Origin of the sequence: Streptomyces sp. JW3 (assembly GCF_052216785.1) — a bacterium.
GTDB lineage: Bacteria > Actinomycetota > Actinomycetes > Streptomycetales > Streptomycetaceae > Streptomyces.
Genome location: NZ_JBQOUX010000041.1, coordinates 1 through 56,317 on the forward strand (window position 1 = coordinate 1; position 56,317 = coordinate 56,317).

A 56,317-nucleotide genomic window follows, 5' to 3' on the forward strand; every position below is an offset into this window, starting at 1 on the left:
CACCAGGTGCCGGGGCCCGCTTCGGTGTACGGGCTACTCCCGCCGGGCCAGCGGGGCGGCCGTGGCCCGCGCACCGCTGACAACGGTGTCCTCCAGGTCCACCAGGCCCAGTTCCAGCGCGAAGATGACCAGGCACAGCCGGTTGCGCAGGCCCAGTTTCCGCATCAGCCGCTGGACGTGCGAGCGCACGGTGTTGACGCTCACCCACAGCAGGTCCGCGATCTCGGTGTTGTCCCGGCCGGAGCCGATCAGCGCGAGCACCTCGCGTTCCCGCTGCGACATCACGCTCAGCGTGGCCCGCGCGTCGCGGTTCACCGTCCACTCGAAGGCCAGGTGCCCCGAGCTGAGCTGATCGCAGTGCAGCACCTCCTCCGCCATGACGGTGCAGCCCTGCGCCACCAGGAGGGCCGCGTCGGCCAGTTCCCGGTCCGGGGCGGTGCTCAGCACGATGCCGCGGGCACCGAACCACATCGCTCCGGACAGCTCCCGGAACGGCTCGTCGGCCACGAACAGCGTCGGCGCGTGCGAGACGGACGGCTGGGCGGACGGGTGGGACGTGAACCGGTGGGCCAGCATCATGCTGTCCCGGTCGACGGCGGCCACCACGAGATCCACCCGCGGGGCCGGCTGCCCCTGGCCCGGCAGTACCTCGAACTCGCCCAGTGCGACAAAACGTTCGTGCAGAGTGCGGCGTCTGACATCGTCATTTCCCATGACGCGCACGGATATCAATGACTCCCCCTGATCATCGACGGTTGCGCCGGCCTCGACGCGGGACGCGGACGCGCTACCTCCTCACCGTCCGTCGGACACCCGCCTTCTCGAGCCTCGGCAGCACCTCGGCCGAGAAGTACTCGAGTTCGCCAAGATAGTCGACGAACGACAGTGCGAGGCCACAAACGCCCGCTTCGGCGAACGACGCGATGCTGTCAGCTATCTCGTCCGGCGTACCGACCAGTGGAAAGCCGCCGTGTCCGGCCGCGAAGCGCGGACGGAACAGGTCTATTTGCGCTTGGCTAAACGACTGGGGGTTGATGCCCTGGCCGCTCATGACGGTGTCGACGCCCGCCCAGTCGGCGTTCTCCTCGGCGTAGTAGCGCAGGAACTCCTCGGCCTCGGCGCGGGTTGGCCGGCACACCACATAGGCGTTGGAGAGCACGCCGGTCCGCGGCCGGCCGGCCCGCGCCGCGGCCTCCTCGACGCTGTCGACCAGGGCCCGGCCGCGCCGCGGATCGAAGGTGGCGGTCAGCAGGAAGTCGGCGTTGCGAGTGGCGAAGGCGCGGCCGGCCGGGGAGACGGCGGCGTTGACGACCGGCAGCCGGCCGGCGGCCGGGCGGGGACTGGTGGCGAGGCCGCGCAGGCCGGGGAAGAACTCGCCGTCGTGGTCGAAGGGTTCCTCCTCGCTCCACAGCCGGCTCACCACGTCCCACCACTCCTGGGCGTGCGCGTAGCGCTTGTCGGGGCTGCCCGGCAGGTCGAGGCCGAACGCCTCGTACTCCGCCTGGTACCACCCGGCGACGATGTTGAGCCCGGCCCGGCCGCCGCCGATCCGGTCGAGGGTGGCCAGCTGCTTGGCGGCGACCACCGGCGGCAGCAGCGCGCTGTGCACGGTGGCGAAGACGCAGACGCGTTCGGTGGCCGCGAGCATTCCGGCGGCCCAGGTGACGGTCTCCAGCACGCTGTCGTGGAAGGTGGTGCCGGGCCAGCCGATCCAGCGGCCCACCGGCAGCAGGAAGTCGATCCCCGTCCGGTCGGCCAGCCGGGCGAGCCGGAGGTTGTCGTCCCAGCTCCCCGACCAGCGCTCGGGGACGGTGGTGATGGCCAGGCCGGATGATGCGTTGGGCGCGAACAGCCCCAGCTTGAAGCCGCTCTCGGCGGACATCGCGTGTGCCATGGAACCCTCTCCGGATGCTCGGAAGCTCGACGTGCCCCGCCGGGGCCCGGGGGAGCCTGGAGGGGCATGTTCACCGTGGCAGAGGGCGATTAAGGCGCCGTAAGAGCTGGGCAGTGCCGGCGCAGGGGCGGCCGTCGGTCAGCCGGTCCAGGTGCCGCGGGCCCGGTAGGCGGGCCCCCAGAGGGTCTTCATGGCCATCCGCATCGGCGCCGGCATGAAGGAGCGCACCCGCTGGAGGTTGTCCTCGGACGCCTCGTCCAGCAGCCACGGGAACAGCTCGGCGGCCCCGGTCGGGCCGAGGCTCTCGCGCTGTACGGCGGTGAAGGACTTCCACTCCTCGGCGCTGAGCGCCTCCGCGATGTACGGCAGGCCGTCCGCCTCCTCGTGCGCCAGGTGCGACTCCAGACACGCGGCGAGGTCGGCCACCGCCTCCTCGACCCGGTCCGCGGGGACCAGCGGGTCGGTGAGTACCGCGTCCACCCGGGCCAGCAGCGGGTCCAGCCGCTCGTGCTCGGCCTCCAGTTCGGCCAGCGTGGCGAGGGTTTCGGGGCGGTGGGCGAGGCCCTTGACCATCCGGGGCCACAGGTCCCGGTCCTCGCCCTCGTGGTGGATGTGCAGCTGGGACCGGAAGATCTGCCAGCCGGTCGCCACCCGCTTGCGGGCCAGCGGGTCCTCGCCGCGGCCGCGGCGGGCCGCGGCCCGCTCCAGCCGTCCGAGGTCCCGCCGGAAGGCGTCGTGGCTGACCAGCATGATGGTGAGGTCCACGTGGCTCTTGCCGTTCCTGGCCATCCTTGCGCTCCGTTTCGGTGTGCCGTGCGGATGTGTCGCGGAGGTGTGGGGACACGCCGATGGGCGGCCGGGAAGGGGAGGCCGGCCGCCCATCGGGGATCTCGTGCTCGGACCGGACGGGGTCAGGCGCGCTTGCGCCCCACCACGGCCGTCGCGTGCGCGGGCAGGTGCAGGACCTGCTCGACCTCCAGGCCCGCCGCCGTCATCCAGGAGCGGCACTCGGCGGCCGTGTACTCGTTGCCGGCCGGGGACTGCATCATCATGGTGAGGCTCATCAGGAGGGTGTCGGCGTCCCGCCGGTCGTCGTCGATCATCGGGTCGTAGACGATGACGGCGCCGCCGGCCGGGAGGTGCGCGGCGGCCTGCGCGATCAGGCCCTCCCGGGTGGCCACCGGGGTGTCGTGCAGCACGTTGCCGAAGATCACCACGTCCGCGCCGGGGATCGGGTCGACGTAGAAGTCGCCGCCGTGGAACGACATGCGGTCGCGTACGCCGCGCTCGTCGGCCAGTTCCTCCAGGAACGGCCGCATGACCGGGCGGTCGAAGACTCCGCCGCGCAGGTGCGGGTGGGCCTGGAGCAGGGTGCCGGCCAGGTTCCCGCGGGCGCCGCCGATGTCCACGAAGGAGGTGTGCCGCGACCAGTCGTACTGCCGGGCCAGCTCGGGGCCGATGGCGCCGTTGAGGCTGTCCATCGCGCTGAGGAACTGGCGCAGCCGCTGCGGGTCGCGGAAGATCTGCGCGAACGGGACCTTGCTCTTGTCCTGGCCGTGGGCGTCGCCGGTGCGCAGCATGTCCGCCAGCGTCTCCCAGCCGGCGCCCATGAAGTCCGTCGTCATCCGCAGGAAGCCGCCGACGTACCCCTGCTGGCCGGGGATCAGGTTGCGGGCGGCCGCCGGGCCGTTGGCGTAGACGCCGGCGGCGTCGCGGGTGAGCAGGCCCAGCGCGGTCAGCGAGTCCAGGAAGTCGGGCACCCCGCGTTCGTGCAGACCCATGCGGTCCGCTATCTGCCCGGCGGTGCCGGACTCCTTGCTGAGCGCTTCGAACAGGCCCATCTCCATGGCCGTCATGAGCAGCTTGCTGCGCATGAACGACCAGCCGACCAGCATGATGTCGAACGCGTCGTCCAGCGGGGCGCCGGGCGCCGGCGAGATGGTCTTTTCCGAGGTGGTCAAGTCCGAGCTGGTCATGGAAGTTTCCTTTCGGTTCACGGTCAGGCCGTCCACATGCCGACGTTTTCCAGCGCCGCCCGGTCGGAGTCCAGCACGATCCGGTGGACCAGGCGGAGGTCGTCACCCGGCTCGATGCCGAGTTCGTCCACGAGGCACTTCCTCGTGGTGCGGTACACCTGAAGGGCTTCGCCACTGCGGCCCGACAGGAAGAGGGCGACCATCAGCAGCGCGTGCAGACGCTCGTTGTAGGGATTGGCGGCGACCAGCTCGCGCAGCCGGGCGATGGCCTCCCCGCGGCGCCGGCCGAGCCGCACCTCCAGGGAGATGCGGCCCTCCTCGACGCCGATCCACGACTCCTCGAGGCGGGAGGCGGCGCTCTGCACCAGCATGCCTTCGCGCAGCCCCACCAGGGGCGCCCCGCGCCAGAGTTTCGACGCCTTCGAGAAATGCTGGAGCGCGGTTTCCGCGTCGTGGTTCTCCAGGGCCGCCATGGCGAGTTCGCGATGCCGGTCGAATTCGACGACGTCCAGCATTCCGTCGCCGATGGAAAGATAGTACCCCGGCGGTTCCCCGATGAGGAACAGATCGCTGCCGGCGCTGCTGCTGTGCAGCATTTTCCGGAGCTGCGAAATATAGACGCGCAGCGCCTGGAGTGCCGTACGGGGCGGGCCCTGCGGCCAGAGTTCGTCGATGAGGGACTCGATGGAGAGAACCCGGTGGTGATTGACCAGAAGGGCGGCCAGGAGCGCACGGAGCTTGTGTGCCTGCGGGGTGAGAATGCGATCCCCGTCGTGCACCTGCAATTGTCCCAGAAGCTTGAAACGCACGTTTACTTATCCCCCGTTGCGGATCGGCGACTACTGATACGGTTTCAGCTTGTGCATGGCTCCGGCGAAGAATCCGAGGGGCCGCCCCTGGCGCCTCAGCAGACCGGTGTCGATGACCCGGCCCACGATGATCACGTGATCGCCGCCCGGGATCTGCTGGGTCACCTCGCAGGTGACGTAGGCCAGCGAGTTGGTGAGCACGGGACTGCCGCCCAGCCCCGGCAGGGAGTTGACCTTGAGGAACCGGTCGACTCCGGAGGCGAACAGGCCGGCGATGCCGCGCTGCTCCTCGGACAGGATGTTCACGGTGAACGACGATCCGACGTCCAGGGCGGCGCGGAAGGACGACCTGTCGTGCAGACAGAAAAGGACCAGCGGGGGATCGAGGGAGAGCGAGGTGAAGGAGTTCACGGTCACTCCGAAAAGCTCGCCGGAGTAATTTGCCGTGATGACCGTCACGCCGGTCGCGAATCGCCCGAATATCGCGCGTAGTTGTCGCTGATCGATGAGTGCGTCGCGTTCCGCCGCGGTGGCTTGCTGTGCCATCGGTGCTTCTTCCTGTTTCATGTCGAGAGGCGTGTCGATTGTCCGAGGGGACGGAAAAGCGAGGGTGCCCCTCGAGGTGCGCGCTGACCACAGGAACTCGGTATTTTCTCTTCGATGGCTTGAAGCTACCAGTTGCCGACTGGGGTCGCATCAACCTCTCGGACGAACCGGGTCCGCTCCGTGGCGGCGGGCGGGCCGGGGAATAGGTATGCGGCCCGGGACACACCCTCGTCCCGGGCCGCATGCCTATTCCGCGCCGGCTCAGAGCATCGCGGTGCCGCCGTCCACCAGGAGGTGTCCGCCGGTCAGGTACGACGACCGGTCCGAGGCCAGGAAGACGATGGCCTCGGCCACGTCCTCGGGGGTCCCGTTGCGCTTGACGGCGGTCCGGTCGGCGTTGGCCTTGCGGACGTGTTCCGGCACGTCCGACGCGAGCGAGCTGAGGATCAGGCCGGGCGCCACCAGGTTGACCCGCACGCCGGCCGGCCCCACCTCACGGGCGAGCGTCCGGGCCGCGGCCTCCAGCGCCGACTTCGACATGGACAGCGCGCCGAACCCCTCGGGGGAGCGCCGGGCCAGGGTGGCGCCGACGGCGACCACCGCGCCGCCGGCGCCGCGGTCGATCATCCCCGGCACCAGGGCGTGCACGGGGTTGAGAAAGGCGGCCAGTTGGGCCTGCACCACCTGGAGGGCCTGGGTGCGGGGCGCCTTCAGGAGCGGGCCCGGCCGGGCGGTCCGGCCGTCGACGCCGGCCGCGTTGGCGATCAGGACGTCCACCGGCCCGACCGTCTCCCGGGCCCGGTCGGCCAGCCGGTCGACCTCGTCGGCGCGGGTGACGTCGGCGCGCAGGGCCACCGCGGTGCCGCCGGCCGCCGTGATCTCCTCGACCACTTGCTGGGCGGCGGTCTCGTTGGACCGGTAGTTGACCACCACGGCCGCGCCCTGCCGGGCGAGCAGCCGGGCGGTGGCGGCACCGATGCCGCTGCCGCCGCCGGTGACCAGGGCGGCCTTTCCGGCGAACGGCCGGTACTGAGCTGTGTCGTCCATGATGCGGGCTTCCTCACGGTGAGTGCTGATGTGGGTGGGCGGGCGGGTGGGTCAGTGCCCCGATCCGGCTTTCAGGCGGCGCAGCGGGAGCAGGAAGACGAGCAGGAAGACCAGGCCGTAGACGACCACCTCGTAGCGCAGGCCGGTCTTCATCGAGTCCGAGAAGTGCTGCTGGCGGGCCCGTTCCAGGGAGGCGTGCACCAGCCGCGGCACGGCGGGGTCGCCGGTGCGGCGGGCCCGCTCGTCAAGCGCCGCGCACTCGGGTACGGGGGCGGACCGGTCGTCGGTACGGGCCTGGGCGGTGAAGCAGTCGACCAGGGAGCGCTCCAGCGCCCGGGTGTCCGTGGCGGACACCGACAGGTGCCTCAACTCGGCGTCCAGATGCGGTACTTCGTGGCGGGCGGCGGCGCCCGCGTTGCCGCTCAGCAGGCCGAAGAAGATCGCGCCGAGCACCGCGACGCCGACCGCGTTGCCGGACTGGCCCACCGTGGCCTTGACGCCGGCCGCCGAGCCGGCGCTCGGGCCGACCGCCTCGGCGAGCACGACGTCGTTGACGGTGGTGACGATCAGGCCGAGGCCCAGGCCGACCACCAGACCGGCGGGCGCGAGCCGCCAGAAGGACAGGTCGGTCGGATAGGCGTCCAGCGTCACCATCAGCGCGACCATGCCGAGCGCCATCACGGCGGCACCGGCCTGCACCAGGCGCTTGCCCAGCCGGGGCAGCAGCGGGATGGCGATGCCGGAGGCCAGCCCGGTGCCGACCGCGATGGGCAGGAAGGCCAGGCCGGTGCGGAGCGCGGACCACTCGTAGCCGGCCTGCAACTCGACCGCCAGTACCAGGAAGAACGCGGAGATGCCCGCGAAGCTCATGAACTGGACCACCAGGCCGGTGCCGAAGGAGCCGCCGCGGAACAGGGCCAGGTCGACGACCGGTTGGCCGCCCCGCCGCTCAAGGGCCCGCTGGTGCAGCAGGAACAGGCCCAGGGCCGGCGCCGCGAGGGCCAGCATCGTCCAGATCCACCAGGGCCATCCGGCGTCCCGGCCCTGGATCAGCGGGAAGGTCACCAGGGCCACCGCGCCGGTGCCGAGCACCGTGCCCACCAGGTCGAGGCCGGGCCGCTGGGCGGAGCGGTGCTCGGTCACCAGCAGCGTCGCCCCGACCGCGGCGAGCAGCCCGATGGGCACGTTGATCAGGAAGATCATCCGCCAGCCGGAGCCGAACAGGTCCAGGTCCACCAGCGCGCCGCCGACCAGCGGTCCCGCGATGCCGGCCAGCCCGGTGACGCCGCCGAGCGCGCCGAACGCGGCGGCCCGGTGCTTCCCGGTGAAGGTGACGTGGATGATCGCCTGGACCTGCGGGAACATCAGGGCCGCGGCGAGGCCCTGGAGCAGTCGGTACAGCACGATCTGGGTGCCGCCGGTCGCGGTGCCGCACAGCAGCGAGGCGGCGGCGAACGCGAGCACGCCCCAGACGAACACCCGGCGGCAGCCGTAGATGTCCCCGAGCCGGCCGCCGGCCACCAGCCCGGCGGCGAACGTCAGTTGATAGCCCGCCAGGATCCACTGCACCTGGGCGTAGCCGGTGTGGAAGGAGGTCTGGATCTCGGGGGACGCCACGGTGACGACCGTGACGTCAAGCAGTTCCATGAAGGCGGCCAGGAGGATGACGGCCAGTCCGAGCCAGGTGCGTCGCGACGGCGGCGGTGGATCGGACGGGGCCGTCCGGGCCGCGGTGCCAGTACGGAGATCACTCACGATGGGCTCCCGCAGGTTGCCGGACGAGCAAATAGTTAGTAGCCTAACGAACGATTTCCATCATGGTCAACATTATGGTCAACCGGCTTTTGCCCGTCGGTTCGGCGGCAGGAGATACTGTGGTGACCAGGCAGCGAGCGGAGGTGCGGGTGCCTAAGCAAGAGGCCGACCAGGCACGGGCCAAGGAAACAGACGCGGGGCCGGTCTGGCTGCGCAAGAGCATCGCTCCCAAACTGCGGCTGGCGGCCAAGGAGTCGCGCGGGTTCTTCGAGGACGAACTCGGCAAGTCCGGGGTGACCTTCGCGACGTGGACGATCCTCGCGACCCTGAAGCTGGAGGGGTCGATGATCCAGCGCACCCTCGCCCAGTACCTGAGCATCGAGGGGCCCACGCTCTCCCGGCATCTGGAGACGATGGAGCGGCGCGGGCTGGTGGCGCGCACCCGGGACGGCGCCGACCGCCGCACCGCCGTGGTCGCCCTGACCGACGAGGGCCGCTCCCGGTACGAGGAGATCGAGTCCGTCGCCCTGCGCAGCCAGGAGCGGATGCTGCGCGGGCTCAGCGACACCGACGTGGCGCAGCTGAGCACGCTGCTGGAGAAGATCCGCTCCAACGTCAGGCCGGACTGAGCGGGGGCTCCGCGCGGTGCTGTCGGCATGGGGTTCCTCGCCTCGGTGACGCGTCCGCCCGCGTTCGCGCGCGGGCTCTGACGCATCTCAGCCGACGGCTGTGAAGCGGAGGTAAGGCAGCAGAAAAAGGGGGGCGCCCACCGGTTCGCCGGTGGGCGCCCCTCACAAGTGCGCGGAACGTCACGGGAGCCGGTGGCGGCGGGGCCTTCGGCGCGCGCCCGCCGCCACCGGGGTCACTCGGTGACGAAGTCGCCCATCATCGCCATGTCCTCGTGCTCCAGGTTGTGGCAGTGGATCATGAACGCGCCGGGGTAGTCGGTGAACCGGGTGACCACCTCGACGGCCTCGGCCGGCCGCAGGTCCACCGTGTCCTTCCAGCCGTGGTCGTACGCCCCCGGGTCGCGGTTGTTGCGGGAGACCACCTGGAAGTGGTCCAGGTGCAGGTGGACCGGGTGGTGGAAGTTGGTGGTGAAGCGCCACACCTCGGTCTGCCCCAGTTTCGGCCGGGCCAGCGCACGGCCCGGCCGGTACTCCTCGCCGTTGATCGTCCAGCCCGCGGTGGACCCGCGGAAGTGGAAGTCGCGGGTGACCACCGCGCGGTCCGCGTCCAGCCGGGCCACCTCGCTCAGCCGCTGCGGCACCTGCGTGTCGTCGGCGGGTGAGCCGGAACCGACGTCGAAGCGCATCACCTCGGCGGTGGAGCCGTCCCCGAAGCGGTTCAGCAGCCGCACCTCGGTGCCGGGCCGGTAGCGGGCGAAGTCGACCACGACGTCGAAGCGTTCGGCCGGGGCCATCTCCAGCGAGTCGTGCCGGCGCGGCCGGTCCAGCAGCCCGCCGTCGCTGCCGATCTGCACGAACGCGCCGCCGCCCGGGGGCTGCGGGTCCAGCTCCAGCTTGTACAGCCGGGCGTTGGAGGCGTTCAGCAGCCGCAGCCGGTAGCGCAGCCGCTCCGTCGCCAGTACCGGCCAGGGTGCCCCGTTGACCAGCACCACGTCACCGAGCACGCCGTTCATGTACGCGTCGGTGACCCCGGGCACATGCAGCTCCGGGTCGATCCAGGGGTACTTGAACCGCCCGTCCGCGGCGAACGAACGGTCCGTGATCATCAGCGGGATGTCCCGCTCGCCCCGGGGCAGTGGCAGCCGCTCCTCCTCGTCGTCGCGGACCAGGTGGAACCCGGCGAGGCCCATCCACACGGCGGCGCCGGTGTATCCCATGCGGTGGTCGTGGTACCAGAGGGTGGCCGCCCGCTGGTTGAACGGATAGGTGTAGTTCCGGGTGCCCTCGGCCAGGTCCATCGCCCCGTGGTCCATGGCCATGCCGTGCGCGCCGCCGGACAGGTCCATCGCGGCGGTGTGGGCGTCGTAGGAGCCGTCGGCCGGCAGGATCAGCGAGGTCGGATAGCCGTCGCTGGCCGCCGGGGTGTGCCCGCCGTGCAGGTGCACCACGGCGGGCCGGTCCAGTTCGTTGCGGTGCCGCACGACGGTGCGCCGTCCGGAGCGGGACACCAGGGTGGGCCCCGGGAACGTCCCGTTGTAGGTCCACGCCCTGGTCCGCAGACCGGGCAGGATCGCCAGGTCGGCGGCGCGCTGGGTGATCTCGTAGGTGTCCGTGGAGCCGCTCGTCGACACCGGTTCGAGCACCGGTGGGACCGGGAGCGGCACCTGGTAGCGCTTCGGCAGTTCGGCGTCGCTGGTGAGCAGTTCACCGGGGCGGCCCTCGGCGACGTAGTCGCTCAGCAGCGGCCAGCCCGCCGCCGTGAGGGCGCCGGCGCCGAGCACCGCGCCGCCCGCGCCGAGGAAGGCGCGCCGCTTCACGGGACCAGCTCCGTCTCCACGGTGCTCGCCCGCGCGGGAGCGGCGGGGCCGGTCCGCGGCAGGGGGGTGGTCATCGCCCGCTGGGAGAGCACGGCGACGGCCGAGACCAGGACGACGCCGAGCACGACGTGCGCGGCCACGCTGCGGTTCAGGCCGAGCATCATCTGGCCGATGAGCGCGAGCAGCACCACGAGGGAGGCCGGCAGCACCGACCCGGGACCGCCGGCCCGGCGGACCAGGAACGCGGCCACGGCCATCAGCACGGCGACGACCACGATGCCGCGGCCGAGCAGGCCGTGCATCCGCAACATGTCGAAGTGGCCGCCGAGGAAACCGCCCGCCAGGGCGACCTGGGCGAGCATCAGCACGGACTGGAGGAGCGCGGTGATCCGCAGGGAGATCAGGGACTTGCGTAACGACATGGGTGTACCTCAACGGCGTCGTGGGCGTCGTGGGACAAAGGCGCATGTGCCCAACAGTTCGTGAGCTATCAAATCGTCTTGTCGTACCCATGCGCAACCCCGTTCCTGCGCGCGCAGGCGCGGGAGCGGAGTCCGGCCGATCTTGACCCGGGGCGATTAAGCGCCGATAAAGCGGTCCGTCGGGTCCGCCTCAAGCCGGGCCGTTCCGTGTTTCCCGCACGTCGCGCGCTGCCTACGCTTTCCCGGCGCACCCCCAGCAACGACCGCCCCACGACCCGGAGGCCGGCCCATGCCCACGCACGCCCACGCCCGCACCCCCTGGATACGACGGCTCGTCGCCGCCCCCGCCGACGGCCGCCCCCGACTGGTGTGCTTCCCGCACGCCGGCGGCTCCGCCAGCTACTTCCGGCCGCTCGCGATCGCGCTGTCGCCCCAGGTGGAGACCGTCGCCGTGCAGTACCCGGGGCGCCAGGAACGCCGCGCCGAGGCCCCGCTGGAGAGCGTCGAGCGGCTGGCGGACGAGGCGTTCGACGCCCTGCGCGGCACGCTGCCCGGACCCCTCGCGCTGTTCGGGCACAGCCTCGGCGCGCTGGTCGCCTTCGAGGTGGCCCGGCGGTTCGAGGCGGCCGGCGCGGAGCCGCCGCTGCGGCTGTTCGCCTCGGCCGGCTGCGCGCCCTCGGTGCTGCGCCGGCCCACCGCCCACCTGGCCGACGACGCGACCCTGCGCGCCGAGCTGTCCGCGCTCGGCGCCGCCGACCGTGGCCCGCTGTCGGCGGCCGAGCTCCGCGCCCTGCCGCTGCCCGCGATCCGCGCCGACTACCGGGCGGTGGCCCGGTACCGGGCCGACCCCGGGGCCCGGGTCGGCATTCCGGTGACCGCGCTGGTCGGCACCGAGGACCCGATCGTCTCCCGGGCCGACGCCGGCGCCTGGGCCCGGCACACCACCGCGGCCGGTGCCGTGCAGGTCTTCGGCGGCGGCCACTTCTACCTGGACCACCAGGTGCACGGCGTGGCCGCGACCGTCGTCGGCGCGCTCGCCGCGCGGCCCGCCCCGGCCTCCCCCTGATCGCCGCCGGGCCGGTTCACGTCCGACCGTCACCGTGCTTTGGCCTCGCTTAATCGGCCCTCCCTACGGTCGAGGGGCACCGCCGCTCGGGCGGGTGGAGACCCTGACGCATCCCTTGGAGAGCCGATCGATGACGACTGTCACTGGCCAGGTCAAGCCCGCCGACGTGTGGCGGAAGGCGGACGACGCGAAGCAGTTCCTCGACCGGGCGGCGGTCGAACTGGCCTCGGTCAAGCGGGAACTCGACGAGCTGCTGCGGGTGAGCGCCGGCAGCCACGTCCTGGACGTCGGCTGCGGCACCGGCAACGACGTACGGGCCATCGCCGAGCGGGTCGGCCGCACCGGCCGGGTGGTCGGCCTGGACGCCAGCGAGGAGCTGATCGCGCGGGCCCGGCCCGCGGCCCCCGGCGCCGCCGAGACCGAGTTCCACCACGGACAGGCCGACGCGCTGCCGTTCGCCGACGCCACCTTCGACGCGGCCCGCGCCGAGCGGGTCATCGAGCACGTGCCCGACCCCGCGGCGGCCGTCGCGGAGATGCTGCGGGTCGTCAAGCCCGGCGGGCAGCTGCTGGTCACCGACCCCGACCACGGCCTGTGGGCGCCCGACCTGAGCGACCCGGACGTCACCCGCACCATCATGAACTGGTGGAGCGACCACGTCCCCAACCCGTGGGTGGCCCGCCGGCTGCGCGGACTGTTCACCCGGGCCGGCGCCGTCGACGTCACCGTCAAGCTCCAGCCGGTCGTCCTCACCAGCCTGGCCGCCGCCGACTCCCTGACCTGGATCGGCAAGGCCGCCGCCGTGGCCGGCGCACAGGGCATCGTCGACGAGACCGCCGCCCGCGCCTGGGGCGAGGAACTGCTGCGCCGGGACGCCGAGGGCACCTTCCTGATGTTCGGCACCTTCGTCGTCGTCACCGGGACCAAGGCGGCCGGGACCGAGGCAGCCGGGACCAAGGCGGCCGGGACCAAGGCAGCCGGGACCGCGAAGTGAGTGCCCGGACCGTCGTCGAGGAACACGCGCGGCTCGCGGAGCACTGGTTCGCCAGGGCCTGGGCCGGCGGCGACGTCAGTATCGCCGACGAGGTGTTCGCACCGGACTTCGAACTCAACGGCCGCACCGTCGGCCCGGACGGCCCGCGGCGCAGCGTGCGCGCCGTGCACAGCGCGTTCTCCGACATCGGCGTCGACCTCGACGTGATCGTCACGGACGGCACGCACGTCGTGACCCACTACACCACCACCGCTCGGCAGACCGGCAGTTACCGGGGCGTGCCGGCCTCCGGCCGCTGGATCAAGGTCTCCGGGATCGTCATCTGGGAGATCCGCGACGGCCGGGTCGTGCGCGACCGCAACGTCTTCGACACCGGCGAGGTGGTCGCCCAGATCACCGCAGCGACCGGCGCCACCGCCCACGCCAAGTGACCGACCACGAGGAGCATGTGACATGAGCGAATCCGGTACCGCCCGGCAGGACCACGACGTCATCATCCTGGGCGCGGGCAGCGCCGGCACGGTCCTCGGCGCCATCCTCGCCCGCCACGGCGCCCGGGTGCTGCTGATCGACGCGGCGGTGCACCCGAAGTTCGCCGTGGGGGAGTCCACCACGCTGTACACCCTCAAGGGCTACCGGCAGCTCGCCGAGCGGTACGGCATCCCGGAGCTGGAGTACCTGACGTCGTACGAGTCGGGACTGGAGAACATCGGGCCGACCTCCGGCGTCAAGAAGCACTTCGGCTTCATGCTGCACAAGGAGGGCGAGGAGCCCGACCCGCTGGAGGTCAACCAGTTCAGCCCGCCGTCCAAGGCGCTCCAGACCGGCCACCTGTTCCGGCAGGACACCGACGCCTTCCTCTTCCACACCGCCATCAAGTACGGCTGCGCGGTCCGGCAGGGCTTCCGGGTGGCCGACATCGAACTCGGCGCGGACCAGGTCGCCGTGCAGGACGCGGGCGGCGAGCGCTACACCGCCCGTTACCTGGTGGACGGCAGCGGCTTCCGCTCCCCGGTCGCCGACAAGCTCGGGCTGCGCGAGGGCCCGGACGCCCTCAAGCACCACTCGCGGTCCCTGTTCACGCACATGATCGGGGTGAAGCCGACCGACGACGTGCTGCGCATGGAGCCGGAGGACCTGCCGCCCATCCCGTGGGTCGAGGGCACCATGCACCACATGTTCGAGCGGGGCTGGATCTGGTCCATCCCGTTCAACAACGAACCGCGCTCCAAGAACCCCCTGGTCAGCGTCGGCCTCACGTTCGACGAGCGGCTCTACCCCAAGCCCGAGGGCGTCACCCCGGAGGAGGAGTTCCGGGCGTTCATCAAGCGGTTCCCGGCGGTGGAGCGGATGTTCGCGGACGCGGTCACCGTGCGGCCCTGGGTCTCCACCGGCCGGCTCCAGTACAGCTCCAAGGAGACCGTCGGCCACCGCTGGTGCCTGATGTCGCACGCGGCGGGCTTCCTCGACCCGCTGTACTCCCGCGGCCTGACCAACACCACCGAACTCATCAACGCCTTCGCCTGGCGGCTGCTGGACGCGCTGCGTGAGGACGACTTCGACGTGGCGCGCTTCCGCTACGTCGACACCCTCCAGAAGGGGCTCATCAAGTACAACGACGCGCTGGTCAACGCCTCGTTCATCTCCTTCTCCGACTACGAGCTGTGGAACGCCGTCTACCGGGTGTGGGCCGCCGCCGAGGTGCCCATCAACCTGCGCTTCGACCGTTACATCGAGAAGTTCCGGGAGAGCGGCGACGACCAGGTCTTCCGGGACATGGAGGACGTCGAGTTCCCGGGCCTGCTGCTGCCCGACCAGCCCGCCTACAAGGCCGTGTTCGACGAGATGGTGGTGCTGTGCGACGCCGTGGACCGGGGCGAGATGCCCGCCGCCGTCGCCGGACGGGGGCTCATGCAGGCCATCGAGGCGTCGCCGGGCATCCTGCGCGGCATCGGCGTGGAGGACAAGAACCGGCGGTTCATGTTCCCCGGCATCCCCGAGCTGAAGGCGATGTCCGCCTGGCTCCTGGACGACGCCCCCGAGGAGATGCGCTACCTCGCGCCGACGCAGCCCGCGGTCCCGGCGGGCACCGGCAGCGCCGTACGCGAAGTGATCATTCCCGAGTAGTACGGATCGAGTAGTACGGATCGAGTGGTACGGAACGCGTAGTACGGAACGAGTGGTACGGAAGGCGGACGGACCGTGTCGGACGTGCAGCGGGGAGCGGGGGACGGCCGGCGGCCGGGACTCCTCGTGGTTCTGGCGAAGGGGCTCTGGATGTGCGCGGGCCACCTCGGCCGGGTCGTCTACGACGGACTGCGGGCGGCGGGCGCGGTATGGGTGTACGTCCCGCCGGACGCCGACGAGAGCGACGGGGCCGAACCGTCCCGGCCGGTCCTCGACGCCCCGCCGGACGGCCACCCGGAACGGCTGCCGGCCGCGCCCGCCCCGTCCGCCGAGGAGATCGACCTGTGGGCGCGCTTCTACGCCGACGACTGACCGGCCTGCCGCCGCCCGCGCCCGCCCCTGACGCACATCTCACCCTTTCCGCAACGGAGTTGAAGATGGACAAGCGACTGTTCACCTCGGAGTCGGTGACCGAGGGACACCCCGACAAGATCGCCGACCGGATCAGCGACACGATCCTCGACGCGCTGCTGCGCCAGGACCCGGCGGCCCGTGTCGCGGTCGAGACACTGATCACCACCGGCCAGGTGCACGTCGCGGGCGAGGTGACCACCACGGCGTACGCCGACATCGCGGCCCTGGTCCGCGAGACCGTCCTCGGCATCGGCTACGACTCCTCCGCCAAGGGCTTCGACGGGGCCTCCTGCGGGGTGTCGGTGTCGATCGGCGCGCAGTCCCCGGACATCGCGCGGGGCGTCGACACCGCCTACGAGAACCGGGTCGAGGGCGACGCCGACGCGCTGGACCGGCAGGGCGCCGGCGACCAGGGCCTGATGTTCGGCTACGCGAGCGACGAGACCCCGAACCTGATGCCGCTGCCGATCGAACTGGCCCACCGGCTGTCCCGCCGGCTGACCGAGGTGCGCCGCGACGGCACCGTCCCCTACCTGCGCCCGGACGGCAAGACGCAGGTCACCGTGGAGTACGACGGCGACCGGGCGGTGCGCCTGGACACCGTCGTCGTCTCCACCCAGCACGCCGCCGACATCGACCTGGACGGGCTGCTGACCCCGGACGTCCGCGCGCAGGTCGTCGAGCCGGTGCTGGACCGGCTGGCCGGCGACGGCATCAAGGTGGAGACCGACGGCTACCGGCTGCTGGTGAATCCGACCGGACGGTTCGAGATCGGCGGCCCGATGGGCGACGCCGGACTGACCGGCCGCAAGATCATCATCGACACCTACGGCGGGATGGCCCGGCACGGCGGCGGGGCGTTCTCCGGCAAGGACCCCTCCAAGGTGGACCGCAGCGCGGCGTACGCGATGCGCTGGGTGGCCAAGAACGTGGTGGCGGCCGGACTCGCGCGGCGCTGCGAGGTGCAGGTCGCCTACGCCATCGGCAAGGCGGAGCCGGTCGGTCTGTTCGTGGAGACCTTCGGCACCGGCACCGTCCCGGTCGGCACCATCCAGCGGGCCGTCACCGAGGTCTTCGACCTGCGCCCGGCCGCGATCATCCGCGACCTGGACCTGCTGCGGCCCATCTACGCCGAGACCGCCGCCTACGGCCACTTCGGCCGCGAACTGCCGGAGTTCACCTGGGAGCGGACCGACCGGGCCGTCGCCCTGAGCGCGGCGGTCAAGCGGTAACCCGCGGCCGTGCCCGCGCCCCCAGCCTTCGAGAGGAGTCGTATGCACGAGGAACCGGAGGACCAGCGACGCGAACGGGAACAGTCACCGGCGCCGCCACTCGTCCTGGCCGGCGTGGAGGACGATCCGGCGGAGCGGCACATCGTGCGCGGCATCGACTGAGAGCCGCCACCGCACCCCCCACGTACACACACGCACGCAGCGCAGCGCGCGGCCCCGGCCGCGGCTGCGCTGTCCGTGCTGGCGGCCGGGTCCGAAGCCCGGTGGTTTGCCGCGGGTTGATGGGGGCTTTGCGGGGCGCTGGCACGGTCGGTGGGTCGATCTCGAACCTTCAGTGAGGCGAAAATGGCCAAGTCCGTCAACGAAGAACTGGAACCACCGCCGGTCAGGAACATCCGTTCCCTCACGGGCCTGCGGTTCCTGATGTCCCTCACCGTGTTCATCTCGCACATCGCCGTGATGACGCCGGTCCCGCACGTGAACGACGTCCTCGGACTCGCCGGCTCCGGCGGCACGTTCTTCCTCGTCCTGTCCGGCTTCGCGCTGACCTGGAGCTTCCGCGGCAACGACACCTTCGGCTGGTTCATGGGCCGCCGCATGGCCCGGATCTGGCCCACCCTGGTGATCGCGATCGCGCTGCCCCTCGGCTTCGCCCTGGCGGCGCCCGGGACCGACGTGGGACACATGACCGGCGCGGCGCTGGCCAGCCTGTTCTTCGTGCAGGCGTGGATACCGGGCGTGGTGCTGGAGACCACCAACCCGGTGACCTGGATGCTGTCCTGCGTCGTCTTCTTCTACGCGATCTTCCTGTGGGTCGGCCGCTTCGCGCTGCGCCGCAGCCTGAAGCAGCTGGCCTGGATCGCCGTCGCGACCCTCGCCTACGGCTGGGCGCTGCGGATCGTGCTGTGGCTCGCCTATCCGCCCAGCGAGCCGCTCTCGCTGGACGACGCGAGCGGGCTGACCTTCGGGATCTACTCACCGCCGGGCCGGATCCAAGAGTTCCTGTTCGGTGTGCTGATGGCCGCGGCCATGCGGCGGGGACTGCGGTTCCGCTTCTCGGTCGGCCAGGTCACCGCCGTCATCGCGGTCGCCCTCGGCCTGATGTGGCTGCTGGCCGGCGCCTCGATCCGCAGCGAGGTGCCGCACGACCCGCTGGACCTGGTGATGGCCCCGCTCTACGCCTGTCTGCTCGCCGCCTACACCCAGCGCGAGATCGACGGCCGCGGCTCGCTGTGGGCCCGGCCCGCGCTGGTCTCGCTCGGCAAGATCTCGATGGGCGTCTACCTGTTCCACTTCACGGTGATCTTCACGGTCGCCGCGATGGTCTACCCGGACAAGGAGATGGTGGACTTCTTCCTGGACCCGGTCACGCCGGACAACGCGCACTGGCTGTGGGCCGGCGTGAGCCTCGCGGTCTCACTGCTGGTGGGCTGGCTGGTGCACCGCTTCTACGAGGACCCCGTCGAGCGCCGCATCAGGGCGTTCCTGGACGCCCGTTCGGGCCGCCGCCGGCCGGCCGCGCACCGGCCGGCCGAGGCGGGCCGGGAGGAACTGGTCGGCTCGCCCGGTGCCGGGCGGCCCGAGTAGGCCCGTCCGCCCGCACCGCCGGGGGCCGGTCGCAGCCGCAGGGCCGCCGACCGGCCCCTTTGGCCGTCGCGGCGGCTCACTCGGTGCCGGGCTGCACGATTCCCGACTCGTAGGCCACGATGACCAGTTGGGCCCGGTCCCGAGCGTCCAGCTTGCCCATGATCCGGCTCACGTGGGTCTTGGCGGTCAGCGGGCTGAGGCCCAGCGCCTCGGCGATGTCGGCGTTGTTCAGACCGCGCGCCACCAGCACCAGGACCTGGTGCTCCCGGGGCGTGAGCGCGGCCAGCCGGGCGGGCACGGCGCGGGCCGGGCCGCCGGGGCCGGGAGCGCGCAGCACCTGTGCGATGAGCCGGGCGGTGGGGCCGGGGGAGAGCAGCGCCTCTCCGGTGGCCACGACGCGGATCGCGTCGAGCAGGTCGGCCGGCCGGGTGTCCTTGACCAGGAACCCGGAGGCGCCCGCCCGCAGCGCCTCGACCACGTGCTCGTCGGTGTCGTACGTCGTCAGGATCAGGACCTTGACGCCGGCCAGGTCCTCGTCGGCGGCGAGCACCCGGGTCGCCTCGATGCCGTCCAGGTCGGGCATCCGGACGTCCATGACGACCAGGTCGGCCCGGGTGGTCCGGGCCAGCTCGACGGCCTCCTTGCCGGTACCGGCCTCGCCCACCACCACCATGTCGGGGGCCGACTCGACGAGCATGGCGAAGGCGGCCCGGACCAGGGTCTGGTCGTCGGCGAGCAGTACGCGGATGGGAGTGGTCATCGGATCGCCCCGTCTGTGTCCGGATCGGTGTCCCGGGCCGCGGCACCGGCGTGCGCCGGCACCGGGGCGGTGATCCCGGTGCGCGTCCCGTGGCTCATGGTGTTCCTGATCGTGCCGGATTCCCGGGTGGCCCCCGGCGCCCGGTCCGGTCCCGCGGTCCGGCCGCCCCCGCCGGTCCCGCCGGCCGTGGTCAGCGGCAGCACCGCCCGCACCTCGAACCGGCCGCCGGGCCGCGGCCCCGCCTCCAGGGTGCCGCCGACGCTGCGGGCCTGCTCCCGGATGCCCACCAGTCCGAAGCCCGGCGGCTGCGCGGAGGGCGGCACCGGCTCGGTGGCCCGGTTGGTGACCTGGACGTGCAGCGCGCCGTCCGTCTCGCGCACCAGCACCTCGACGGCGGGGTGCGGCCCGCCGTGCCGTACCGCGTTGGTCAGCGCCTCCTGCGCGATGCGGTAGGCCGCGGCGCCGACGGCGGGCGGCGCGTCCGGAGCCGCGGCGATCCGCAGGGTCACCGCGGCACCCGCGCTACGGGCGGTGGCGGCCAGGCCGGGCAGCGCGTTGAGACCGGGCAGCGGGCCGCGCCCGTGCTCCGGACCGGACCGCAGCACCTGGAGGGTGGCCCGGATCTCGGAGCGGGTCGCCCGGCAGGTCTCCGCGATGTCCTCCAGCGCCCGGGCCACGGCCGCCCGGTCGAGCCGGTCCGGGTCGGCGTTGAGCACATGGGCCGCCACCGAGGTGCGGACGCCGACCAGGGTGATGCTGTGGGCCAGCAGGTCGTGCAGGTCGCGGGCGATGCGCAGCCGTTCCTCCACCACGCGGCGGCGCACCTCCTCCTCGCGGGACAGCTCGGCGCGCTCGGCGCGTTCGACGGCGGCGGCGACGTTCTGCCGGTGGTAGCGCAGACAGATCCCGAAGGCCAGGAAGGCCACGATCCACCCGGACACCCGCAGCGCGTCGGCCCCCTGGGGCAGCCCCTGGGAGAACTTCACGGCGAGCATCACCCCCACCACCCCCGCGCCCGCCACCACGGAGCGCAGCACCGGCCCGGTGGCGGCGACGGTGTAGAGGGCGGCCATGGAGACCACCATCAGCGCGCCGTGGTGGTAGTCGAGGGCGTGGTACGGCACCAGGAAGCAGATCAGGGCCAGGAACGACAGCAGCGGCGCCCGGCGCCGCCACACCATCGGCAGATGCGCGCCCAGCAGCAGCGCCCAGCCCAGGGTGTCGGGCGCCCGCCCGTCGTCCTGGCCGAGCCGCCCGACGACCACGGCGCTGACCGCCATCAGTACCGCCGACAGCGCGTCCTGGACCAGGACTTGCCGCTCGCTCGCGGCGCCGTAGGCCGGCCGGCGTACCGCTCGGATCGCGTTCACGTGCGTATCGTCTCCCCCTGGGCTGAGCTGGGCTGCGGGTGACGGGCGCCCCGCGCGGTGCGGGGCGCCCGTGGGCGGGTCACGGTGTCGGCGACAGCTTCCGCTCCTGTTCGGCGGGGGCCGCCGCCGGGGTGCGGGACAGCGGGCCCGGCCACCACACCTTGCGGCCCAGCGCCACGCTCGCGCTGGTCACCAGGTACGTGCGCACCAGGAAGGTGTCGAGCAGCACCCCGACCGCGATCACGAAGCCCAGCTCCACCAGGGTGACCACCGGCATCGCGGTCAGCACCGCGAAGGTGCCGGCCAGCACCAGGCCCGCCGAGGCGATGACCCCGCCGGTGGTGCGCAGCGCGGTGAGCGCGGCGGTGCCCGGCTCCTGGCCGTTCAGGCACTCCTCGCGCATCCGGTGCATCAGGAAGATGCCGTAGTCCACGCCGAGGGCGACGAGGAACACGAAGGACAGCAGGGCCAGCGCCGGGTCGGTGCCCTCGAAGCCGAAGAGCGGCTCGAAGACCAGACCCGCGATGCCCAGCGAGGCACCCCACACGGCGACCACCGCGGTGAGCAGGATCAGCGGCGCGACCAGGCTGCGCAGCAGGGCGACCAGGATGAGCAGGACGGCGGCCAGCACGATCGGCACCACGATGGTGCGGTCGCGGTCGTTGGTCTCCTTCAGATCGAGCTGCTCGGCGCTCAGCCCGCCCACGTAGGCGTCCTGGCCGTCGAGTTCGGAGCGCAGCGCCTCGATCGTGGCGGTCTCGCCGGGGGTCTGCGGCACCGAGTCGGTGATGACGGAGATCTCGGTCCAGCCGCCGCTGCTGCGCCCGCGTTCCGCGCTCTCCACCCCGGCGGTCGCCTCCACGGTCCGCATGACCTCGGCGGCCCGGTCGGTGGCCGCGGCGATGACCAGGGGTTCGGTGCCCCGGTCGGGGAACGCCCCGGCGAGCGTCTGGGTGGCGACGATCGACTCGGGCGTCTCGGTGTAGGAGTCCTCCTGCTTGAGGCTCTCGGGCAGGCTGAAGGCGCCGAGCGCGAGCGCGCCGAGCAGTACGGCACCGGAGGCCAGCACGGTCAGCGGCCGGCGGCCGGCGGAGCTGCCCATCGCGGAGAACAGCGAGCGGCGGGCCTTGGGACGGGAGCCGTAGACGGGCACCGAGGGCCAGAACACCCGCCGGCCCAGCAGCACCAGGACGGCCGGCAGCAGGGTCATCATGGCGGCCAGCGCGCACAGCACGCCGAGGGCGCCGAGCGGGCCCATGCCGCGGCTGCTGCCGAGGTCGGCGAAGAGCAGGCAGAGCAGACCGACCGCGACGGTCCCGGAGGAGGCCAGCACGGCGGGGCCGCAGCCGCGCAGGGTGGCCCACATGGCGTCGTAGGGCTGTGCGGCGCGGCGCAGTTCCTCGCGGTAGCGGGCGACGATGAGCAGGGCGTAGTCGGTGCCCGCGCCGAACACCAGGATCGTCATGACGCTGGAGCTCTGGCTGCTGATGGTGGTGTCGAAGAGCTGGTTGAGGCCGTAGGCGGCGCCCATCGACATGAAGTCGGCGAGGCCGGCCACCGCGAGCGGCACCAGCCACAGGAACGGGCTGCGGTAGATGAGGATCAGCAGGATCGCCACGACCGCGACGGTGGTGTACAGGACCGGGCCGCCCACCGAGCCATAGAGGCCGCGCGCGTCGGAGGAGATGGCGTCCGGGCCGCCGACCCGCACGTCCAGGCCGTCGCCGCCGCGGGTCACCTCCCGCACGTCGGCGACGAAGGCGTCCCGCTTCTCGTCGTCCTGGCCGGGGGTGGTGGTACTGACCGGGTACATGACGGTGCTGCCGTCCTCGGACGTCACCGCCCGCGGGGTGCCGGTCAGTTCGAACTGCCCGTCGATCCGGGTGATCTGCGCGGCGGCCGTGGCCTTGTCGGCCTCGGTGAGGGCGCCGTCGCGGTGGTAGACCACGACGATCGACGTCGCCTCGCCGCCCGGCATCGCGTCCTGGATCTTGGCGACCTGGGTGGAGTCGGCACTGGTCGGCAGGTAGTCGACCGCCCGGTTCACCTGTACGTCGCCGAGTTTCGTCGCGAACGGCGCGACGACCGCGAGCAGGACGATCCACAGACCGAGCACCGCCCAGGGCAGGGCCTTGCGGCGCTTGCCGCTCTTGTGCTCAACGCCTCCCATGCGGGGGCCTCCTTAGATTCCTATTTATTCGTTAGCTATCGATGTTAATGGACGGGCTCCAGTCTTGGGGGAACGGACGGCGAATTCGTCGCACGACAGGGGGAGTTGCCGGATACTCCCCAGGGAGGCGTACGGCCGGGCCTACTCCCCGGGGAGTAGGCGAAGGGCCCGGAGCGCGTGTGGCATGCTCGTGACATATTCGGCGCCGTGCGGGCGGGCCCGCGCGCTAGGGTGCGCGCGTGAATCCTCAAGTCGTCATTGGATCAGGGCCCGCCGGTGCCGCCACCGCGCGGCTGCTGGCCGAACAGGGCCATTCCGTACGTGTCGTCACCCGGTCGGGCCGGAACCCCGAACCCGGCATCGAGCACATCGCGCTGGACGCCGCCGACCCCGCGGCGCTCACCGACGCCGTGCGCGGCGCGAGCACCGTCTACGGCTGCGCCGCACCGCCGTACCACCGCTGGGCCGACGACTGGCCGCCGCTGGCCGCGTCGCTGCACACGGCGGCCGAGGCGACCGGCGCCGTCCTGGTCATGCTGGGCAACCTGTACGGGTACGGGCCGGTGACCGGCCCGCTGACCGAGGACCTGCCGCTCGCGGCCACCGGACCCAAGGGCCGGGCGCGGGCCGCAGTCTGGGAACGCACCCGCGAACTCGCCGGACAGGGCCGGCTCAAGGCGGTCGAGGTACGGGCCGCCGACTTCTTCGGACCCGGCGTCACCGACGGCGGCCACCTGGCCGCCCGCGTCATGCCCCGGCTGCTGCGCGGCAAGCCGGTCTCCGCCCTCGGCGACCCGGACGCCCCGCACAGCTGGAGCTACCTGCCCGACGTGGCCCGCGCACTGGTCGAGGTTGCGGGCGAGGAACGCGCCTTGGGCCGGGCCTGGCACCTGCCGAACCAACCCGCCCTGTCCACCCGGCAGATGGTGGACCGCCTCGCCGCCCAGGCGGGCACCGCACCGGTCGCGGTCCGCGGCCTGCCGCCGGCCGTGCACGCCGTCGCCGGGGTCTTCTCCCCGCTGCTGCGCGAACTGCGCGAGGTCCGCTACCAGTTCGACCGGCCCTTCGTCGTGGACTCCGGCGCCTACGAGGCCGAGTTCGCGCTGCGGGCCACCCCACTGGACGAACAGCTGAAGGCGACCGTGGACTGGTGGCGCGCGCGAGTGGGGGACACCCCATGAGACCCGAGACCACCCACCCCCCGGCAGACATGCCGCGGGCGCGCCACGACGACATCGCGATCGTGGGCATGGCCTGCCGCTTCCCCGGCGCGGCGGACCTGAACCAGTACTGGCGGCTGCTCACCGACCCCCGGCCGCAGTTCACCCGCGTACCCGACGAGCGGTGGCGGTCCGCCGCCTTCCTCGGCCAGTCCCTCCGGGACGCCTCGGCCGCCTACACCGACACCATGGCGCTGCTGCCGGACGTGGGCCACTTCGACGCCGCCCACTACGGCATCCCGCCGCGCCGGGCCCGGGCGATGGACCCGCAGCACCGGCTGCTGATCGACCTGGCCCGCGAGGCGGTGCAGGACGCGGGCTGGGAGGCCGAGGGCTTCGACCGCGAGGAGACCTCGGTGATCACCGCGCTCACCGAGAGCGGGTACCGGGAGATCAGCACCCTCCAGATCCGGATGCGCCAGCTGGCCGGCGGCGAGTTCGGGACCGGGACTGCCGACACCGGGGCGCTGGAGATGGTCCGCGCGGTCGACCGGCTGCACGGCACCTCCGTCGCCGGACTGCTGCTCAACATGGGCCCCAACACGGTCAGTTCGGTGCTCGATCTGCACGGCGAGAGCTACGCGCTGGACGCGGCCTGCTCCGGCGGGCTGATCGCCGTGGCCAACGCCGTGCACGCGCTGCGGGCCGGCCGCAGCCGGATCGCCCTGGCCGGCGGCGCCCAACTCGTCCTGACCCCCGACCTGTTGATCGGGCTGTGCCGGATCGGCGCGATCTCGCGCAGCGGCCGGTGCCTGCCGTTCGGCGCGGAGGCCGACGGCTTCGTGCTCGGCGAGGGCGCCGGCATGCTGGTGCTGCGGCCGCTGACCGACGCGCTCGCGGGCGGCGACCGGGTCTACGCGGTGATCCGCGGCGTGGGCACCGCCAACGACGGGACCGTGCAGGGCGGCATGCATCCGCAGGCCGCCGGTCAGCTGCGCGCCCTGCGCCGCGCCTACCGGGACGCGGGCCTGGCCCCGGACGCGGTGGGCTACCTGGAGGCGCACGGCACGGCGACCACGGTCGGCGACCCGGTGGAGATCGGCGCCCTGCGCGAGCTGCGCGGAGCGGACGGCGCGCCCGCCTACCTCGGCGCGGTCAAGGCGGTGGTCGGGCACTCGCTGGCCGCCGCCGGCCTGGCCGGGCTGATGAAGGCCGCCCTGGCCGTGCACCGCGGGCTGGTGCCGCCGCAGCCCGCGTTCGGCCTGACCGGTTCCGCCGGGCTGGACGCGGCCCGGCTGACCGTGCCGACCCGCGTCACCCCGTGGCCGGACGCCGGGCAGCCGCGCCGGGCCGGCGTCAGCGCCTTCGGCTTCGGCGGCACCGGCGTCCACCTGGTGCTGGAGGAGTGCGCGCGGCTAGGGGCCCGCCCGGAGCGGGAGGCCGCGCCGCACCTGCTGGTGCTCACCGCCCGGGACCGGTCCGGGCTGGCCCGGCACGCCCGCGAGGTGGCCCGGGCCATCGCCGACGACAAGCCGTCGCCGGCCGAGGTGGCCGACACCCTCGCGCGCCGCGTCCCGCTCGCCGAACGGCTGGCCGTGGTCGCCGAGGACGCCGCCGACGCCGTCGGCAAACTGGCCCGCGCCGCCGAGGCGGTGGCGGCGGGGCGTACGGGAGAACTCGCGCCCGGCGTACGGGCAGGCACCGTACGCCCCGGCGAGCCCGCACCGGCCGCCGCGCCGCAGCCGATGCCCGGCGAGACCCGCGCCGCCGCACTGGCCCGGCTGGCCGAAGTCGCCCTGGCCGCACCGGAGTTGCCCCCGGCCGGGCAGCGCGTACCGCCACTGACCCTGCCGCCGAGTCCGCTGGCCCCGCGCCGGCACTGGGTGCTGGACGAGTCCGCCCGCGCGCCCGCACCCGCCGTACCCCGGCAGGCGGCCCCGCCCCGGGTGGAGTCCGTGCCCGAAGCACCTGTTCCGACCCGTGTCCCCACCGCCTCCGTCGCCGCCGGCGTCGTACTCGAAGAGGTGGCGCGGGTCGGGGTGTTCCCGCCGTCCGATGTCGCGGAGCGGATGGCCCTCGGTGCCGATCTGGGGTTCGACTCGCTGATGCTGGAGGAGCTGGAGGTCGGCATAGGCAAGCGAATACCGGGCTTCCGCACCGAGGAGATGTACACCCCCGGCCTCACCGTACGGCGGCTGATCGCGCTGGCCGCCGCGCACTCCGGTGAGCGGCCGGACCCCGGCGGACCGTCCGGGCCCGAGCCGGCCGCGGCCGCCCCGCCGCCGCCCCGGTGGGACGCCGCCACCTCCCGCGTCGACGACTTTCCCGAGCTGCGGCAGTTCGAGGAACGCTTCCACGCGATCGCGGACAGCGGCGCGGACTACCCCTACTTCCGCGTCCACCAGGGCAACATCCGCGACACGACGGTGATCGACGACCGCCCCTACCTGTCCTTCGGCAGCTACAACTACCTCGGCCTGTCCGGCCATCCGGCGGTGAACGAGGCCGCGCGCCGCGCGGTGGACCGGTACGGGACCTCGGTGTCCGCCAGCCGCGTGCTCTCCGGCGAACGCGAACTGACCGTACGGCTCGAAGGCGCGCTGGCCGGTTTCCTCGGCACCGAGGACTGCGTGGCCCTGGTGAGCGGCCACGCCACCAACGTCACCGCCGTCGGCCACCTCGTCGGCCGCGGCGACCTGGTGCTGCACGACGCGCTCGCGCACGACAGCATCCTCCAGGGCTGCGCGCTGTCCGGCGCCTCCCGGCGCCCGTTCGCCCACAACGACATGGGGCAGCTGGAGCACCTGCTGCGGGTCAACCGGTCCCGGTTCCGGCGGGTGCTGGTCGTCGTCGAGGGCGCCTACAGCATGGACGGCGACCTGGTCGACCTGCCGGCCGTGATCGCACTGAAGCGGCGGTACGGCGCGCTGCTGATGGTGGACGAGGCGCACAGCATCGGCACGGTCGGTGACCACGGGCGCGGCGTCGGGGAGTTCTTCGACGTCGACCGGTCCGACGTGGACGTGTGGATGGGCACCCTGTCCAAGGCGTTCGCCAGCTGCGGCGGTTACCTGGGCGGCTCGGCCAGGATGGTGCGGTGGCTGCGGCACACCCTGCCGGGCTTCGTGTACAGCGTCGGACTGACCCCGGCCAACGCGGCGGCGGCGCTGGCCGCCACCGAGCTGATCGGCGCCGAACCGGAGCGGGTACGGACCCTGCGCCGCAACGCCGACCTGTTCCGCGCCCTGGCCACCGGGGCGGGGCTCGCCACCGGCGTCAGCGCCCACACCCCGATCGTCCCGTGCGTGCTCGGCGACTCCGCCCGCACCCTCCGGGTCGCCGACCGGCTCTACGACCGTGGTGTCATCGCCGACCCGATCTTCCACCCCGCCGTGGAGGAGGGCCTGGCCCGGCTGCGGTTCTTCGTCACCAGCGAGCACCGCGAGCAGGACATCCGGCGCGTGGTGTCGGTGCTGGCCGAGGAGGTGGCCGCGGCCGGGGGCTGACCGGCGCGTCTCAGGTCCGCGTCTCAGGTCCACAGCTCGGCTGCGCGGCTCAGATGAGGGTGCGTTCGATCCGGCTGAGCACGGCGTTCCCGTCCGTGCCCCCGCCTTGGCCGGATTCCTCCACCGGTGGTGCGCCCTTGGGGTCCCGGGTGCTGCCCACCCGCTGGGAGAGCAGGTAGGCGATGATCTCCGCCTCCTGTTCCTGGACGTCGTCGTAGGTGGCGCGCAGGAGCATGTCGCGCACGAGATCGGGGTCGAGGTTGGGGAAGAGGAGACGGGCGGTCGTCTCGTCCAGCCAGCCGGCGCCGCGGTGGCAGCAGATGATGTGTCCCAGCTCGTGCAAGATGATGTGCTCCTGATGCGCGCTGGTGGTGTTGGCGTCGTAGAAGATGAGGTCCTCGTCGCGGGCGGCGACCCACATGCCGCACGGGTGCGAGGCCGGCATCTGCATCGGCACCAGGGTGATCGGCCGGCCGCGGACGGTGCCGAGGTGCAGGCAGAGCTCGGCCACGTCGGCCACGTCCGGCAGGCCGAGGGCGGCGATCCGCTCGGCGCCGGCCTTGCGCAGTTTCTTGAGCTGGCTGCGGCGGTCCGGCTCGGCCGGCCGGCTCTTGCGGAAGGCTCTCATCGGGCCGGCCGCCCGCCTTCCGCCTCGGGGGCGTCGGTGACCGGGGGCAGCCCCTGCAACTGCCGGTACTGGTCCATGATGGCCGTGATCGCCTGGAGGTTCTCCCGCTTCATGCCGGCCGCGCGCATCGCCACCGCGCGCACCCCCGCCTGCCGCAGCGCCTCGACGGCGGCCAGCTCGCCCAGTACCGACTGGGCGACCTCGTCGTCGAAGAAGTAGGCGACCGACACACCGAAGAACCGCGCCAGGGCGGCCAGCAGGTCCGGCGAGGGGTTGGAGCGCTTGCCCGTACGCAGCTGCGACAGATACACGCCGCCGACCTTGAGGTCGGGGTTGTGGCGCTTCAGCTCCTCGGCCACCTCGGCGTTGGTCCAGTGCCTGCCCTTGGGGCGGACCGTCTTGAAGAGGTCCTCCAGACGCGTGGCGAGCAGGGGTCGGTCGTCAGGCTCGGACACGGGTGATCCTCCCTCCGGCGCCCCTCGGATATGCCCTTGGCTATCCGCCAGTTTTCCAGATTAGCTGGCAGTTGACAATTGGGCATGTCTCCGCCAACGTTGGAGCGCGCCGATAGCTGGCAGTTAACTCGGCCCACGGGGGTGGCCGAGTTGGTTTCCGGTGCGGTCGGCCCGACCGGTCCTCGGGGGTGGGCCGGTCCGGCCGGGCCGGGCGGACCGCTCGGCCCGGCCCCACCGACGGGCGAGCCACGGCGGCCGGGCGGGACCGAGCAGCAAAAGGCCCGCCCGGTCCGACGGGGGAACGGACCGGGCGGGAGCTCTCAACCCACCTTGCTGAGCTTACGGTAGGCGGTGGCGACTTGGGTGAGCCAGGCGGTCTCCGCGGCGAAGTTGTCCGAATCACGATCTTCGAAGTCCGCGGCGTCCATGTTGTCCTCCGGCACCGTGCCCGCCCGCTTGGCGTGCAGCGCCTGCCGTATCCGGGCCGCCTCGGCGAACGCCTGCCGGGACTCCGCGCTCGCCTCGGCCCCTGGCCCGTCCGCGCCGTTCACCCTGCGGTCGATGTAGGGCCGCAGATCGCGCCAGCCGTCCCGGATCTCCACCACCCGCCGGTGCAGCCGGTAGTCGAGGTCGGAGACCGAGGACCCGGGCGGCTCCAGCACGATGTCCGGGGAGGACTCGTACAGATCCCGCCAGAGCGGAAACAGCACCCGGTAGGCGTGGTAGTTGTCCGCCCAGTCCAGCAGCCGGACGGCCGGCCCGCCCCAGGACGGCACCGTCAGACTGATCGAGAGGATGGCGATGCCCGCCGCGCTGAACAGGTTGGAGGCGAGCCTCCAGGCGCCGATGTCGAGGCCCGCCGCGGCGGTCAGGATGTTGACCGTGCGGGCCGTGCAGTACAGGAACAGGACCACGGCCGCGACGGACAGCAGCCGCAGCGCCTGCCGCAGCGAGGGCTTGTCGGTCATCCGGGCGTACGGGCCGCACTGCCGGAAGATGGTGACGCAGGGCACCGCCTGGGAGACGATGAACAGCAACAGGTAGGTCAACACCAGGGGTTGGCCGCTGCCGGTGTCGAAGTCGGAGGCCGGCCGGCCGGTGCCGTCGGCGACCAGGAAGAGCACCGTCAGCAGTATGTCCAGGGCGATGCCGGTGATCAGCCAGTACCGGCTCCTGCGGGCGGCCTCCGCCTCGGAGGCCGCCCAGTGCAGCAGGATGATCTGCGCGCTGACGCAGAAGGCCACCGCCGACAGGTGCATCAGCAGGATGGCGAGGTTGCCGACGCCCAGGAACGAGCCGTCGCCCATGGCCACGGCGCCCATGGTGAAGGTGAGGCACTGGAGCAGCAGCGTGGCCACCAGCGTGCGGTAGGCGCGCTCCCGCCGGTTGCGGCGCACCTGGCCCAGCCGGTAGACGAGCGCGGCGTACGAGGACAGCGCCGCCATGGCGAAGCAGAGCGTTCTGATGGTGTTCACGGTCCGTCGGTGTTCCCACCCGTGCTCTCGCCCGCCGGGACCTCGAGTCCGATGCCCTCGGCCACCACGGCGACGGCGAAGTCGAAGAACGTCTCCTCGTCGCTGACACTGTCGTGGGTGCGGCTGAAGACCTGGAACACCAGCAGCCCGATCAGCCCGCTCCACAGCACGATGCCGCGCTCCACCAGGTCGGTGTACGGAGCGCCGGGCGTGCCGCCGAAGAGCGCCACGGCCTCCGGCCGCAGCAGCGGCGGCCCCGGCACCGTCCGCCGGGGCGGGACCAGTTCACCGGCCTGAAGCGCGGACCGCACGATGCCGGCCAGCACCGCGGGGGTGCGGGAGGCGGGCGGCACGGTCTCCTGCGGGGCGTGGTAGCCGGGCACCGGCGAACCGTAGACCAGGGTGAACTCGGCGGTGTTCGCGAAGGACCACTGCCGCAGCGCCCGCGCGACCGCGAGCAGCCGCGCGCCCGCCGACGCGCCGGCGGCCAGGGCGTCCCGGTCGGCCTGTTCCAGCGCGGCGCCGGACGCGTCGTAGGCGTCGACGAGCAGGGCGGTCAACAGGTCGTCCCGGTGCGGGAAGACGGCCGCCACCTCGGCACGGGACAGCCCGCCGGCGTCGGCGACGGCGTCCAGGGACAGCTGGCCGGCGCCCAGCGTCTCCAGCAGTCGGCGGGCGGTGGACTTGATGGCCGCCGTGGGCCCGACGGTCGCGTCGGCGGCGGGACTCGTTCCGGATTCCATGGTCGAACCGTACCGGTCGGTCACCATGTCCGGATCAAAATGCGCCGGTCCGGAAACAGGCCGGCCCGCCGCCGGGCCGAGCGGCGGGCCGGCCCCGTCTCACGACGGCCGCGTCACGGATACGACACCACCGTCGAGGGCACGGTCGAGGTCCCCGAGGTCGGCGATCCGGTGTCGTTGATGACCCGCTCGTACTGCCCGTTGCCGCCCAGCGAGACGACCAGCAGGCCGTGGAAGCGGACGCCGGAGCGGTTCGGGGCGGCGAAGCCGTGGTGCTGGACGATGGCCGGGTCGACGTTGTAGTAGCAGTAGCTGCCCAGTCCCCAGCCCTCGTGCTCGGTCACGTTGTCGCCGACCTTGTACGCGGCGTACCCCTTGACCGACCCGTTCTGGATCGCGGCCTGGTTGGGAGCGTCGTACGCCTTCTCGTTCTGGAAGAAGACGGTCCGGCCGCGCTGGCCGTTCCACTGCACGTCGTACTTGTTGAAGTGCTCCACGAACAGGCCGGTGATCAGCACGTCGTCGCCGTTGACCACGAGCCCGTAGTCGGCGCGGTTGGTCTCCCAGCCGACGCCCTCGCCGTGGTCGGCGCGCCAGATCCAGGTGTGGTCGACGACGGTGTGCCGGCTGTTGATCACCATGCTGGTGGTGGCCTTGCCGGCGCCCGCGCCGCCGATCCGCACGAACACGTCCTGCACGGTGGTCGGGTTGGCCGAGTGGTCGCGGGTGGCGCCCTGCGGGCCGACCTCCAGCAGCACCGGGGAGTTGACCGGCCCCGCGTCGATCAGGAACCCGGCCAGCCGTACGCCGTCCACGTCGGCGGTCTTCAGCGCCGTCACCCCGTTGTCGGGGATCAGGGTCGCGTACCCGAGGCCGAGTACCACCGTGCCCGCGCGGTTCACCTCCACCGGCCGGTCCAGGTGGTAGATGCCCGGCGTCAGCAGCAGGTGCAGGCCCTGCGCGAGCGCCTCGTTGAGGGTGGCCGCCGTGACGCCCGGCTTGGCGACGTAGAACTGGCTCAGCGGCAGGGAGGTGCCGCGCGGGGTGCCGTTGCCCCACGACACACCGCGGGCGTTGGTCCGCTTCTCGGGGAGGAAGACGCGGTACTCGCTGCCGCTGAGGTACAGGAAGGGCTTCTCGCGGGAGACGGGGGTGGTGTCCAGGGTGGTGTACGGCGGGTTCGGGAAGCTCTGCGCGGGGGCGCCCTCGACGCCCGAGAAGACCATGTTCCACACCGCGTTGAGCCAGCCGCCCACCGCGCTGTCCCGGGTGTACCACTGCTGCTGGGAGTAGGGACCGACCTGGCCGTCGATCCGGCTGTCCGCGATGTAGCCGCCGCTCGCCCAGCCGTAGCCGTCGGGGGCGAGGTTGAGGCCGCCGCGCACATGCATCCGGCGGAACGGAGCCGCCTGCGACACCGCCCAGCGGTTGGTGCCGTTGACCGGGACCAGGGCGAGGTTCTCCGCCGAACGCCAGAAGTTCTGCGTGGCGTTGCCGCTGAACCAGCCGGCGTCGACCGTGACGTCCCCGTTGATGGTGGTGTCGTCGGGGGAGAGGCCGAGCCCGGAGATGGAGGTGTAGAAGCCGATCTGGGCGTTGAGGCCGTTGTACGTGCCCGGCTTGAACAGCAACTGGTAGCGGCCGGTGCCGAACTGGGCCGACTCCTGCTGCCGGAAGATCTCGTCGAGCTTCGCCTGGATGCCGGGGGTGGCGGGGTCGAAGACGATGACGTTCGGGCCGAGGTCGCCACCGCCGGGCAGCGCGGCCAGCGGCTTCTTCCGGCCGGCGGCGGGAGCGGCGGCGGCCGGGGTGGCGGACAGCCCGGCGAGCACCGGGGCGGCAGCGGCGGCGGCACCGAGGACGGCTCTGCGGCCGGGGGCGGGACGGGGCGAGGTGGACGACATGGGGCGGCTCTCCTGTCGATTCTCTTCAGGAAGTGAACGGTGGGGGAGGAGGGAGCGCTCTCTCGGCGAGGAATGCTTCAGCCTTCCGAACGCGGGCGTCAAGAGGCGGGACAGAGTTCGACGAGTGGTGCGCGAACCCTTGACGAGCCCATCTCTCAGGGTTTAACTCACGTCCTAAATTAAGTCGTGAGTGCACTCCTCGAAGGGACCCGAAGTGCCATGCGCAGCATCCGAGCCGCGGCCGCAGGCGCCGTCACCCTGTCTCTCGCCCTCGCCGCCTCGGCCTGCGGCGGCGGTTCACCGACGGGCGGCGGGTCCGACGGCGCGCCGAAGACCCTGACCTACTGGGCCTCCAACCAGGGCGCCAGCGTCGAGATCGACAAGAAGGTGCTCCAGCCCGAACTCGACAAGTTCGAGAAGCGGACCGGCATCGAGGTGAAGCTGGAGGTCGTGCCCTGGTCCGACCTGCTCAACCGCATCCTCACCGCGGCCACCTCCGGCCAGGGCCCCGACGTCCTCAACATCGGCAACACCTGGAGCGCCTCGCTCCAGGCCACCGGCGCCCTGCTGCCCTGGGACGCGAAGAACTTCGACAAGATCGGCGGCAAGGACCGCTTCGTCGACTCCGCCCTCGCCTCCACCGGCGCCCAGGGCGAGGACCCGGCGGCGGTACCGCTGTACTCCCTGGCGTACGCGCTCTACTACAACAAGCAGATGTTCGCCGACGCGGGCATCAGCGAGCCTCCGGCCACCTGGGACGACCTGGTCGCGGCGGGCAAGAAGCTGTCCGCGGACGGCAAGTGGGGCCTGGGCGCCGAGGGTTCCAACCCGTCGGAGAACATCCACCACGCCTACGTCTTCGTCAAACAGCACGGCGCCGACTTCTTCACCGCCGACGGCAAGGCCGACTTCACCGGCGCCGCGACCGTGGCGGCCGTCAAGCAGTACGTCGACCTGATGGCCAAGGACAAGATCATCGCGCCGGGCAACGCCGAGTACGCGCAGAACCAGTCCGTCAGCGACTTCGCCAAGGGCAAGACCGCCATGCTGCTCTGGCAGACCGCCGCCGCCAACCTCAAGTCCCAGGGCATGGCCGAGGACGCCTACGGCATCGCGCCGGTCCCGGTCCAGTCGGGCACCCCCGGCACCGGCGCCCACGTCAACTCCATGGTGGCCGGCATCAACCTGGCCGTCTTCAAGAACACCGACAACCTCACCGGCGCCACCGAGTTCGTGAAGTTCATGACCGGTGACGAGGAGCAGCAGATCCTCAACAAGGCGTACAGCTCCATACCGCCGGTCAAGGCCGCCCAGTCGGACCCCGCCTTCAACACCCCCGCCAACGCCGTGCTCAAGGACACCCTCGCCAAGAGCGCGGTCGCGTTGCCGCAGGTCGCCGCCGAGTCCCAGTTCGAGACGGCCGTCGGTACGGCGATCAAGGAGCTGTTCGCCGACGCCGCCGCCGGACGCGCGGTCACCACCGCGTCGGTCGAGGCCAAGCTGGAGAAGGCCCAGCAGCAGATGCCGGCGGAGTGACCACCGTGACGACCACTGTTCCCGAACAGGCCGGCGGCCGGGCGGCCAAGGACCCCGCCCCGGCCGGTACGGCGGCGGCCGGCCCCCGGCGCCGCCCCGGCCGGCTCCGCCGGATCTCCCTGCCCTACCTGCTCCTGCTGCCCGCCCTCCTCCTCGAACTCCTCGTCCACCTGGTGCCGATGGTGGTCGGCGTGGTGATGAGCTTCAAGGAGCTGACCCAGTTCTTCATCCGCGACTGGGGCACCGCCCCCTGGTCCGGCCTCGACAACTACCGGGTCTCCGTCGACTTCGACACCCCGGTCGGCGAAGACCTGCTGCACTCCTTCTTCGTCACCGTCGCCTTCACCGTCCTGTCGGTCGGCCTGTGCTGGCTGATCGGCACGGCGGCGGCGATCTGCATGCAGGACACCTTCCGGGGCCGGGGCCTGCTGCGCGCCCTGTTCCTGGTCCCGTACGCGCTGCCGGTCTACGCCGCCGTCATCACCTGGGTCTTCATGTTCCAGCACGACAACGGCCTGGTGAACCACGTCCTGCACGACCAGCTAGGCCTCACCGACCAGCCCTCCTTCTGGCTGATCGGCGACAACGCGTTCGTCGCGCTGCTCACCGTCTCGGTCTGGAAGGGCTGGCCGTTCGCCTTCCTGATCGTCATGGCCGGCCTCCAGAACATCCCCGGGGAGCTGTACGAGGCCGCCGCGCTGGACGGCGCCGGCACCTGGCAGCGGATCCGCCGCATCACCCTGCCGTCGCTCGGCGCGGTCAACCAGGTGCTGGTCCTGGTGCTGTTCCTGTGGACGTTCAACGACTTCAACACACCGTTCGTCCTCTTCGGCAAGAGCGCTCCGGCCTCCGCCGACCTGATCTCCGTCCACATCTACCAGGAGTCGTTCGCCACCTGGAACTTCGGCCGCGGCTCCGCGATGTCGGTCCTGCTGCTGCTGTTCCTGCTCGTCGTGACGGGCGTCTACCTGGCCGTCAGCGCACGCCGCCGGAGGGTCCATGTCCGTGCCTAGGTCCCCGATGGCCCCGCCCCGCTCCTTCGTATGGACCCGGCGGATCGTGCTCACCCTCCTGACCGCCTTCGTCCTGCTGCCCGTCTACGTCATGGTCTCCAGCTCGCTGAAACCGCTGGCCGACGTGACGAGCGCGTTCCGCTGGCTGCCCAGCGAGCTGACCGTCCGTCCGTACATCGACATCTGGTCGACGGTCCCGCTCGCCAAGTACTTCCTGAACTCCCTGGTGGTGGCGGGCGCGGCGACCGTCTGCTCGGTGCTGATCGCGGTCTTCGCCGCCTACGCGGTCAGCCGTTACGACTTCCGCGGCAAGCGGGTCTTCACGGTCACCGTCCTGTCCACCCAGATGTTCCCCGGCATCCTCTTCCTGCTCCCGCTGTTCCTGATGTACGTCAACATCGGCAACGCCACGGGCATCGCCCTGTTCGGCTCCCGCGGCGGCCTGATCCTCACGTATCTCACCTTCTCCCTCCCCTTCTCCATCTGGATGCTGATCGGCTACTTCGACTCGGTGCCGCGCGACCTGGACGAGGCGGCCCTGGTGGACGGCTGCGGTCCGCTCGGCGCACTGCTGCGGGTCGTCGTCCCGGCCGCGGTCCCGGGCATCGTCGCGGTCGCCGTCTACGCCTTCATGACCGCCTGGGGCGAGGTGCTGTTCGCCTCCGTGATGACCAACGACACCACCCGCACCCTCGCCGTCGGCCTCCAGGGCTACTCCACCCTCAACGACGTCTACTGGAACCAGATCATGGCCGCCTCGCTCGTGGTGAGCGTCCCCGTGGTGGCCGGCTTCCTGCTGCTCCAGCGCTACCTGGTGGCCGGCCTGACGGCCGGAGCCGTCAAGTGACCGGCGCACCTTCCTCCGAAAGGACCTACGTGACCATCGACTTCGCCGCCCTCCCGCACGACTTCCTGTGGGGCACGGCCACCTCGGCGTACCAGATCGAGGGAGCCGTGGCCGAGGACGGCCGCTCGCCGTCGATCTGGGACACCTTCGCGCACACCCCCGGCAAAATCGCCGGCGACGACCACGGCGACACCGCCTGCGACCACTACCACCGCTGGCGCGAGGACATCGCCCTGATGCGCCGGCTGGGTACCAACGCCTACCGCCTGTCCATCGCCTGGCCGCGCGTGCTGCCCGGCGGCGCCGGCGAGGTCAACGCCAAGGGCCTCGCCTTCTACGACGAACTGACCGACGCGCTCCTGGAGGCGGGCATCACCCCGTCCGTCACCCTCTACCACTGGGACCTGCCGCAGGTGCTCCAGGACCGGGGCGGCTGGCCCGAGCGGTCGACGGCGGAGCACTTCGCGGCGTACGCCGCCGTGGTCGCGGAACGCCTGGGCGACCGCGTCACCCACTGGACCACGCTCAACGAGCCGCTGTGCTCGGCCTGGATCGGCCACCTGGAGGGCGCGATGGCCCCCGGCTGGACCGACCTGACGGCGGCGGTCCGGGCCTCCTACCACCTGCTGCTCGCCCACGGCCTGGGCATGCAGGCGATCCGGGCGACGGCCCCGGGCGCCCAGGTGGGCATCGTCAACAACCTCTCCACCATCCACGCGGCCACCTCCGCCGAGGAGGACCTGGCGGCCGCCCGCCGCATGGACGGCCACACCAACCGCTGGTGGCTGGACCCGGTGCACGGCCGCGGCTTCCCCGCCGACATGCGCGAGCTGTACGGCGTCGACCTGCCGGAACGCGACGGCGACCTGGCGCTGATCGGCGCCGGCCTGGACTGGCTCGGCCTGAACTACTACTTCCCCCAGACGGTCGCCGCCGACCCCGCCGCCCCTGCCCCCTACGTCCGTACCGTCCACCGCGCCGGCGTCCCGCGCACCGGCATGGACTGGGAGATCGACGCGAGCGGCATCGAGGACCTGCTGCTCCGCCTCACCCACGACTACGGCGCCCGCCGCCTGTACGTCACGGAGAACGGTTCGGCCTTCCCCGACACCGTCCGCCCGGACGGCACGGTCGAGGACCCGGAGCGCGCCGAGTACCTGGCCGCCCACATCGCCGCCTGCGCCGCGGCGGCCCGCAAGGGCGCCCCGCTCGCCGGGTACTTCGCCTGGTCGCTGCTGGACAACTTCGAGTGGGCGTACGGCTACGACAAGCGGTTCGGACTGGTCCACGTGGACTACCGGACACAGGCCCGCACCATCAAGGGCAGCGGCCGGCGGTACGCCGGGATCATCGCGGAGCACGGGCGCATCCGGGGGAGCAGGGCCGCCTGACCGGCGGTGCGGTGGGTGCCGGGCGCGGACGCGGGAGTCCGCGCCCGGCGGACCGTACGAAACCCTGAATGTCAGGTACACGTCATTGCAGATCACTATGCGTTCGTCAAAGGAGACGACATGGCATCCCGCACCCTCCTGACCGCCCTCGCGGCGCTGACCCTGCTGGCGGCCGGCCCGGCGTTCACCCCGCCGGCCGCCGCCCGCACCACGGCGGCGGCCTGGGACACCGACCGCGCCGCCACCGCCTACGCCACCGACCCGGCCGCCGTCACCGCCTCCGGCAGTGAGAACGCCGGCAGCGCGCCCGGCCTGGCCTTCGACGGCAACGGCGCCACCCGCTGGTCCAGCGACTTCACCGACGACGCGTGGCTGCGCGTCGACCTCGGCGCGGTCGTCCGCGTGGGCCGGGTGGTGCTGGACTGGGAGGCGGCCTACGGCAAGCGGTACGTCCTGGAGGCGTCGACCGACGGCACCGCCTGGACCCCGTTCTACACGGAGACGGCCGGCACCGGCGGCTCGGTCACCGCGCACACCTACCCGCAGGAGGTGAGAGCCCGCTACGTCCGCCTGCGCGGCGTGGAGCGCGCCACCCCCTACGGCTACTCGCTGTGGTCCTTCAAGGTGTACGGCGGCGAACCGGCCCCCGCCGCCACCACCCGCGCCAACCTCGCCCTGAACCACCCCGCCTACGCGAACTACTACCAGCACGCCGGCAACTCACCGGCGTTCGTCACCGACGGCGGCGTACCGGCCGACCTGAAGGCCGACGCCACCCGCTGGTCCAGCGACTGGAACGCCGACCGCTGGGTCTCCGTCGACCTCGGCGCCACCTCGGTCATCGACACGGTGGACCTGTACTGGGAGGCGGCGTACGCCGTCGACTACGAACTCCAGGTCTCCGACGACAACCGCACCTGGCGCACGGTGTACCGCCCCTCGGCCGCCGAGGTGGCCGCCCGCCGCGCGGACGTCAAGTCCCCGGCGGAGGCGACCGGCCGGCACGACAGCGTCCGCCTGCCCGCCCCCGCCACCGGCCGCTACGTCCGCATGCTCGGCAAGGAACGCCGCTCCTTCTACAACCCGGCCCCCGCGACCGCCCAATTCGGTTATTCCCTCTACGAGTTCGAGGTCTGGGGCACCGGCGGCTCGGCGGCGGCGGCGTACCCGGCGCTGCCCGGCGACCAGACGGGCGGGTACCGGACCACCTTCTTCGACGACTTCACCTCCGCCGCCCTGGACCGCTCGAAGTGGCGGGTGGTGCGCACCGGCACGGAGATGGGCCCGGTCAACGGCGAGTCCCAGGCGTACGTCGACTCCACCGACACCGTCCGGCAGGAGAACGGCGCGCTGGTCCTCCAGTCGAAGTACTGCAAGGGCTGCACCCAGGCGGGCGGCGGCACGTACGACTTCACCTCCGGCCGCATCGACACCCACACCAAGTTCGACTTCACCTACGGCCGGGTCAGCGCCCGCATGAAACTCCCGGTCGGCGACGGCTTCTGGCCGGCGTTCTGGCTGCTCGGCAGCGACGTGGACGACCCGTCCGTCTCCTGGCCCGCGTCCGGCGAGACCGACATCATGGAGAACATCGGCTACGCCGACTGGACCAGCAGCGCGCTGCACGGGCCCGGCTACTCGGCGGACGGCAACATCGGCGCCCGGCAGGTGTACCCGGCGGCCGGCCGGGCCGACCAGTGGCACACCTACGCGGTGGAGTGGACGCCCACCGGCATGCGCTTCTCCGTCGACGACCGCCTGGTCCAGGAGACGACCCGGAACAAGCTGGAGGCCACCCGCGGCCAGTGGGTCTTCGGCCACAACCAGTACGTGATCCTGAACCTGGCGCTGGGCGGCGCGTACCCCGCCGGCTGGAACCAGGTCACCACCCCCTACTGGGGCCTGCCGCAGTCCAGCGTGGACCGGATCGCGGGCGGCGGAGTGCGGGCGGAGGTGGACTGGGTGCGAGTGGAGCAGAAGGGGTGAGGCGGGCGCCGCGGTTCATCCGCGGTAGGCGGCGACCGCCGCCCGTACGAACGACCGGACCAGCGGATTGCCGTCGCCCGCCTTCCACGCCGCCACCACCGGGCTCGGCGGCAGGTCGGCCACCGGCACCACGGTGAGTCCCGGCCCGGGGTCGTGGTCCAGGAGTGTCATCCCGACCGTGCCGTTCCACAGCACGGCCTGCCGGCACTCCTGGACCGCGCGCACCACCGGGCCCTGGCGCGGCTGCCCGCCCTGCCAGTACGCCTGCCAGCGGGCATCGGTGCCCGCGGGGAACCGGAACCAGGGCCGGTCGGCCAGTTCGGCCAGGGTGAGCCGGTCCCGTCCGGCCAGCGGGTCGTCGGCCCGCAGCAGCGCCCCGACCGGATCGGCGCGCAGCGTCCGGGTGGCCAGGCCGGTCTCGTCGAACGGTCCCCGGGTCAGCGCGACGTCGACCGTCCCGGCGCGCAGTGAGCAGGTCGGGTCGGTCAGGTCGGTGTCGCGGACCCGGACCTCTACGTGCGGATGCCGCTCGCGGTAGGCGCGGGCCAGCCGCGCCGCGGCCGGGTCACCGCTGTCGCCCAGGATGCCGACGGTGAGGACCGCGCGACCGGCCGCCACGGCCATCCGGACACCGGCCCGGTCGGCCCGGTCCAGCAGGTCCCGCGCCTCCTCCAGCAGCACCGTCCCGACCGGGGTGAGGGTGACGCCGGCCGGTGAGCGGTCGAACAGCGCGGCCCCGATGTCGGTCTCCAGCCGCTTGACCGCCCGGCTCAGCGGCGGCTGGCTCATGTGCAGCCGGGCGGCGGCCCGCCCGAAGTGGAGTTCCTCGGCGACCGCCACGAAGTAGCGCAGGGTGCGCAGCTCCATGTGCCGCATGTACTCCATCTGCTCCATGCTGCGACGATACCCGTCCGGTATTGGAGGGACCGAACAGGTCTTGGACGGCCCGGTGTCCAGCCGATGGGATCGGCACATGACTGACACACCGGGTTGCACACCGGCTTTCTCCCCCGTCGCCGGCACGGTGACCTCATGACCGCCGCGTACTGGATCGTCGCCGGCCTGCTCGCCGCCTTCTACCTCTACGGCGGCGGGGTGAAAGTGGTGCGCAGCCGTGACCGGCTCCGGCCGATGATGGCCTGGGTGGACAGCATGCCGATGCGGGCGGTGCGGGCCATCGGAGTGATGGAGGTGCTGGGCGCGGCGGGCCTGATCCTGCCGCCGCTCACCGGCATCGCCCCGTGGCTGGCCCTGGCCGCGGCGATCGGCTTCGTCCTCCTCCAGCTCGCCGCGACCCGGGTCCATCTGCGCATGGGCGACCGGCAGATCGCCCTCAACCTCACCCTGGTACTGACGGCGGCGGCGACGGTGTGGCCGGCGACGGTGTGGCTGTGACCGGGCCGTAGCCGTAGCCGTAGCCGTGGTCCGGTCGGCCTCAGCCGTCCTTCCGGGCCACCCCACCGTAAATACCGATCAACGGCGCGCCGGCCGCCACCGGCTCCTCGGGCCGCCAGTCCGTCACCCGCACCAGCCCGGGTTCGACGAGGGCGAAGTCGCCGAAGAACTCCGTCACCCGGGCGTGCGGGCGCAGGTTCATGGACGCGGTGGCCTTCCGGTACACGGCCGCCGCGCCCTCCCGCCGGTCCTCGTGGACGTCACCGGTCGCGTGCGACAGGACCAGGTAGGAGCCGTCCGGAAGCGCGTCGCGGAGGATGGCGAGGATGCCGCCCGGGTCCTCCGCGTCGGAGACGAAGTGCACGACGGCCACCAGCAGCAGCGCGACCGGCTCGTCGAGGTCGATGAGCCGGCGCACGTCCGGGTGGTCCAGGATGCCCCGGGGATCGCGCAGGTCGGCGAGGACGACCGAGGTGTCGGGCTCGTTCAGCAGCGCCATGGAGTGGGTGCTGACGATGGGGTCGTTGTCGACGTAGACGACCCGGGTCTCGGGGGCGAGGGCCCGCGCGATCTGGTGCACGTTGGGCTCGGTGGGCAGCCCCGTGCCGATGTCCAGGATCTGCCGGATACCCCCCTCGGTGACCAGGTACTCGACGGCCCGCCGCATGAACCGCCGGTTGGCGAGCACCCCCTCCCGCACCTCCGGCGCGGCCTTCATGAACTCCTCGGCGGCTTCCTGATCGACCTCGTAGTTGTCCTTCCCGCCGAGGAAGTAGTCGTACATCCGCGCCGGATGCGGCTTGCTCGTGTCGATCCGGTGGGCGGGGGTGTCACTGCGGCCGTCACTGCCGAGGGAGGTCATGGTGCGTGGCTCCGTCCTGAACTGGCGTGCCGCCGACGTACGTTGTACGGGCACGACTGCGTCGGCTGTCAGGAGAGCATCTTGGCACGCCTCGCGCACGTCTGCGTCCGGAGCCTGCGCACACGCTCTGTCCGGAAGATCGCTGCTGTCGACAGCCCCGTCGTAAGCTCTTCCCGGGCGCTTTGCCCACGGAAAGTGATGGACGGCCGGGACGCAGTGCAGGGCGGCCGGATTCGGCTGCGCCCTGCGGGACAGGAGGACGCCGCTATGGGCGCGGGCTTCAAGGTGGAGATCGGCGAGTTGGACAGTCTGGTCAGAGAACTCCACGCGAGTCAGGACGAGATGCGCACGGCCTTGAGCGCGTTGCGCGACACCGGTCCCAAAAGCACGGGAAGTAAAGCTCTCGACAACGCCTGCGACGAGTTTCACGACAGCTGGGACGACGCGATCGGGAAGATCGCCGACGGGACGCAGACCATCGAAGACGGCCTCAAGAAGACCCGTGACACCTACCAGGAGGTCGAGTCGGCGCTGCGTGACGGCTTCGCGGGGGAAGGCGGCACCCGGTGAGCAGTGACTCGTACCCCGCGCTCGGTTTCGATCCCGCGCCGGGCGATCCCGGCAACGTGGACTCGCTCGCCGCGCGCACCAGGAAGGCGGCGGCCTCCCTGGACAACGCGTACGGCAGCATCAAGCGCCTCACGGGCAATGTGACCTGGGCCGGAGATGCCGCTTCCGCCTTCTCGAAGAAAGTCGGGGAACTGCCCCGTTACCTGAAGGACAGCCAAGAAGCGATGGGTACGGCGTCGTCGGAGCTGTCGGCCTGGCGCGAGGCGTTGGCCGACTACCAGGACACGGCGCGAACGTTCGAGGCACAGGCCAAGGAGGCGAAGGGACGGCTCGCGTCTGCGGAGGAGACCAGGGAGAGCGCGGCCAATCGTTACAACCAGGCGGCCGCCGACCCCGCTTTCCGTCTCGGCGGCCAGCACTTCACCGGCACCGCTCTACAGGATGCCCAGTCGAAGATCGATGCGGCGAGCGTCCGGCTGACGCAAGCCGACGGTGCCCTGTCGGCGGCCACCACGCGGCTGGACCAGGCTGAACGGGAACTCGAGGAGATCGTCAAGCGGGCCGAACGGTTGCTGGAGGAACACCAGGCACAGGCTCGTGGCGTGGCGAGCCATCTGCGCAAGGCGACCGACAAGGCCCCGGATCCGGGGTTCTGGGACCGGCTGGGTGACGAGTTCCAGAAGCTCGGGCACGCCGTGCAGGAGTGGTGCGCCCGGCACAAGGACCTGCTCAAGTCGATCGGTGACTGGCTGGGCAACATCTCGGCCGTCCTCGGGGTGCTGTCGCTGCTGACACTGTGGTGCCCGCCCCTGTCCGGGGGTCTCGCCCTGACCGCTGCCGGTCTCTCGGCGGGCGCGCTGCTCGCACACGGCGCCGCCAAGATCGGAGGAGCGGACGTCGGGCTGATGGATCTCGCGGGCGATGCCATCGGGATCATCCCCGGTGCCGGCTTTGCCAAGGCGGCGGTCACGGGGTCGGTCAAGGTGGCGGTGCGTACGGAGCAGGTCGGGGAGGCCGTCGTCGCGAACGTCGACGACGTCCAGCGGATCGCCCGGCTGAACCGCCTCGTCGGCGACGGGGCCGCCGAGGCGGACAATTTCGTCAGAGAAGGCGGTCGCATCCTCCGCGCGTCGGAGGGCCGCGTATTCGAGGCCACAGGTGGGATGGGGAACCGGCTCTCGCTCGCCTGGGAGAACTCGGTGGCCAAGAATCTGGGAGCCTCGTTCGGCGAGTCCAAACTCGGCTCGGTTATCTCCAGCACTCCGGTACTCAAGGACATCGACTCGCTCAAAGCGGCGATTCGCGCCGACGGCAGTGTCGATCCGACGTCCTGGTGGTCGAAGGGCCCGCTGCTGGCACAGTCCGTGCCGGGTACGGTGTCCGGCATCTACGACAGCGTCACGGGAGAGTAGGGATGGCTGCCGCACCCCATTCCGGAACAGCCACCGAACCGGCCCTTCCCCATCCGTCGAGACTGGGGCTCGTCGTGTGGTTCGTCGTGCAGTGGGTCGCCATTCCGGTGGACTTCGTCGTACGGTCGGTGTGGCTGCTCGCCGTGCTGTTCGGAGGCGGTACGGAGGACCAGTTGGCACGTCTCCTCGAACCCTTCGCGCGCTTCCTGTCACCTGCCGCGCTCTCGTTGCGGATGTCGCACCGGCCTGCCAAGCACGAGGCACATCTCGACCGGGAGCTCGCTCGCCTGACCCGGGAGCTCGACCAGCGGTCGTTCAGCCTGCGCACGCGGGTGGCGTACAGCGTGGCGCGGGAGGTCCGGTCCGACGGTTATCTGTACCGGGTCGGCGTACATCCTCGTCGCTACCGAGGCGTTCCGCTCAGCACAGTGGAACGTCTGGCGTCCGTTCACGGCCTCGCTCTGGAGGCTTCGCCGGATCTCAGGAACGGTGTCGTCCTCCGCCCAGTACACGCCAAGGACTCGTGGTGAACCAGACAGCTCCTGAACTGCACTTGGACATACCCGGAGGGTTCCGATCCCTGGGGCTCGAACTGGACGGGGAGGAACGCCGACGGCAGTTCTGGGCCATCGCGGAGGCCGTTTGGCCCACCGGCACGGATTTTCAGCGGGCGACGGCATTCCACGTCTACCGCGAAATGGCCGCCCACGCCCTCGCCGGGAACTCCTTCTACGCCGGATTCTGTCTCGACGAGGCTCCCGACGGCCGTCTCACCACGGCCTCGTTGCTGGCGCGTCTGGACCCGTTGGACGAACCCGACGCCGCACTCTCGGCGCGCGGCCTCTTCGAGGCGCTTTCCACCAACGACAACAACTCGGTCGAGTACATCCAGGTCCCGGCGGGACCTGGCGTCATCGTCCTGTGCGGCATGGAGTGGCGGTCCGAACCGGCGGACGACACGGCCGCCGCCCTCCCACTGGCCAGGATGGACGTGTATCTGCCGCTGCCTCGTATGCGACGTCTCCTGGTCCTGAGTCTCACTACGCCCTCCCTGCCCGACCTGCCGTTCTATGTCGCGCTGTTGTCGAAGACAACTCATGACCTGCGGGTCTCAAGCGGCGATGGGCCGGCACCCAGCGGCGGAGGCACGGTCGACGACGAGGTCAGGGCCGTCTTCGGGTAGGAGTTGTGGCTCACGCGTCACCACAGGTGGAGGAAACTCCGGACGTCGTCGTAGCCGTCGACGGCCCGTCCGTCCACATCCGTCGGGTCGGCCTCGGCCCGCAGCGCCAGCGACTGCGCCAACGCGAGGGCTTCGTCGCTGAGACGCCCGAAGCGTCGAGCGGTGTGCCCCAGGCACAGACCGGCCAGCCCGAGCAACGGACTGCCCGTCACAGCCCGCCTGCCGACTTGCACGCACCAGTATTCGACGAACTCCGCGTCGTCGTCATTCAACGCGGTCCCGACCAGGACGCCCGCGGCCTCGCCCTCCGCCGAGCGGTCGCGCAGGGCCGCTCCATTGTCTCGACGACCACCTCGTGAGGCAGAGCCGGCGGATTCTCGAACCACAGATGGGCATGCACCCCGCGAGACTACGCGGACCGCATCCGACTACCGCCTGTCGCGGGACCCGTACATCTCGCTTTGTACGGGTCCCGGCGAATCCCTCCACGTATCCGGCTCGGCCGCTGTGCCGTTGTACTGCCGAGCGGTGTGCCACTACGCGACAAGGGGGTCGTCGGTCATGGCGAACAGCGGCGCGGGCGAGAAGTCCGACAGTCTCAAGGCGTTCGGAGCGGCGATGAAGGTGTTCCGGGAGCGGGCGGCGCTGACGCAGGAGCAGCTCGCCGAGGTGATGGGGTACTCGCTCGACACCGTCGCCTCGGTCGAGCAGGGGCGGCGGATGCCGACGCCGACGTTCGTGCTGCGGCTGGAGGCGGCGTTGGACGCGTTCGGGGTGTTGCGGGCGATGGCCCGGCACGTCGGGCGGGAACGGGGGCTGGCGGTCTGGTTCCAGGAATGGGCCGAGCTGGAGGAGACGGCGGTCGCCCTGTGCACCTACGAGTGCCGGGTGGTGCCGGGGCTGCTTCAGACGGAGGCGTACACCCGCGCGCTCATGCGCAATGTGCCGCCACCGCCCAGCGAGGAGCAGTTGGAGGAGCGGATCGCCGCGCGGCGGGCCCGGCAGGAACTGCTGCGGCGCACGCCGCCGATCGCGTTCAGCTTCATCATCGAGGAGGCGGTGCTGCTGCGGCACATCGGAGGGGAGCAGGTCACCCGCGAGCTGATCGACCACCTCCTCGCCTGTACGGAGTTGTGGAACGTGAAGTTGCAGATCATGCCGCTGCGACAGCCTCAGCACGCGGGCGCCGACGGGCCGATGCAGTTGCTGGAGACTCCCGAGCGGCAGTGGCTCGGGTACTCGGAGGGGCAGATGACCGGGCAGCTGATCGTGGAGCGGGAAGCGGTCAGTGTCATGCAGATGCGCTATGCGAAGATGCGCTCCCAGGCCCTGTCCCCGGCGGACTCGGCCGAGTTGTTGCGGCAAATGCGAGGGGCGCTATGAGCGGCACGAGCGAGCTGGACTGGTTCAGGAGCAGCTACAGCGGGTCTGAAGGGGACAGTTGCGTTGAGGTCGCGCGGGTTCCTGGGGTGGTTCATGTGCGGGATTCCAAGGTGGCGGCTGGACCTGGCTTCGCTGTCGGCTCCTCGGCGTGGGGCGAGTTCATCGGCGGGTTCAGGCGGGCGAACCCTTCCTGACGCTCGTACGGGAAGTACGGGTAGGGGGCCGGGCGGTGGCTCGCCCGGTCCAGGCGGGCCGTCTGGTCGGCGGTGAGGGTCCAGCCGACCGCGCCCAGGTTCTGGCGTAGTTGCCGCTCGTCGCGGGCGCCGATGATGACCGAGGAGACGGTCGGGCGGGTGAGGAGCCAGTTGAGGGCGATCTGCGGGACTGTCCGGCCCGTCTCCTTCGCGATCTCGTCCAGCGCGTGCATCACGGTGTAGAGGTGTTCGTCGGGGACGGGCGGGCCGTAGTCGGCCGCAGCGGACTTTGACCGATCCCCGGCGGCGGGGACTGTTCAAGGCGCTGATCGTCGCCGCCGCGTGCGACGGCAGGGCGGCCGAGGCGCTCCGTCACTTCTATGACATCCGGGTCCGGGAGTGGGCTCCTTGTGTCGACCGGGCCGCCGAGGCCGTGACGGCGGCGCGCGCGCCGGCGCGTACGCATGACGGGGGGCGTGATCGCGGCTTTTCGCTTACTGCATATGATGTGCAGGTGCGCCCCAGTGACTACAGCCTCCGCCCCGCGACCCCGGCCGACCTCGACGCCGCCCGAGCCGTCATGCTCGACACCGTCTACCACGACTTCGGCAGCGGGTACGTGCCTCGCTGGCACCGCGACATCATCGACCTGGACGGCGCGTATCTCACGCCCGCGCGGCACACCCTCCTGGTCGCCGTCGACGGGGCGGGGCAGATCGTCGCCACCGGGGCGCTGGACAGCCGGGGGCCCGCGCATCCGCCGAACCCGGCGCACCTCGCCGAGCGCTACCCCTCCGGTGTGACCGCGCAGTTGCGGCGGATCTACGTGCGGCCCGCGCACCGGCGGCGCGGGCTGGCCCGGCGGATCGTCGACGAACTGCTCGCCTTCGCCGCCGCCGACGGCGGATACCGGGCCGTCTACCTGCACACCGACCCGGCCGTGACCGGCGCCGAACCGTTCTGGCGGTCGCTCGCCAAGGTCGTGCACGACGAGCGCGAGGACGCCGGGGGCGGGCAGCGGGTCGTCCACTTCGACGTCCCCATGCCCTGACCCGCACGGCCCCTGCCCCGCCCCACACATGGAAACGGTTTCCATGTAGGCTTGCCCGCAGCACCGTCCCGACCTGCCCGAACCCGATCGAACCGAGGACCATGCGTTCCCACCGCCGCCTTCGGCTGCTCGCCCCCGCCCTGCTCCTTCCGCTGATAGCCGGCTGCTTCTCCGCCGGCGGCGGCTCGGCCGACGGGTCCGACGACGGGGACGGCTCCCGGCTGCGCGTCGCCCTCGCCTTCCCGCCCGCCGAGAACCTCTCCCCGTACGGCGCCGACGCCACCCTGCTCAGCCGGCTGGGCGTCACCGAGGGACTGACCGCGCTGGACGCCAACGGCAGCGCCGCCCCCGCCCTCGCCGCGTCCTGGCAGCAGCAGAACGCCAAGACCTGGGAGTTCACGCTGCGGGAGGCGACCTTCCAGGACGGCACGCAGGTGACGGCGGACGCCGTCGCCGACTCCCTCGCACATGCCGTCGAGGCCGAGCCCGCGCCCGCCGCCCTGTCCGGCGTCGGCCTCACCGCGAAGGCCGGCGACGACCGGACGGTCACCGTCACCACCGACGAGCCCGACCCGGTCCTCCCGCTCCGGCTCTCCAGCCCCTCCCTCGCCATCCTCGCCGCGAAGGCGTACGACAAGAGCGGCAAGGCCGATCCGGTCGGGACCGCCACCGGGCCGTTCGAGATCACCAAGGTGAACGGGACCAGCTCCGCCGCCCTGGACCGGTTCGACGACTACTGGGGCGGCCGGGCCCAGGCGTCCGGCATCGACGCCCGCTTCATCGCCGACGGCACCGCCCGCGCCAACGCCCTGCGCACGGGCGAACTGGACATCGCGGAGGCGGTGCCCGTCTCCCAGGCCGCGACCCTGGAGAAGGGCACCCGGCGCGACACCGCCACCACCCGCACCACCAGCCTGCTGCTCAACGCCTCCGCCGGCCCGCTGAAGGACGCCGGACTGCGGGCCACCGCCCGCGCCGCGCTCGACACCTCCGTCTTCGCCAAGGACGTCTACGAGGGATACGGGGACGCCGGCGCCGGGATCTACGGGCCCGCCGTGACCTGGGCGGAGAGCAAGCGGCAGAAGCCGGTCGGGCGGGCCGCCGCGAAGAAGGCGAACGGCCGGACCATCACCCTCGCCACCTACGACAACCGGCCCGAACTGCCGGAGGTCGCCCAGGTGGTGAAGGAGCAGCTGGAGCAGGCCGGGTTCAGGGTCAAGCTCACCGTACGGGAGTACTCGCGGCTGGAGAGCGACGCCCTGGACGGGAAGTTCGACGCGTTCGTGCTCGCCCGCAACACCCTCCTGGACACCGGCGACCCGGTCTCCGTCCTCGCCAGCGACTACACCTGTGACGGCGACTTCAACATCGCCCAGCTCTGCGACCAGGACGTCGACGCGGCGGTCGGCAAGGCCGAGCAGGCCACCGACACCGACGAACGGCGCGCCGCCGCGATGGCCGCCGAGGCCCGCGTCCTCGGTACCGACGCGGTGCTGCCGCTGGTGCACCAGCGGATCATCACCGGGGTCGCAGACGGCGTCCAGGGCGCCGTCCTCGACCCCTACGAGCGCACCCTCGTCGGCACCGGAACGCGGCGCTGATCCATGCGACGGCAGGTGACGGCGGCGCTGTGGCGGCTGGTGCTCGCGGCCGGGCTGGTGTGCGGCATCGGGCTGCTGCCCTGGCTGACCCGGACCGACCCGGCGCTGACCGTGCTCAAGGCCCGGTCCGCCGAGCGCGACCCCACCCCCGAGGTGCTGGACGCCGTCCGGGCCCAACTCGGCCTCGGCGACGGGCCGCTGCACCTGCTCGGCGGCTGGCTGGGCGGGCTCGTGCGCGGGGACGCCGGGCGGTCCTGGATCTCGGGTTCGGAGGTACTGCCCGGTGTGCTCCAGGCGCTCGGCGCCTCGCTGCTGCTGATGGCCGTGGCGCTGGGCGTCGCCGTCCTCACCGCCGGGGCGGTCTGCGCCCGTACGCTGCGCCGCGGCGCGCGGCGCCGGCTCGGCGGCCGGCGGCCCCGAGGCACGGGCTCCGCGCTGCTCGCCGCCCTCCCCGAGTTCCTGCTCGCCGCCGTCCTCGCCACCGTGGTCGGCGTGCAGCTCGGCTGGCTGCCCGCGCTCGGCTGGTACGGGCCGCGGTACACGCTGCTGCCCGCGCTCGCCCTCGGCCTGCCCGCCGGGGCGGTGCTCGGACGGCTCCTCGACGACCTGCTGCCCGGCGCCTTCGCCGAACCGTGGGCGCTGGCCGCCGCCGCCCGCGGCCTGACCGGACGGCGCGTCGCCCGGCAGGCGGTCCGCCGCTGTGTGCCGGCGCTGCTGCCCAACTTCGGGCTGTTCGTCGTCGGGCTGACCGGCGGCGCCGTCGCCGTCGAGCAGATCTTCGACATCCCCGGCCTCGGCCGCAGCACCCTCCAGGCCGCCCTCGCCCAGGACCTGCCCGTCCTCCAGGCCGGCACCCTCGCCCTGGTGCTGCTCGCCGCCCTCGCCACCGGCGCCGCCCGGCTCGCCGCCCGCCTGCTCACCGGGCCCGCCCTGCGCGACGGCGCGCTGTCCACCCTGCACCGGCCCACCCCGCCACCCGCCCGCGGCCCGCTGCTGCCGCTCGGCCTCGCCGCCGTACTGCTCGCCGTCGTCGCCCTCGGCCTGCCCCGCGACCCGCTCGCCGTCGAGACCGGCGCCCGGCTCGACCCGCCCTCCCCCGCACACCCCTTCGGCACCGACTCGCTCGGCCGCGACCTGCTCGCCCGGGTCGGCCACGGCGCCCTCGACACCCTCGCGCTCGCCCTCACCATCAGCGCCGCGGCCCTCGTCATCGGCGTCCTGCTGGGCCTCGTACCCCGGATCTCCGGGCCGCTGGTCGACACCGTCAACGCCGTACCGCCGGTCCTGCTCGCCCTCCTCGTCACCGCCGTCGCCGGCAGCGGCACCGCCACCCCCGCGCTCGCCGTGACCGCCGTCGCCTGGGCGCCGCTGGCCGCGCACACCGCCGCCCTGCTCCAGCAGGAACGCGCCACCCTGCACGTCCTGGCCACCCGCGGCCTGGGCGCGAGCCGCTGGTACCTGCTGCGCCGCGAACTGCTGCCCGCCGTGCTGCCGCCCGTGCTCCGGCACGCCCTGATCCGGCTGCCCGGCGTCGCCCTCGCCCTCGCCTCGCTCGGCTTCCTCGGCCTCGGCGCCCAGCCGCCGTCCCCCGAGTGGGGCCTGCTGCTCGCCGAGAACCAGCCCTACGCCGAACGCGCCCCCTGGGCCGTCCTCGCCCCCGCCGCCGTCCTCGCCCTGCTCGGCGCGCTGGCGGTGACCGCCGCCGGGGGAGTACGCCTGCCGCGCCGCCCCCGCCGCCGTACACCGGAGACCGCGGCGGCCGTCGCCCGGACCGGTACAGCGGCCAGGGAACTGACGGGGGCCCGGTGACCACCGCGCCGCCCACCGGCCGCACCCGGCGCTCCCCCCTCTCCCCGCTCCTGCGCCTGCTGATCCTCACCCAACTCGCCTTCAACGTCGGCTTCTACGCCGTGCTGCCCTTCCTCGCCGAACACCTCGGACAGGGCATCGGCATGGCCGGCTGGCTGGTCGGGTTCGTGCTGGGGCTGCGCACCTTCAGCCAGCAGGGGCTGTTCGTGGTCGGCGGGGCGCTGGCCGACCGGTACGGCATCCGGCCGGTGGTGCTCGCCGGCTGCGCGCTGCGGATCGCCGGGTTCGGCTGGCTCGGGTACGCCGACGCCACCTGGTCGGTCATCGGCGCGGTGCTGCTCATCGGGTTCGCCGCCGCGCTGTTCTCGCCCGCCGTCGAGTCCGAGGTGGCCCGGCAGGCGGTGCTGTGGGAAGAGGCGGGCGGCGGCGACCGCACCCGGGTGCTCGCGCTGTTCACGGTCGCCGGACAGGCCGGCGCGTTCGTCGGGCCGCTGCTCGGCGCGCTGCTGCTCGGCGTCGACTTCCGCACCGCCTGCCTGGCCGGTGCCGGGATCTTCGTCCTCGTGCTGGCCGGGCACGCCCGGCTGCTGCCGCAGCGCGTGCCCGGCCGGAGCAGGGTCCGGGCCAAGGGCGGCGCGCGGCTGCTGCTGCGCAACCGCCCGTTCCTGGCGCTGTGCTGCGCGTACGGCGCCTATCTCCTCGCCTACAACCAGTTCTATCTGGCGCTGCCCGCCGAGGTGCAGCGGGCGGCCGGTTCGCAGGCGCCGCTGGCCTGGCTGTTCGCCCTGTCCTCGCTGCTGGTGGTGACGGCCCAGCTGCCCGTCACCCGGTGGTCGGGCCGGCGGCTGACCCCGCGCCGGTCCATGACCGCCGGACTGGCGCTGGTCGCGGCCGGGTTCGCGGCGGTGGCCGCCGCCCGCCCGGCCGCCTTGACCGGCGGCGCGGGCCTGCTGCCCGCCGCCGCCTTCGTCGTCCTGCTCACCCTCGGCCAGATGCTGGTCGCCCCGGTCGCCCGCGCCTGGGTCCCCGACCTCGCCGAGGACGGCCGGCTCGGCCTCTACACGGGCGCGCTGTCCTCGGTGTCCGGGCTGATCGTGCTGCTCGGCAGCTCCCTCACCGGCTCGCTGCTGGACAGCGGCCTGCCGGCGGCGGTGCCGTGGCTGGTGCTGGCGGCCGTGCCGCTGGCGGCGGCGGGGCTGCTGCCCCGGCGCCGGGCGGTCAGTAGCGGGTCCGGGCGGGAAGACCGTGCTCCTTGCGCAGATCCGCCTCGGTGATGTGATTCTGGAGCAGGTTGTTCATCATGAACGCGGTGGTGTGGGGATTGCCGCTGTCGATGCCGACGGTCTCGTGCTCCTCGGGCAGACTCGTCGTGCCGACGTTCGCGACGTTGACGCCGTGCTTGTTGTGCAGCGCGTGGATCAGCTCATGGCCGTAGATCATGAAGGCCGGTGACAGCGGGTCCTGGTAACCGCGCGGCGGCTTGGCGTCGGGGTCGGCGCGGCCGCCGGTGCTGTCCAGGTAGCCCCGCTCCAGGTGCATCGTGCTGGTCGACGGCTGCCCCTTGCCGATCGGCCCGCCCTTGCCGTCCTGAGCGTAGGCGCGGTCGTCGTCCGGCCCCACCTGCGCGTCCTCGTGCAGGTCGGGGATGCCGAACTCGGCGGTCCGCATCTTCTCCAGCCGGGCGTCGTCGATGGCCTTTACCGTCACCTGCGGCTTGTTCCCGGAGTCCGCGACCAGGGCGTCGAGCAGGGTGCGTCCGTGCGGACGGGACATCAGCCGGGCGTTCATCGCGTGCACGGAGGTCTTGAAGTCGTCACCCGCCGGGACGTCGTTCTCCCCCGTCTCCGCCACCGTGACGCCCTGGTTCCCGCTGAGCTTGGCCCAGGTCTCCCGGGAGGTGTCGCTCACCGGGCCCTCCATGTGTGGGGTGAAGCCGCCTTGGACGACGAACCGGGTGTACCTGCGGTGCTCGGCCTGGATCTCGTCCATGACGTCCGCGACGAGCTTCTTGTCGGCGTCACTCGCCCCGCGGGACGCCGCGAACCAGCGGTACACCTCGTGTTCCAGGGCGTCCAGCGCGCTGCCCCAGGCGTCCGCCACCGCCTGCGACGGCTCGCCCCGCGGATGCGCCGCGGCGATCTCCTGGAGGCGGCCGCGCCAGCCCGCGATCTCCTTCGGGCCGCTCGGCGCCCGGCCCTTCCCGGTCAGCCCGCCGACCAGCTTCATCATCCGCTGGACCGGGGCGGCCGCGTCGGCCGTCCGGCCCTGCCGCAGCGCCAGGTTCACCGCCATGTTGCCCGCGGTACGCTGCAACGGCAGCACCGTCGTGGCGGTCCGGCCCCGCGGGCGGGGGAGCGGCACCCCCTGCCGGGCGTCCCGGTCGGACGCCCCGGGCTGCTGCTGATGGTCGTGCATGCTTCGTGTTTCCCTAGCTGTCGGTCAATGGTCACCTCAGCGTTACCTGTACGGCGGCCGAAGCGGAATGACCGGAAGGGCAGGGCACGGTGCACCTCTCCTCGGCCGCCCGGCGCCGGGAGCCGCGCCACAGCCCGCGCACGTCCCGGCCGAACGACCACGTCAGCAGGGTCAGCGCCAGCAGCACCAGCCCCAGGTCCGCGGCGTGCGGCAGCAGCTCCGCGCCCGCCGCCAGCAGCAGGACGCCCTGGAGCGCGGCCACCGTCTTGCGGGCCCGGCTCGGCGGCAGCGGCGCGGACAGCCACGGCCAGTGGCGGGCGGCGGCGACGAAGACGTAGCGCATCGCGCCGATCAGCAGTACCCACGGGCCCAGCCGGACGGACACGTACACGCTGAGCACCAGGATCAGGAACGCGTCCACCTCCATGTCGAAGCGGGCGCCCAGCTCGGTCGCGGTGCCGGTGCGGCGGGCGACGTGGCCGTCCACGCCGTCCAGGAGCAGGGCCACGGCGGTGAGGCCGACCAGCAGGGAGCCGGACGGCGCGGCCCGGAAGGAGTCCGCGACCAGCGCGGTGACGGCGCCCACCAGGACGGTCCGGCCGAGGGTGACCCGGTTGGCGGGGCCGAACACCGGTGGGCGGGCGCGGCGCAGCGCCCGGGAGAGCACCGCCCAGGTGGCGAACGCGAAGGCCAGCCCGGTCAGCCAGCCCACCGCCCCCATGCCGTGCGCCGCGCCCAGCAGCGCCAGCAGCAGCACCTGCGCGCCCGCCCCGACGGCGGTCTCCTGCCGCACCGGCCGGGCGTCGTACGCGGGCCGGGCGTCGCCCGCGGGGCGCGGGCCGTATACGGGACGGGCGTCGTACGTGTCGTTCAGGGCCACCGAACATCCTCCGGCCGTGTGACAGAGTCGATCAGCGCCGCCACCCAGTCAGCGGCCTGTGCCTTCTCGGTACGTGGGCCGTTCGCCGACCGTTCAGGAGGACCCCGATGACCCGCACCGCCGCCGCCTTCTGGCTCGACGCACCGGGCCGCGGCGCCATCCGCCCGGTGGAACTGCCCGCGCCCGGCCCCGACGACGTGCTGGTGCGCACGCTCTTCAGCGGGGTCAGCCGGGGCACCGAGACCCTGGTGTTCCGCGGCGAGGTGCCCCCGAGCCAGCACACGGCGATGCGGGCACCGTTCCAGGAAGGGGAGTTCCCGGGCCCGGTGAAGTACGGCTATCTCAGCGTCGGGACGGTGGAAGAGGGCCCCGCCGCGCTGGTCGGCCGTACCGTCTTCTGCCTCTACCCGCACCAGACCCGCTACGTGGTCCCGGCCGCCGCCGTGACCGAGGTGCCGTCGTCCGTGCCGGCCGGGCGGGCGGTGCTCGCCGGCACCGTGGAGACCGCCGTCAACGCGCTGTGGGACGCGGCCCCGCTGATCGGCGACCGGGTCACCGTGGTCGGCGGCGGCATGGTCGGCTGCTCGGTGGCCGCGCTGCTGGCCCGGTTCCCGGGCGTGGACGTCCAGTTGGTCGACGCCGACCCGGGCCGGGCTACGGTCGCCGCCGCGCTCGGTGCCGGTTTCGCCCTCCCCGGGGACGCCCGCGGCGACCGCGACCTGGTGGTGCACGCCAGCGCCACCGAAGCGGGCCTGGCCCGCGCACTGGAACTGCTGCGCCCCGAGGGCACCGTCATCGAACTGAGCTGGTACGGCGACCGGAGCGTCGCCCTGCCGCTCGGCGAGGTCTTCCACTCCCGCCGGCTGACCGTGCGCGGCAGCCAGGTCGGCACCGTCTCCCCGGCCCGGTCCGGCAGCCGTACCTACGCCGACCGGCTCGCGCTCGCCCTGGACCTGCTCGCCGACCCGGCCCTGGACGCCCTCGTCACCGGCGAGTGCGCCTTCCCGGAACTGCCCCACGTGCTGCCGCGTCTCGCCGACGGCGAACTGCCCGCGCTGTGCCACCGGGTGCGGTACGACCGCTGAACGGGAGCGGCGGACGGGCCGTACTACCGGACGCACCACACCCGCACCACACCTGGAGGGTCGCCCGTTGTTCAGCATCACCGTCCGCGATCACATCATGGTCGCCCACAGCTTCCGGGGCGAGGTCTTCGGCCCCGCGCAGCGTCTGCACGGAGCGACGTTCCTGGTGGACGCCACCTTCCGGCGCGAACAGCTGGACCAGGACAACATCGTCGTCGACATCGGCCTGGCCACCCGGGAGCTGGGCGCGGTGGTCGCCGAGCTGAACTACCGCAACCTCGACCACGAACCCGACTTCGCCGGGGTCAACACCTCGACGGAGTTCCTGGCCAAGGTCGTCGCCGACCGGCTCGCCGACCGCGTCCACCAGGGCGCGCTCGGGGCCGGCGCGCGGGGCCTGGCCGGCCTCACCGTCACGCTGCACGAGTCGCATGTGGCGTGGGCGAGTTACGAGCGCGCGCTGTGACCGGCACGACCGCCGCCGGGGACACCCGGCTCGCGCACGTGCCCGCGCAGGCGTCCGGTCCGAGAAGCGGGGAGACCGTCCCCATGTCGCTGCGTTCCGTGCACTTCGTGCTGCCCGGCGGCGTCGCCGACCCGGCCGCGCCCAGCGGCGGCAACGCCTACGACCGGCGGGTCGGCCTGGACCTGCCCGGCTTCGGCTGGCGGGTGCGGCCGATCGCCGTGGCCGGCGACTGGCCCCGGCCCGGCCCGGCCGCCCGCGCCGAACTCGCCCGCGCGCTCGGCCGGTTGCCGGACGGCGCCGTGGTGCTGCTGGACGGGCTGGTCGCCTGCGGCGTCCCGGAGATCGTCGTCCCCGCGGCCGGCCGGCTGCGGATGACCGTCCTCGTACACCTCCCGCTCGGCGACGAGACCGGCCGGGACCCGGCCGTCGCCGCGGACCTCGACGCCCGGGAGGGCGCCGTCCTGCGGGCGGTGTCCGCCACCGTCGCCACCAGCGACTGGGCGGTCCGCCGTCTGGTCGCCCACCACGGCCTCGCCGCCGACCGGGTCCACCTCGCCGCCCCCGGCGCCGACATCGCGCCCCTCGCGCCCGGCACCGACGGCGTCTCCCGGCTGCTGTGCGTCGCCAACGTCACCCCGCGCAAGGGCCAGCACCGGCTGGTGGAGGTCCTCGCCGAGGCGGCCGACCTGCCCTGGACCTGCGTCTGCGTCGGCGCGCTCGGCCAGGACCCCGCCTACGTCGGCCGGCTGCGG

52 protein-coding genes and 1 pseudogene (1 of these 53 cut by a window edge) are annotated in these 56,317 nt (G+C 72.5%); 29 read left to right on the forward strand and 24 right to left on the reverse strand.

Going from position 1 to position 56,317, the window contains the following annotated elements; genetic code table 11:
• Positions 1-33 precede the first annotated feature (33 nt).
• The 8 genes from ACTT8P_RS18350 to ACTT8P_RS18385 form a co-directional block, all read right to left on the reverse strand.
• Positions 34-714 carry a response regulator transcription factor gene (locus ACTT8P_RS18350; RefSeq protein ID WP_442832728.1) on the reverse strand — a complete coding sequence of 227 codons (681 nt, stop codon included), beginning with the start codon at positions 712-714 and terminating at the stop codon, positions 34-36.
• Positions 715-787: 73 nt separating this feature from the next.
• Positions 788-1,894: an LLM class flavin-dependent oxidoreductase gene (locus ACTT8P_RS18355; RefSeq protein WP_442832729.1), complete on the reverse strand. Its 1,107-nt coding sequence runs from the start codon at positions 1,892-1,894 to the stop codon at positions 788-790.
• A gap of 138 nt (positions 1,895-2,032) precedes the next feature.
• Entirely contained in the window at positions 2,033-2,683 is a 651-nt protein-coding gene (locus tag ACTT8P_RS18360) for a hemerythrin domain-containing protein (RefSeq protein WP_442832730.1), read from the reverse strand.
• 122 nt (positions 2,684-2,805) lie between these two features.
• A complete protein-coding gene (locus ACTT8P_RS18365) occupies positions 2,806-3,870 on the reverse strand; it encodes a methyltransferase (protein WP_442832731.1) in 1,065 nt (354 codons plus the stop codon).
• A gap of 23 nt (positions 3,871-3,893) precedes the next feature.
• Complete coding sequence (locus ACTT8P_RS18370) at positions 3,894-4,679, reverse strand: AfsR/SARP family transcriptional regulator (RefSeq protein WP_361161933.1); 786 nt, start codon at positions 4,677-4,679, stop codon at positions 3,894-3,896.
• A 30-nt stretch (positions 4,680-4,709) separates the two neighbouring features.
• Positions 4,710-5,225, reverse strand: coding sequence for a flavin reductase family protein (locus ACTT8P_RS18375; RefSeq protein ID WP_442832732.1), 516 nt, complete (start codon positions 5,223-5,225; stop codon positions 4,710-4,712).
• Between the two features lie 261 nt (positions 5,226-5,486).
• Complete coding sequence (locus tag ACTT8P_RS18380; protein ID WP_442832733.1) at positions 5,487-6,272, reverse strand: SDR family NAD(P)-dependent oxidoreductase; 786 nt, start codon at positions 6,270-6,272, stop codon at positions 5,487-5,489.
• Positions 6,273-6,323: 51 nt separating this feature from the next.
• Positions 6,324-8,027 (reverse strand): MFS transporter, encoded by a 1,704-nt coding sequence (locus ACTT8P_RS18385; protein WP_442832734.1) that lies wholly within the window; start codon positions 8,025-8,027, stop codon positions 6,324-6,326.
• A gap of 149 nt (positions 8,028-8,176) precedes the next feature.
• Here ACTT8P_RS18385 and ACTT8P_RS18390 point away from each other — a divergent pair, with 149 nt between their 5' ends.
• A complete protein-coding gene (locus ACTT8P_RS18390; protein WP_442832735.1) occupies positions 8,177-8,656 on the forward strand; it encodes a MarR family winged helix-turn-helix transcriptional regulator in 480 nt (159 codons plus the stop codon).
• Positions 8,657-8,889: 233 nt separating this feature from the next.
• On the opposite strand, the gene ACTT8P_RS18395 is transcribed toward ACTT8P_RS18390, so the two are convergent.
• Together ACTT8P_RS18395 and ACTT8P_RS18400 are read right to left on the reverse strand one after the other, a co-directional pair.
• The gene (locus ACTT8P_RS18395) at positions 8,890-10,473 is read right to left on the reverse strand and encodes a multicopper oxidase family protein (protein ID WP_442832736.1); all 1,584 of its coding nucleotides are present in this window, start codon (positions 10,471-10,473) and stop codon (positions 8,890-8,892) included.
• Positions 10,470-10,895 (reverse strand): hypothetical protein, encoded by a 426-nt coding sequence (locus ACTT8P_RS18400; protein ID WP_442832737.1) that lies wholly within the window; start codon positions 10,893-10,895, stop codon positions 10,470-10,472. The genes ACTT8P_RS18395 and ACTT8P_RS18400 overlap by 4 nt, the downstream gene beginning before the upstream one ends.
• A 289-nt stretch (positions 10,896-11,184) precedes the next feature.
• Between ACTT8P_RS18400 and ACTT8P_RS18405 the strand changes: the two genes are divergently transcribed.
• The 7 genes from ACTT8P_RS18405 to ACTT8P_RS18435 all read left to right on the forward strand — a co-directional run bounded on the left by ACTT8P_RS18405 (position 11,185) and on the right by ACTT8P_RS18435 (position 18,315).
• Positions 11,185-11,961 (forward strand): thioesterase II family protein, encoded by a 777-nt coding sequence (locus ACTT8P_RS18405; RefSeq protein ID WP_442832738.1) that lies wholly within the window; start codon positions 11,185-11,187, stop codon positions 11,959-11,961.
• 130 nt (positions 11,962-12,091) lie between these two features.
• A complete protein-coding gene (locus ACTT8P_RS18410; RefSeq protein ID WP_442832739.1) occupies positions 12,092-12,955 on the forward strand; it encodes a methyltransferase domain-containing protein in 864 nt (287 codons plus the stop codon).
• Positions 12,952-13,386 (forward strand): ester cyclase, encoded by a 435-nt coding sequence (locus tag ACTT8P_RS18415; RefSeq protein ID WP_442832740.1) that lies wholly within the window; start codon positions 12,952-12,954, stop codon positions 13,384-13,386. The genes ACTT8P_RS18410 and ACTT8P_RS18415 overlap by 4 nt, the downstream gene beginning before the upstream one ends.
• Positions 13,387-13,408: 22 nt before the next feature.
• A complete protein-coding gene (locus tag ACTT8P_RS18420; protein ID WP_442832741.1) occupies positions 13,409-15,082 on the forward strand; it encodes an NAD(P)/FAD-dependent oxidoreductase in 1,674 nt (557 codons plus the stop codon).
• Between the two features lie 75 nt (positions 15,083-15,157).
• Positions 15,158-15,454 carry a DUF6059 family protein gene (locus ACTT8P_RS18425; protein ID WP_442832742.1) on the forward strand — a complete coding sequence of 99 codons (297 nt, stop codon included), beginning with the start codon at positions 15,158-15,160 and terminating at the stop codon, positions 15,452-15,454.
• A gap of 65 nt (positions 15,455-15,519) precedes the next feature.
• A complete protein-coding gene (gene metK / locus ACTT8P_RS18430; RefSeq protein WP_442832743.1) occupies positions 15,520-16,728 on the forward strand; it encodes a methionine adenosyltransferase in 1,209 nt (402 codons plus the stop codon).
• Positions 16,729-17,073: 345 nt separating this feature from the next.
• Positions 17,074-18,315, forward strand: a complete 1,242-nt coding sequence (locus ACTT8P_RS18435) for an acyltransferase family protein (RefSeq protein ID WP_442832744.1) — start codon at positions 17,074-17,076, stop codon at positions 18,313-18,315.
• A 76-nt stretch (positions 18,316-18,391) separates the two neighbouring features.
• Here the strand turns inward: ACTT8P_RS18435 and ACTT8P_RS18440 are convergent, their stop codons facing one another.
• The 3 genes from ACTT8P_RS18440 to ACTT8P_RS18450 form a co-directional block, all read right to left on the reverse strand.
• Complete coding sequence (locus tag ACTT8P_RS18440; RefSeq protein WP_442832745.1) at positions 18,392-19,075, reverse strand: response regulator; 684 nt, start codon at positions 19,073-19,075, stop codon at positions 18,392-18,394.
• A complete protein-coding gene (locus ACTT8P_RS18445; RefSeq protein ID WP_442832780.1) occupies positions 19,072-20,436 on the reverse strand; it encodes a sensor histidine kinase in 1,365 nt (454 codons plus the stop codon). The genes ACTT8P_RS18440 and ACTT8P_RS18445 overlap by 4 nt, the downstream gene beginning before the upstream one ends.
• A gap of 88 nt (positions 20,437-20,524) precedes the next feature.
• Positions 20,525-22,615: an MMPL family transporter gene (locus ACTT8P_RS18450; RefSeq protein ID WP_442832746.1), complete on the reverse strand. Its 2,091-nt coding sequence runs from the start codon at positions 22,613-22,615 to the stop codon at positions 20,525-20,527.
• Positions 22,616-22,854: 239 nt separating this feature from the next.
• Here ACTT8P_RS18450 and ACTT8P_RS18455 point away from each other — a divergent pair, with 239 nt between their 5' ends.
• A complete protein-coding gene (locus tag ACTT8P_RS18455; RefSeq protein ID WP_442832747.1) occupies positions 22,855-23,796 on the forward strand; it encodes an NAD-dependent epimerase/dehydratase family protein in 942 nt (313 codons plus the stop codon).
• A complete protein-coding gene (locus ACTT8P_RS18460; protein ID WP_442832748.1) occupies positions 23,793-27,281 on the forward strand; it encodes an aminotransferase class I/II-fold pyridoxal phosphate-dependent enzyme in 3,489 nt (1,162 codons plus the stop codon). Before ACTT8P_RS18455 ends, ACTT8P_RS18460 begins: the two co-directional genes overlap by 4 nt.
• Before the next feature lie 49 nt (positions 27,282-27,330).
• Here ACTT8P_RS18460 and ACTT8P_RS18465 read toward each other — a convergent pair whose 3' ends face one another.
• The 5 genes from ACTT8P_RS18465 to ACTT8P_RS18485 form a co-directional block, all read right to left on the reverse strand.
• On the reverse strand, positions 27,331-27,909 hold the full coding sequence (locus tag ACTT8P_RS18465; protein ID WP_442832749.1) for a toxin: 579 nt from the start codon (positions 27,907-27,909) through the stop codon (positions 27,331-27,333).
• The gene (locus tag ACTT8P_RS18470; RefSeq protein ID WP_442832750.1) at positions 27,906-28,364 is read right to left on the reverse strand and encodes a helix-turn-helix domain-containing protein; all 459 of its coding nucleotides are present in this window, start codon (positions 28,362-28,364) and stop codon (positions 27,906-27,908) included. The genes ACTT8P_RS18465 and ACTT8P_RS18470 overlap by 4 nt, the downstream gene beginning before the upstream one ends.
• A gap of 320 nt (positions 28,365-28,684) precedes the next feature.
• Positions 28,685-29,839, reverse strand: a complete 1,155-nt coding sequence (locus tag ACTT8P_RS18475) for an MAB_1171c family putative transporter (protein WP_442832751.1) — start codon at positions 29,837-29,839, stop codon at positions 28,685-28,687.
• Complete coding sequence (locus ACTT8P_RS18480) at positions 29,836-30,582, reverse strand: TetR-like C-terminal domain-containing protein (protein WP_442832752.1); 747 nt, start codon at positions 30,580-30,582, stop codon at positions 29,836-29,838. The genes ACTT8P_RS18475 and ACTT8P_RS18480 overlap by 4 nt, the downstream gene beginning before the upstream one ends.
• Positions 30,583-30,695: 113 nt before the next feature.
• Complete coding sequence (locus ACTT8P_RS18485) at positions 30,696-32,486, reverse strand: coagulation factor 5/8 type domain-containing protein (protein WP_442832753.1); 1,791 nt, start codon at positions 32,484-32,486, stop codon at positions 30,696-30,698.
• A 219-nt stretch (positions 32,487-32,705) separates the two neighbouring features.
• On the opposite strand from ACTT8P_RS18485, the gene ACTT8P_RS18490 reads away from it, so the two are divergent.
• The 5 genes from ACTT8P_RS18490 to ACTT8P_RS18510 all read left to right on the forward strand — a co-directional run bounded on the left by ACTT8P_RS18490 (position 32,706) and on the right by ACTT8P_RS18510 (position 39,259).
• Positions 32,706-34,022, forward strand: coding sequence for an ABC transporter substrate-binding protein (locus tag ACTT8P_RS18490; protein ID WP_442832754.1), 1,317 nt, complete (start codon positions 32,706-32,708; stop codon positions 34,020-34,022).
• Positions 34,019-35,035, forward strand: coding sequence for a carbohydrate ABC transporter permease (locus tag ACTT8P_RS18495; protein WP_442832755.1), 1,017 nt, complete (start codon positions 34,019-34,021; stop codon positions 35,033-35,035). The genes ACTT8P_RS18490 and ACTT8P_RS18495 overlap by 4 nt, the downstream gene beginning before the upstream one ends.
• A gap of 7 nt (positions 35,036-35,042) precedes the next feature.
• The gene (locus ACTT8P_RS18500) at positions 35,043-35,882 is read left to right on the forward strand and encodes a carbohydrate ABC transporter permease (protein WP_442832781.1); all 840 of its coding nucleotides are present in this window, start codon (positions 35,043-35,045) and stop codon (positions 35,880-35,882) included.
• 29 nt (positions 35,883-35,911) lie between these two features.
• Complete coding sequence (locus tag ACTT8P_RS18505) at positions 35,912-37,273, forward strand: GH1 family beta-glucosidase (RefSeq protein WP_442832756.1); 1,362 nt, start codon at positions 35,912-35,914, stop codon at positions 37,271-37,273.
• A 120-nt stretch (positions 37,274-37,393) separates the two neighbouring features.
• On the forward strand, positions 37,394-39,259 hold the full coding sequence (locus tag ACTT8P_RS18510; protein ID WP_442832757.1) for a discoidin domain-containing protein: 1,866 nt from the start codon (positions 37,394-37,396) through the stop codon (positions 39,257-39,259).
• Positions 39,260-39,274: 15 nt separating this feature from the next.
• Here the strand turns inward: ACTT8P_RS18510 and ACTT8P_RS18515 are convergent, their stop codons facing one another.
• Positions 39,275-40,126: a LysR family transcriptional regulator gene (locus ACTT8P_RS18515; RefSeq protein WP_442832782.1), complete on the reverse strand. Its 852-nt coding sequence runs from the start codon at positions 40,124-40,126 to the stop codon at positions 39,275-39,277.
• A gap of 165 nt (positions 40,127-40,291) precedes the next feature.
• Between ACTT8P_RS18515 and ACTT8P_RS18520 the strand changes: the two genes are divergently transcribed.
• Positions 40,292-40,654 (forward strand): DoxX family protein, encoded by a 363-nt coding sequence (locus tag ACTT8P_RS18520; RefSeq protein ID WP_442832758.1) that lies wholly within the window; start codon positions 40,292-40,294, stop codon positions 40,652-40,654.
• 40 nt (positions 40,655-40,694) lie between these two features.
• On the opposite strand, the gene ACTT8P_RS18525 is transcribed toward ACTT8P_RS18520, so the two are convergent.
• The gene (locus ACTT8P_RS18525) at positions 40,695-41,516 is read right to left on the reverse strand and encodes an SAM-dependent methyltransferase (protein WP_442832759.1); all 822 of its coding nucleotides are present in this window, start codon (positions 41,514-41,516) and stop codon (positions 40,695-40,697) included.
• Positions 41,517-41,714: 198 nt separating this feature from the next.
• Between ACTT8P_RS18525 and ACTT8P_RS18530 the strand changes: the two genes are divergently transcribed.
• The 4 genes from ACTT8P_RS18530 to ACTT8P_RS18545 are packed head-to-tail and all read left to right on the forward strand — an operon-like array spanning position 41,715 to position 44,681.
• On the forward strand, positions 41,715-42,086 hold the full coding sequence (locus ACTT8P_RS18530; protein ID WP_442832760.1) for a WXG100 family type VII secretion target: 372 nt from the start codon (positions 41,715-41,717) through the stop codon (positions 42,084-42,086).
• Entirely contained in the window at positions 42,083-43,498 is a 1,416-nt protein-coding gene (locus ACTT8P_RS18535) for a putative T7SS-secreted protein (protein WP_442832761.1), read from the forward strand. Before ACTT8P_RS18530 ends, ACTT8P_RS18535 begins: the two co-directional genes overlap by 4 nt.
• Before the next feature lie 2 nt (positions 43,499-43,500).
• Positions 43,501-44,028 carry a hypothetical protein gene (locus ACTT8P_RS18540; protein ID WP_442832762.1) on the forward strand — a complete coding sequence of 176 codons (528 nt, stop codon included), beginning with the start codon at positions 43,501-43,503 and terminating at the stop codon, positions 44,026-44,028.
• The gene (locus ACTT8P_RS18545) at positions 44,025-44,681 is read left to right on the forward strand and encodes a hypothetical protein (RefSeq protein WP_442832763.1); all 657 of its coding nucleotides are present in this window, start codon (positions 44,025-44,027) and stop codon (positions 44,679-44,681) included. Before ACTT8P_RS18540 ends, ACTT8P_RS18545 begins: the two co-directional genes overlap by 4 nt.
• 17 nt (positions 44,682-44,698) lie before the next feature.
• Here the strand turns inward: ACTT8P_RS18545 and ACTT8P_RS18550 are convergent, their stop codons facing one another.
• Positions 44,699-44,953, reverse strand: a complete 255-nt coding sequence (locus ACTT8P_RS18550) for a hypothetical protein (protein ID WP_442832764.1) — start codon at positions 44,951-44,953, stop codon at positions 44,699-44,701.
• A 289-nt stretch (positions 44,954-45,242) separates the two neighbouring features.
• Between ACTT8P_RS18550 and ACTT8P_RS18555 the strand changes: the two genes are divergently transcribed.
• Positions 45,243-46,064: a helix-turn-helix domain-containing protein gene (locus ACTT8P_RS18555; RefSeq protein WP_442832765.1), complete on the forward strand. Its 822-nt coding sequence runs from the start codon at positions 45,243-45,245 to the stop codon at positions 46,062-46,064.
• The gene (locus tag ACTT8P_RS18560) at positions 46,061-46,258 is read left to right on the forward strand and encodes a DUF397 domain-containing protein (protein WP_442832766.1); all 198 of its coding nucleotides are present in this window, start codon (positions 46,061-46,063) and stop codon (positions 46,256-46,258) included. Before ACTT8P_RS18555 ends, ACTT8P_RS18560 begins: the two co-directional genes overlap by 4 nt.
• Here ACTT8P_RS18560 and ACTT8P_RS18565 read toward each other — a convergent pair.
• Positions 46,225-46,536: pseudogene (locus ACTT8P_RS18565) on the reverse strand (aldo/keto reductase); the annotation flags it as partial. The gene ACTT8P_RS18560 and the pseudogene ACTT8P_RS18565 overlap by 34 nt on opposite strands.
• Before the next feature lie 236 nt (positions 46,537-46,772).
• Between ACTT8P_RS18565 and ACTT8P_RS18570 the strand changes: the two are divergent.
• From ACTT8P_RS18570 to ACTT8P_RS18585, 4 genes are all read left to right on the forward strand, one after another.
• The gene (locus tag ACTT8P_RS18570) at positions 46,773-47,309 is read left to right on the forward strand and encodes a GNAT family N-acetyltransferase (protein WP_442832767.1); all 537 of its coding nucleotides are present in this window, start codon (positions 46,773-46,775) and stop codon (positions 47,307-47,309) included.
• Between the two features lie 101 nt (positions 47,310-47,410).
• On the forward strand, positions 47,411-48,910 hold the full coding sequence (locus ACTT8P_RS18575) for an ABC transporter substrate-binding protein (RefSeq protein WP_442832768.1): 1,500 nt from the start codon (positions 47,411-47,413) through the stop codon (positions 48,908-48,910).
• Positions 48,911-48,913: 3 nt separating this feature from the next.
• Positions 48,914-50,719 (forward strand): ABC transporter permease subunit, encoded by a 1,806-nt coding sequence (locus tag ACTT8P_RS18580; protein WP_442832769.1) that lies wholly within the window; start codon positions 48,914-48,916, stop codon positions 50,717-50,719.
• Positions 50,716-51,993, forward strand: a complete 1,278-nt coding sequence (locus tag ACTT8P_RS18585) for an MDR family MFS transporter (protein ID WP_442832770.1) — start codon at positions 50,716-50,718, stop codon at positions 51,991-51,993. Before ACTT8P_RS18580 ends, ACTT8P_RS18585 begins: the two co-directional genes overlap by 4 nt.
• On the opposite strand, the gene ACTT8P_RS18590 is transcribed toward ACTT8P_RS18585, so the two are convergent.
• Together ACTT8P_RS18590 and ACTT8P_RS18595 are read right to left on the reverse strand one after the other, a co-directional pair.
• Positions 51,938-53,134 (reverse strand): M91 family zinc metallopeptidase, encoded by a 1,197-nt coding sequence (locus tag ACTT8P_RS18590; RefSeq protein WP_442832771.1) that lies wholly within the window; start codon positions 53,132-53,134, stop codon positions 51,938-51,940. The genes ACTT8P_RS18585 and ACTT8P_RS18590 overlap by 56 nt on opposite strands.
• Before the next feature lie 31 nt (positions 53,135-53,165).
• Positions 53,166-53,927, reverse strand: coding sequence for a CDP-alcohol phosphatidyltransferase family protein (locus tag ACTT8P_RS18595; RefSeq protein WP_442832783.1), 762 nt, complete (start codon positions 53,925-53,927; stop codon positions 53,166-53,168).
• Between the two features lie 194 nt (positions 53,928-54,121).
• Here ACTT8P_RS18595 and ACTT8P_RS18600 point away from each other — a divergent pair, with 194 nt between their 5' ends.
• The 3 genes from ACTT8P_RS18600 to ACTT8P_RS18610 form a co-directional block, all read left to right on the forward strand.
• Entirely contained in the window at positions 54,122-55,099 is a 978-nt protein-coding gene (locus tag ACTT8P_RS18600) for a zinc-dependent alcohol dehydrogenase (RefSeq protein WP_442832772.1), read from the forward strand.
• Between the two features lie 67 nt (positions 55,100-55,166).
• The gene (locus tag ACTT8P_RS18605) at positions 55,167-55,565 is read left to right on the forward strand and encodes a 6-pyruvoyl trahydropterin synthase family protein (RefSeq protein WP_442832773.1); all 399 of its coding nucleotides are present in this window, start codon (positions 55,167-55,169) and stop codon (positions 55,563-55,565) included.
• A protein-coding gene (locus tag ACTT8P_RS18610) for a glycosyltransferase family 4 protein (RefSeq protein WP_442832774.1) crosses the window boundary here: on the forward strand, positions 55,562-56,317 show its 5' portion. 429 nt of this gene lie beyond the right edge of the window; the window shows 756 of its 1,185 coding nt (coding positions 1-756); it begins with the start codon at positions 55,562-55,564; its stop codon lies beyond the right edge, outside the window. Before ACTT8P_RS18605 ends, ACTT8P_RS18610 begins: the two co-directional genes overlap by 4 nt.

Bases quoted from the DNA above. Each gene is read 5' to 3' on its own strand.
- ACTT8P_RS18410 (WP_442832739.1), top strand. From the start codon at position 12,092: ATGACGACTGTCACTGGCCAGGTCAAGCCCGCCGACGTGTGGCGGAAG.
- ACTT8P_RS18485 (WP_442832753.1), bottom strand. From the start codon at position 32,486: ATGTCGTCCACCTCGCCCCGTCCCGCCCCCGGCCGCAGAGCCGTCCTC.
- ACTT8P_RS18350 (WP_442832728.1), bottom strand. From the start codon at position 714: ATGGGAAATGACGATGTCAGACGCCGCACTCTGCACGAACGTTTTGTC.
- ACTT8P_RS18450 (WP_442832746.1), bottom strand. From the start codon at position 22,615: ATGGGAGGCGTTGAGCACAAGAGCGGCAAGCGCCGCAAGGCCCTGCCC.
- ACTT8P_RS18460 (WP_442832748.1), top strand. From the start codon at position 23,793: ATGAGACCCGAGACCACCCACCCCCCGGCAGACATGCCGCGGGCGCGC.
- metK (WP_442832743.1), top strand. From the start codon at position 15,520: ATGGACAAGCGACTGTTCACCTCGGAGTCGGTGACCGAGGGACACCCC.
- ACTT8P_RS18480 (WP_442832752.1), bottom strand. From the start codon at position 30,582: ATGGAATCCGGAACGAGTCCCGCCGCCGACGCGACCGTCGGGCCCACG.
- ACTT8P_RS18520 (WP_442832758.1), top strand. From the start codon at position 40,292: ATGACCGCCGCGTACTGGATCGTCGCCGGCCTGCTCGCCGCCTTCTAC.
- ACTT8P_RS18515 (WP_442832782.1), bottom strand. From the start codon at position 40,126: ATGGAGCTGCGCACCCTGCGCTACTTCGTGGCGGTCGCCGAGGAACTC.
- ACTT8P_RS18600 (WP_442832772.1), top strand. From the start codon at position 54,122: ATGACCCGCACCGCCGCCGCCTTCTGGCTCGACGCACCGGGCCGCGGC.
- ACTT8P_RS18540 (WP_442832762.1), top strand. From the start codon at position 43,501: ATGGCTGCCGCACCCCATTCCGGAACAGCCACCGAACCGGCCCTTCCC.
- ACTT8P_RS18380 (WP_442832733.1), bottom strand. From the start codon at position 6,272: ATGGACGACACAGCTCAGTACCGGCCGTTCGCCGGAAAGGCCGCCCTG.
- ACTT8P_RS18575 (WP_442832768.1), top strand. From the start codon at position 47,411: ATGCGTTCCCACCGCCGCCTTCGGCTGCTCGCCCCCGCCCTGCTCCTT.
- ACTT8P_RS18405 (WP_442832738.1), top strand. From the start codon at position 11,185: ATGCCCACGCACGCCCACGCCCGCACCCCCTGGATACGACGGCTCGTC.
- ACTT8P_RS18360 (WP_442832730.1), bottom strand. From the start codon at position 2,683: ATGGCCAGGAACGGCAAGAGCCACGTGGACCTCACCATCATGCTGGTC.
- ACTT8P_RS18560 (WP_442832766.1), top strand. From the start codon at position 46,061: ATGAGCGGCACGAGCGAGCTGGACTGGTTCAGGAGCAGCTACAGCGGG.
- ACTT8P_RS18355 (WP_442832729.1), bottom strand. From the start codon at position 1,894: ATGGCACACGCGATGTCCGCCGAGAGCGGCTTCAAGCTGGGGCTGTTC.
- ACTT8P_RS18525 (WP_442832759.1), bottom strand. From the start codon at position 41,516: ATGACCTCCCTCGGCAGTGACGGCCGCAGTGACACCCCCGCCCACCGG.
- ACTT8P_RS18400 (WP_442832737.1), bottom strand. From the start codon at position 10,895: ATGTCGTTACGCAAGTCCCTGATCTCCCTGCGGATCACCGCGCTCCTC.
- ACTT8P_RS18590 (WP_442832771.1), bottom strand. From the start codon at position 53,134: ATGCACGACCATCAGCAGCAGCCCGGGGCGTCCGACCGGGACGCCCGG.
- ACTT8P_RS18375 (WP_442832732.1), bottom strand. From the start codon at position 5,225: ATGGCACAGCAAGCCACCGCGGCGGAACGCGACGCACTCATCGATCAG.
- ACTT8P_RS18490 (WP_442832754.1), top strand. From the start codon at position 32,706: ATGCGCAGCATCCGAGCCGCGGCCGCAGGCGCCGTCACCCTGTCTCTC.
- ACTT8P_RS18435 (WP_442832744.1), top strand. From the start codon at position 17,074: ATGGCCAAGTCCGTCAACGAAGAACTGGAACCACCGCCGGTCAGGAAC.
- ACTT8P_RS18500 (WP_442832781.1), top strand. From the start codon at position 35,043: ATGGCCCCGCCCCGCTCCTTCGTATGGACCCGGCGGATCGTGCTCACC.
- ACTT8P_RS18365 (WP_442832731.1), bottom strand. From the start codon at position 3,870: ATGACCAGCTCGGACTTGACCACCTCGGAAAAGACCATCTCGCCGGCG.
- ACTT8P_RS18555 (WP_442832765.1), top strand. From the start codon at position 45,243: ATGGCGAACAGCGGCGCGGGCGAGAAGTCCGACAGTCTCAAGGCGTTC.
- ACTT8P_RS18465 (WP_442832749.1), bottom strand. From the start codon at position 27,909: ATGAGAGCCTTCCGCAAGAGCCGGCCGGCCGAGCCGGACCGCCGCAGC.
- ACTT8P_RS18510 (WP_442832757.1), top strand. From the start codon at position 37,394: ATGGCATCCCGCACCCTCCTGACCGCCCTCGCGGCGCTGACCCTGCTG.
- ACTT8P_RS18420 (WP_442832741.1), top strand. From the start codon at position 13,409: ATGAGCGAATCCGGTACCGCCCGGCAGGACCACGACGTCATCATCCTG.
- ACTT8P_RS18580 (WP_442832769.1), top strand. From the start codon at position 48,914: ATGCGACGGCAGGTGACGGCGGCGCTGTGGCGGCTGGTGCTCGCGGCC.
- ACTT8P_RS18530 (WP_442832760.1), top strand. From the start codon at position 41,715: ATGGACGGCCGGGACGCAGTGCAGGGCGGCCGGATTCGGCTGCGCCCT.
- ACTT8P_RS18440 (WP_442832745.1), bottom strand. From the start codon at position 19,075: ATGACCACTCCCATCCGCGTACTGCTCGCCGACGACCAGACCCTGGTC.